The following is a 57,671-nucleotide window of genomic DNA, read 5'->3' on the forward strand; positions in this document are numbered from 1 at the left end:
ACTGGTGAAACATTAGACCGTGTAGCTGTTCAATACTCACCAGGACATGCGGCAGCGGCTGAAGGGGATACGGTATCTCCAGATGGTAAATATATTGTTTCACTGAACAAGCTTGCTAAGGATTCCTACTTATCTGTAGGGCCATCCCATCCAGAGTCTATGCAGCTTATTGACTTAACTGGAGATAAGATGGAAATTATCCAATCAGCACCAGTTGACCCTGAGCCACACTATGCTCAGATGATTAAGGCAGACAAAATTAAGACGATTCCTATCTACGATATTGATAAGAAAAATCCAGCTGCTGTTACAAAAGCAGAGGAAACTAGAATTGAACGAAAAGGCAATGAGGTTCATGTATACGGATTAGCAATGCGTTCAAAATTCATTTTTGATGCGAAAGCAAAGCGTCCAGATGTCATTGAAGTGAACGAAGGGGATAAGGTATTTATCCACTTGACGAACGTTGACTTAGACCAGGATATTACCCACGGATTTGGAATTAACAAATACGACCTAAATATGGAGGTTCAGCCTGGTCAAACGAATACACTTGAATTTACAGCGAATAAAGCTGGAACTTTCCCGCTCTACTGTACAAACTTCTGTTCAGCATTACATCAAGAAATGACTGGCTATCTATTAGTCAAACCTAAAAAATAATCACCAAAGGGAAAGGGTATCATAAATTCTATGATGCCCTTCCTGTATATTACAGAAAGAAGTGTTTACATTGAATGGAAAACGGCTTTCTATACGATCATCCATTATCATGGCTATTTCCGCTATTCTGATTGTCATTTCTTTATTTTTCCCATGGTGGAGAATGGAGTTCTTTGCCCCACAATATCCAGAGGGCTTAAATATCATTGTCTATCCGGATCATCTCGAGGGTGAGCTTGGTCAAATTAACGGACTCAACCACTATATTGGGATGGCACAATTTAGCGAAGAAAGCTTTCCTGAACTTAAGTACTTACCCTATTTAATCGGAGGTTTAGCTATCCTTGTTCTCATTGGAGCAATTATTCGAAAAAGGGCTTACCTCTATGGACTTATTGGCATATTTATCATCGGCGGAGCGGTTGGTGTATGGGATTTGTGGTCGGCCCTTAAAGAATATGGAACAAATTTAGACCCGATGGCTCCGATTGAAATGGAACCCTTTGTTCCCCCTATCATAGGAAAAAACGTAATTGCTAACTTTACTACCTACAGCCATCTAGGGATCGGAACCTATATCGTCATTGCTGCATTTATCTTATTATTAATTCCTTTATGGAAGGATCGAAAAAAATGAAAAAGTTTGCGTTCTTATTTTTCTTGACCATAGGTATTCTGATATCCTTACCGAATCAAAGCCTAGCAGCTGAGAATTTGCAGAAGAAGATTGACTCCCTAGAAGGAGGGGCAGTTCTCCGGCTAGAAAATAAGACGTATGAAGGAAATATAACGATTAATAAGCCTGTTGAAATCATTGGACAAAAAGGAACAGTCATTAAAGGGGACCGTACGGGAAATGTCATTTCCGTCCGCTCTCCAAATGTAAAAATCCGAAATTTGACCGTGATAAATAGCAGCTTGGATCGAAATAGTCCCGAGGAGTATGCTGCGATCAAGGTATATACCAATCATAATTTAATTGATGGTGTAACCATTAAACACTCTTTTCACGGTATTTATCTGAGTCAAGCCCATCATAATACCATCAAGAATTGTCATATTACAGGCCTTGGAAAAGGGCAGATTGCGAATCAGGGCAACGGTCTCCATATCTATTATGCCAATGACAATGTGTTAAAAAATAATGTTGTTCAAGCGACTAGAGACGGAATGTTTTTTGATTATGCGAACGGGAATTCCATTATCAATAACAAGATTAGTGATACCCGTTATGGTCTTCACTATATGTACTCAGACCGCAATTCCTTTGAAGATAATACATTTACCTTTAATACTGGTGGAGCGGCCATCATGAATTCAAATGATATTGACCTTAAGAACAATAAATTTATTTTTAACTATGGCTACAAATCCTTTGGCTTATTGCTCTTACAGGCTCAGAATACAGCTATTGAGGACAACATCTTTTTCCTTAATCAGAGAGGACTATACCTAGATCAAGCAACCAATAGCTCGATTAAAGGAAACAAAATCATGAAAAATCAAATAGGGATAGAACTGTGGGCAAGCTCCAATGAACAAGTATTTTCACTGAATGATATTGAGGAAAATATCATTCCTGTTGCAACCCTTGGTGGAGAGGGAAGAAATAGCTGGAGTGATAAGGGAAAAGGGAATTACTGGGGAAATTCTTTCCCTGTCCTCGATTTAAATCAGGATGGAATAGGAGACGAGCCTGTCGCCTATCAGTCCTCCCTATATGAATTAATTGAGGACCAAGAACTCACCTACCTATTTTTAAAAAGCCCTGCAACTCAGATTTATGAAAAGCTCAATCAGTTTTTCCATCAGGACAAAAGAATGTTCGAGGATCCCCACCCACTGGTGAAAAAGGAAGAAATAAATCTTGGCTGGTTTGGATGGCTGATCGCAGGAATGATCCTATTCGTTATTTTAATAAAAGGGAGACAATGGATATGCATTACGTTTGGAAGGAATGGAAGGAAAATTTAAAGGGAAAAGGGCTCTGGCTATCGTTTGCCATCATTGTTCTCGTTTCAATTAGCTTATTGGTTCGTTCCTCTTCTCTTTCCATTGATAAAGGATTCTATGTTCTTTTAATCAATTTATTTGATGCATTCGTATATTTCATCCCTATCCTTTGCTTGTTCTTGGGGGCCTTTGCACTTTTTCAGGAAAAGGAACAAAAAACATTGATTATGCTTTTAACAAGGAGAGATAGCTTTCGCAGCTTTCTTTTTAAGAAAAGTATAGCCGTTCAATCCGTCCTCCTTGGACCGATGATACTATGGTTTTTTCTATATGTAATCCCTTTGAAATTCTTCTATCAAATAGAGTGGTCGGCCTATGGTTTTTACTTACTATCGGTCATTTGTTTGGTGCTTGTATTTACGCAAATTGGGATTTTTGTTGGCAGTATAAGCCGCACGCGAATGCAAATTGTTGGTTTTACCATCGCCATTTGGTTTTACTTTTTCTTTTTGCATGACTTTATTCTATTGTCCTTCTTGCCTGATGTTAGCTATGAAAATGTGAAGTTATTCTCAAGTCTATATTTCCTAAATCCACTTCAGGCGGCGAGAATGTTTTTGGAATCATCCCTTGGTGTTTATTCCTTTGAACATATGTCCAAGCTTCTTCAATCCTTTATGTGGATGAAACCTGGTCTGTTCTTACTAGGGAATGTCATTCTGTTGGTTCTATTATCATTTGTTTGTGGTGCTGCCTTTCATCGGAAGGAGGGGTCTGAATGATTGAGGTTCAACATCTCTATCAGTCCTTTGGCAAAAAAACGGTCTTAGACGATGTTCATTTAACTATTGAGAAGAATGAAATCTGTGCTCTTGTTGGTAGAAATGGCGCCGGTAAATCAACCTTCATCAATAGCCTGCTTGGCATTCTTCCCGTTAAAAAGGGAAAGATTATCATTAATGGAGTAGAAGTCTTGCAGAAAAAAAGACGGTCAAGCAATGAAATTGCTTATCTTCCTGAAAAATTTATGCTTTATCCCTTATTAACAGGGATGGACAATATGGTTTTTTTCGCCAAAGCGGTTTCCAACAAGGTGGATGAAGGAAGAATTGAAGCATTATTAAAATCCGTCAATCTTTGGGATGATCGCCATCATGTGATACATGGGTATTCGAAGGGAATGCTACAAAGATTGGGATTAGCCGTGACTCTATACCAGGACTCCAATATTTTAGTGCTGGATGAGCCAACAAGTGGTCTTGACCCGATTGGAAGAAAGGAAGTGCTGGACGCACTCGGAGCACTGCACGGAAAAACGATTCTCTTGTCCTCACATCATATGGATGAAATCAAACAACTTTGTACCCATGTTGCATTTCTTGAGAATCATAAAATGACCAAATATACGGTCGACGATTTTTTACAAACTCAACGCTTAGGAGAGAATTAAGATGAAGAAATGGTGGATATTTGGGATTGGTAGTCTCCTTTTACTCCTTGTAGCTTGTGGATCAGATAATTTGACCTTAAAGGTCGATAAGGATCTTTATTTTAAACAAAACAAGCCCTCAACCTTTGCCATTAAGGTAACAGATGATGATGGCCCAGTTGAGGATTTGAAGATTGATGCGACCTTTTCGATGGTGGAAATGGACCATGGAAAAGAGAAAGTAACCTTTACCGAGGAGGGAAAGGGGATCTATTCGACAGAGGTTCAGCTTTCCATGGCTGGGAAATGGGAAATTGTCTTTAACATCAACCAGAATGGAAAAACGATCGAGAAGGTCATCAAATATGACGTAAAGGAAGCAGATGGGGTCGCCATGATAAACGGAGAGTGGATTACAAAGGAGGACATTGAATTCTACCGCTTTATCAATGGCCTCCATATTGCCATCAACCGTGAAAATGCGAAAAAGGAGTATAAGGGCAAGGAACTAGATGAAAAATTAGCTTATTGGGACAATCAAGAAAAGCTTGTGCAGGATCAAAACCAACTCCTAACTCAAATCATCCGGCTGCGGTCGATGGCTTTACTAGGTGAGGAAAAGGGTTATAAGGCGACGAGCGCAGAAGTGAAGTCAGAAATTGATAATGTCCGGAAACAGTATGAAGAACAAAAGGTTGCTAAGGATATGATTCAAGACTATGGCGAAAAGAAATTCTGGGATAAAGAGAAAAAACAATATAAACTGATTATTCTCTCCCAAAAGGTGCAAAATGATTTAATTAGCCAAGTGAAAAAGGAAAATCCTGATGTCAACCAACAGGAAATTCTTTATCTTGCGCAAAAAAAATACGAGGATCTCCTCGTGTCCCAAATCAATTCATTGGATATTGAGATCATGTAGCTCTCAACAGCTTGGGAGCTACTTTTTTCTTGGGCTGGGAATTAGGTATTTGTGAAACGCATTTGTGTCATCTTTACAAGCCCCCAAGCTCCACCCGATATAGCTTGTCATCGTTCTTATCCGGCGTTCCTCGCCCATCTGTGTTATTCGATACAAAATAAAGGATCCCGTCCTCAATCAGTACATCGCGAATCCGACCTAGCCCACTGATCACCTCTTTTGTTTTACCCGTTTCAAGATCAAATTCCCTCACCGCATTCCCTCTTAATGTGGCGACATATAGCTTCCCGTTATGGTATGCCATGCCTGACGGAGCCCATGTCATGTCCGCACCAGACTGGAAAAGGGGAGATTCAACTCCTGCTCGCTTTTCGTCACCAATGATTGTTGGCCAACCGTAGTTTCCACCCTTTTTGAGCAAATTAATTTCATCATGGGCAGACGGGCCATGCTCACTTTCATAGAGCAGACCTTCCTCCGTCCATGCAAGCCCTTGGGGATTGCGGTGCCCGAAGCTATAGACGTGGGAATTAGCAAACGGGTTATCAGCAGGAATCGACCCATCCAGCTCCATTCGCAAAATTTTCCCGCCTAATGATTTAACATCCTGTGCAATTACCGGGTCTGTCGCTGCATCTCCCGTGGTGGCATACAATTTCCCATCTGGACCGATCTTCAAGCGCCCGCCATGATGGTACTGGCCACTCGGAATTTTGTCTAGCAAAAGCTCCTCTTCCTCCCAGACATCATTCTCCAGCTTCAAAGTGACGATGCGGTTGTATTGTCCGAAATCATCCTGATACGTGTAATAGGCGAAGGCTTTTCCAGTGTTTGAAAAATCAGGGGCAAGCACAAATCCTAATAAGCCTGCCTCCGCCGCCGTAGCTAGTGGTTTTTTTAGCACCACCTTTTGCCTTGACTGTTCGTCCCCCACAACCTTCATAATATGACCAGTTCGTTCACTTATGTAAAAAGTATCTCCTCGTTTATTCATCGACCATGGAACTTGGAGATTCTCTGCCAAAACCTCTATGCTGTCTTTCGTCACAATCGTTTCCTGGCTTTCCACCTGCTGTATCTCTTCGTTTGAATTACCTGTTGTACAAGCCGTCAAAAGAAAAAGCAAAACAAGTAATCCTTTTTTCAGGGAAAACACCTCCTACTTTAGGGCATCCATAATCGCTTTTGCTACACCACTTTCTTCATTGGTAAGAGTGACAAAATGACATTGACCCTTTATCTCCTCATCTGCATTTCCCATCGCCACGGCTCTGCCAACCCGCTGAAACATGGACAAATCATTATAATTATCACCAATCGCCATCGTATCCATAAGCGAGATGCCTTTTTCCTTCGTAAACGCATCGAGTGCAATTCCCTTTTGGGCTTCAACCCCGTTTATTTCAAGGTTTTCAGGTCCAGAAGAGCTAAGCGCGATTCCATGAAGATCGCTTAAAGCATGCTCTGCCTTTGTAATAACATTCCGCTCAAAGGAGAAAGCAAGGAGCTTATAAATATAAAAGGATGGATCTTCAAAAATCATTTCAAAGCTGTCTACAGTATGAATAAAATCTACTCTCTCCTGCAGGATTGCCTCAATTCTTTCAACGTCTTCCTCTTTATGTGATTGGCTAATAAAGTTTTTAAAAATCTCCACCCCCTGCTCGATATCAACGGTAAATACACCTTTATTCGTAAAAACTTCAACATACATTCCGCTGTTTTCAAGCAATTCCAAAGCTTTTTTCCCAACCTGTTTATCAAGTGGCGTGAAGTCTGTAATCTCCCCATCAGGTGACCTCACCTCTGCCCCGTTGACACAAATTACAGAACAAGTAATCCCAGCCTCCTTTAAGATATAAATAGCCTCCGGATAGGAGCGTCCTGTCGCAATCACTACCTCAACCCCTTGGGCTTGAGCCTTTTTGATGGCATCAATATTTTCCTCTGTAATCTGATGCTCCGTATTAAGTAATGTTCCATCCATATCAATCGCGATGCATTTAATCATGGCTGACCTCACCTTTCACATTATATGTACTTGCTACCTTCCCGAATGCTTAAATTCGATAAGGCTTGAGTTTCAATAAATTGTTTCACAGAATGTGGATTTGTTTTAGAATACTCCCTTAAGGCCCATCCAATGGCCTTTTGAATAAAAAACTCCTTGTCATCCGCATTCATTTTAATATATCGATATAATAAATCTTCATTTGTCTTGTCTTTATATTTTAGTTGAAAAAGAATCGCCGATCTTCGGATCCAGATATTTTCCTCGACTGCCCATCGATCTATTCTTTCAGCAATCACCTCATGATGGTGAGCAGCAATGAATCCAACCGGCTTTGGGGCCAGGACGTCCACCGTATCCCACCATGATTTCGTTAATATGAGCTCCTCTAATAAAGGAAGATCTTCCTTATCTAGCTTCTTTATTATTTTTTCAATATATAATAATGCGGCATATTGATATTCTCTTTCATCCTTTTTCCAAAGTGCCTTGACGAAATCAGATTGAAAAGGTTGTTTCAAGATGTTACTTGTTTGAAAAAACTGCTTCATCAGTTCCTTTCTTTCTGTAGTTTTAATTCCAAGGAAAGGAAACTGATTTCTCATATAGTTTTGCATCGGAATGGCGTTCTCTTCATTTCGATTAGCTTCAAATAATTCCATTACAGCATCGACATTCTTCAAATTACTTCACCCCTTAGGGATTTTGAACATTTTCCCTTACCCCCATTTTAAGAGTTTCTGCTAAAAGAATCCAATTAATCCGTTTTCTAATATCTTTATGCTTGCATCTTACGTTACGTTAGGTTTTATGATAGAGGTAGATAATCTAGGGAGATGGTACAAATGTCCGTTAAATATTCCATTGGGGAATTTTCAAAAAAAACTGGGCTTACGATTAGAACGCTTCATTATTACGATGAAATTGGGGTCTTAAAGCCCTCATTCGTCACAGAAAAGGGCCGGCGCTTTTATTCCGAACAGGATTTAATCATTTTACAGAAAATTGTCACTTTAAAATTCCTTGGCTATTCGCTTGAACAAATCAAGGAATTTCTACGGGAGGACAAATGGGACATCAAAGAATCCCTGACGATCCAAAAGCAAATCATGCTTGAACAAAAAAGGCAAATTGAAGATGTTATTAAAGCATTAGACCATGCTTTAAATGTAGTTGAACACCATGGAAATGTGGATGCCTCCATCTTTATGACCCTTATTAACGGCATCCAAATGGAAAAGGAGCATAAACAATTTCTTAAAGGCATCCTGGATGAGCAAAAGGTGGAGCAAATATTCAGTGTATCGGATGAACGGCAGAGAGAAATTGAAAAGGAATCCGTTGGAATCATGACGGAACTCAATGAACTTTTTGGCTCCGAGCCTGACAGTCAAGAGGTACAATCATTAATTAATAAATTAGTAGACCTCATGACAGAGCTAGTAGGCGATTGGTCATTTTTAGAGGATTTGGCAGAAATCGATGTCGAAGGGGAAGAGTTCATTTTTCCATCCCCATTCACGAAAGAGGTAGAGGAATGGGTATTAAAAGGGATAGAAATCAACATGCAAAAGAGGGGGATAAAATACGATGGAAGCCCAAAAGGATAGTCTGAAGATGAATCATGTAAAAGAATTTTGGAGCCTAATGAAAGGGGCAAATCCACCTAAGCTGATCTTTTTTCTAGCGGTTTTTCTCGGAATCGTAGAAACAGGGGCTGGGTTGGTTGTCCCGCTTTTCACAAGGTCATTAGTGGACCAGCTTGCCCAATCAGCATTGGAGCTATCGGTTATTCTCTTGCTCGTTTTGGCATTTATTGCACAAACGATTTCCTCTGGGTTCTCCTATTATCTGATGACTTATATCGGTGAGTACATTGTCGCTTCCATTCGAAAAAGGGTTTGGAATCATATTATTCATTTGCCGATTCCTTATTTCGATGAGCATGAGTCCGGGGAAACGATGAGTCGTGTCTCACAAGATACGACGACGGTCAAAACGTTGATTACTCAGCATTTAATTACTTTTTTCACAGGAATCATTTCGATCATTGGAGCTGTGACCATTCTCTTAATCATTGACTGGAAAATGACGCTAATTATGATTACCTCTGTTCCGATTGCCATCTTGGTCATTATGCCTTTAGGACAAAAAATGTACAAAATTTCAAAAGCAACGCAGGATGAAATGGCCACATTTACAGCCAATTTAGGAAGGGTTCTCGCTGATATCCGCCTCGTAAAAGCGTATCATGCTGAGAATACAGAGACTGAAAAGGGGAATAAGGGAATCCAGCATTTATTTCAGTATGGATTGAAGGAAGCCAGAATCCTTGCTGTTATTTCTCCATTTATGACTTTTATTATGATGCTTGTGTTAGTTGTGCTCATTGGTTACGGAGGGGTCCGGGTCGCTTCTGGCGCTTTATCAGCGGGATCGCTTGTAGCAATCATCATCTACATGTTTCAAATTGTCGTTCCTTTTAGCCAAATGGCCACCTTTTTCACAGCCTTTCAAAAGGCAATGGGGGCAACAGAAAGAATCCAAGGGATTTTATCGACTGAGCAGGAACCTACATCTTTACCATCTGAGGTGGAGAATGCAGCAGAACCGATAATTTTTCAAGATTTATCCTTTGCTTATAAGGAAAATGAACCTGTTTTAAAGAATGTATCGTTTGTAGCTCCTCCGGGAAAGACAACCGCCTTTGTGGGGCCAAGTGGCAGTGGGAAAACAACCCTATTTGCATTACTGGAACGTTTTTATCAGGCCTCTGCTGGAGAAATCCTGCTAGGATACAAGAATATTCAGCAGTTCAACTTAACCTCATGGAGAAGCCAAATCGGTTATGTCTCACAGGAAAGTCCGATTATGTCTGGAACGATCCGCGACAATATCACGTACGGGGTGAATCGTGAGGTGACAGAGGATGAAGTGATAGAAGCTGCAAGGTTAGCGAATGCCTTGGAATTTATTGAGCGCTTGCCTCATGGCTTTGAGACAGAGGTAGGGGAGCGGGGAATTAAGCTTTCTGGAGGGCAAAGACAGCGAATTGCAATTGCGCGGGCCCTCATGAAGGACCCGAAAATTTTGCTCTTGGATGAGGCTACATCCAATCTTGATAGTGCTTCCGAGGAGCTCGTTCAAAAAGCGCTCCAGCATTTGATGAAGGGGCGGACCACCTTAGTCATCGCCCACAGACTTTCTACCGTCGTGGACGCAGATCAAATCATTGTTCTCGAACAAGGTGAAATCACAGGGGTTGGAACCCATCAGGAGCTATTGCAGAGTCATGAATTATATCAAAAGCTAGCAGCGCAGCAATTAAAGAATGAAAGATTCGTTGAACAAACGAATTAAAAGGAAGGGCAGTTGGAAGAGGATGAAAGATTATTCGATTGATTTAAAGGACGGACGAAAAATTGGGATAGCCGAATATGGAAAGCCTGACGGGATACCGGTTATGTTTTTCCACGGGACGCCGGGGTCTAGGCTTTTATATGAAGGGGATGATGAGGTTTCTATGAAACTAGGGGTTCGGCTCATCTCATTAGATCGACCTGGCTTTGGAGAGTCCACTCCGAAACCAAACCGAACGCTGTTAGACTGGCCGGATGATGTCGAAGAGGTGGCAGATTCCCTAGGATTGGGAAGGTTTTCGGTCATTGGTGTATCCGGCGGTGGAGCCTACGCAGCAGCATGCGCCTATAAAATACCGAATCGACTTTATTCCGTTGCGCTCGTTTCAAGCGCCACACCATTTGTCAATGGGAAGGCGCCCCAAACGATGATGCGCGCCAATAAAATTGCCTTTTTTCTTAGTCGCAAAGCGCCTTGGCTGGTAAAGATGAGCTACAAGGCTCAGAAAAAACTACTAGAGGAGCAACCCGTTAAATTTATGCAGCATACGAAAGAAGGAAATAAGCATCTACATGAATGGGATCGCCAATTCCTGCAAACCGATGAGCAAGTACGTTCGCTGATGATGCATTTCGGGGAGGCGTTTAAATACTCAGTCGATGAATGTGCAAATGAACCCGCACTGCTTTCAAAGCCTTGGGGATTTTCATTTGGCGATATTCTAGCACCCGTTGACATTTGGCATGGGGAAGAGGATCAAATGGCGCCAGTCGTAGAAATGAAAAAGCATGCACCGACAGTACCAAACGGTGAAGCCCACTATATCCCAAAGGCGGGTCATTTCCTAACCGATGACGAAAAAATCTGGGAAGCGATTCTTCAAACCATCAAGGAGAAATGCTCAGAGTAACATGGTACCAGGTACCTGTCCACCTGAGGCGGACAAATCAAACAAAAAGTCCACGAACGGTACCAGGTACCAGCGGGAATGCTGGTACCTGGTACCGTTCTTAAGTGCAATTTATACGAATTGCGGTTCAGTGAAGCCTTCCTGGTAGATACGGCTGATGATCGATTCAATGTCTGGCTCTTCGACGGTGAGGTCGGTGATATTATGAGTTTGTGAGATTTGGGTGATCAGCTCTGATGCTGAGATTTCATCACGGTTGAATTTGATCCAGTGGCGATTGCCTTCCTGCTTGCATAGCTCTCCACCACTGACATACAGCGGCTTCTGTGCTTCCTCTAAATCAACGACAAGCGTCCTCATCTTTCCAAACCTCTCCTTGACGGCTAGAATCTCTCCGTCATACACCTTCTGCCCATGGTCAATGAGCACCATCCGTTTACAAAGCTTCTCGATATCCTCCATGTCATGGGTTGTTAAAATCACCGTTACATTTCGTTCCCGATTGATTTCCTGAATAAAGGTTCTCATTTTCTCTTTGGCGACGACATCCAAGCCAATCGTTGGCTCATCCAAAAATAGAATTGGAGGATCATGCAGAAGCGATGCTCCAATATCCGCCCGCATCCGCTGACCAAGGGAAAGCTGCCGTACAGGCGTATTCAAAAACTCATTCAGCCCTAATATCTCTTTAAAAATGTCCATATTTTCTTTATAGCGCTGATCCGGAACACGATAAATCGCCTTCAGCAGCTCAAATGATTCAATCGTCGGCAAATCCCACCACAGCTGTGTCCGCTGTCCAAAAACGACGCCAATGTTCTTTGCATTCTCCTGCCGATTTTCATAAGGAACAATTCCGTTCACCAAGACATTCCCAGCTGATGGAACAAGAATGCCTGTCAGCATTTTAATCGTCGTCGATTTCCCCGCCCCATTCGGACCGATATAGCCCACCATTTCTCCTTTTTCAATCGTAAAGCTGATGTCCTTCACCGCTTCTTTTTTGATAAATTCCCTTTTTACTAGACTTCTCAAGGCCCCCATGAACCCTGTTTCCCTTTTGGCAATGAGAAATTCCTTTTGCAGCCCGTTCACTTCAATAATCGACATCTATCTCACATCCTTCTAGCTACTGTACTGCATCAAATTCGCGATAGTACTCCTTCTATGAGCCCGTACTTTTATATCTTCTTAAGCCTAGCATCCAAATTAAATAGGAAATGACAAAGAATATGACACCTACAACCGGTGAAAAATAACCAATATAGTCTGGGAAGAAGGGTGTTTCTTTTTCCAAAATGACTGTCGTTGGAAAATAGTTCACAAACCCAAACGGAATCACAAAGGCCGTGACCCATTGGATAAATTTTGGGTAAATCACCAGTGGATAATAGGTTAAATTTCGCGCTGGATACATGGCGACCCAGTAGAATTGTTCCGATTTCGTTGTCCAGAAGGCAAAGGCAGAAATAATAACGAGAAGCCCTCCTTGAATAAGGACGCCTCCTACAATCACTGCTAGTAAAAATAATATTTTCCCAATGCTCCAATCGATCTGCAGTTCAAGGCTAACCCAAACAAACGCAATGATACTAAAGAGAAACTGACCAAATGAGGCAACATCAAATTTCATTGCCATGAAATGGAAAAATAAAATTATGCAAAATCCCCACGAAAGAATGGATAGTGCAAAAAGAAAAAGCATTTCATAAAAGTTCCAATCCCCAAGCGTCTGAAATTGATAGAGCATGACCCACATCGTAACAGCGGTTCCTGTGTAGGCTGTCACCATGCCGACAATTCTCATAACAAAGGCGAATCGGTATTGGAGCTGAGCCCGTATTCCTGCCGATACAAGCTTAAAATATAATCCGATGTATTTAGCAACGGCCATGATTTATCCCCCCTGTACAACCACTTTGTGGGATGCTTTGTTCCAGACAAATCTCAACACGAGGAAGCAGACAACCAACCAAAAAATCTGAATGCCAAAGGAGGTTAGAATTTCGGCTCCCTTAATCTCTCCAATAAAAATGGAAAGTGGAAGAAAGAAAATACTTTGGAAGGGCAGGTATACCGCAATCGTCTCGAGCCACGCAGGGAAGAACCAGAGCGGAATGACAGACCCTGATAATAGCGACATCGCAAAATAAAAGATATCCTCAATTCCGCCTGTTTCCACAAGAAAAAAGGTTAATAAACCAAATGTCATTTCAATACAATAACGAATCAAAAAACCGAGAAAGGCCGCCAGAATAAAATAGACCCAGGTGATCCAATCCGTGGGCAGGGCCAAATTCAAAAAGAGAAAGATTAGTATATAGAGAGGCAGCAGCGCCGTGATCATATAAAAGGCGACACTGCCAAAATCGGCAAACAGATACCTGAGAGGAACATCAAAGGGTCTCATTAATTCAAGTGAAATATCACCCGTGCGCACCTTCTCCTGTATCTCCCATAACGGAGTACCAGCCTCATTAACTCCATCCAAGAATTGACTGGCAACAATATAGGTAAGCATGGCCGTAAAGGTCACGCCCCCAGCTTCTTCCCGTCCTGCGTAAAGGGCTGTCCAAATCGAACCCCACATTAATAAAAAAATCAGGTTTGAGCCCGTTCTTGACCATACTTCAAACCGATACACACTTGAACGTAGGAAAGCTTTTCTTGTGAATATCCAGTACATGCTGAGTTGTCCCATCTTACACCTCAATACATTTTAGATTTTTTTGACTATTTAATATATTAACATATGAATAGTAAAAATGGCTATCCTCTCGGGATAGCCACAAAATTATATGGAAAGTTCCTCTATTTCAGCCTCAATCTTTTCCTTATGGGCCGTCACAACGGAAAAGTCCATTGCCTCGATATAAATTGCTTCAAGCTGATCACGCAGGGACTTTGCGTGGGCTAAATAAGAAATAGCTTCCTTCATCCTTGCCTTATAGTTCTGAGAAAGATGGGCGATTTTATCTGCAAAGCGCTCATCGGTTCTCTCATCGATAATCGTCCCGTACATCTCAATGATTTCATCACCCTCACGGGAAGGAAAGTATTCATGGGGTGCCGTACTATCAAAGATTGCAATGCCAAGCTCTCGGAATATCACCATATCGATGCTGTGAGGATCGAACCCACAATGATAGATTTCTACATCAAATCCTCGTGACCGCCCTTCGGCAGCAAGCTTCTTCAGCATCGTTGATTTTCCCGAACCCGGTCTGCCTTTGATGAAATAACGCTTTTCCAGGTCCTCCGTTAGATTCGGAACAAAGTCAACAGCCCCTTTCGGTGTGGCCGCGCCCAAGAAGCGATGCTTCACCTTGGCAGACTTGTTGAAGCTTGTCGTTCCGAAAAAGGATTGAATTAGGTGTTTTGTCAGGTCATTGGCTTTTTCAAAATTCATATTTTGGATGTAAACCTTCTCCCACTCATCATGGACCTTGAGAGCTTTTGCAAAGGTTTGATAAGCTTTGTCAAAGGCTTCACTGATTTGTTCATTTAGCTCAATGATTCTTTGTTTCTGCGAAGCTAGCTTTTTTGAATCCCATGCCTCACCAAGATTGACATACTCCTCAACCGCACCGGGAATCTTAGGTTCAATCACATGGGGTGCCGTTCCGTCTACAATTCCAACCTTTAAATCTGAAATGATCACCCCATCAACCGAGTTGTTATCTGAGGAGCAATGCAAATATTCGATATCGAAGCCTTTTTCGACCCACTTTGAGCCAATCTCCTTCATTAAGGTTGATTTTCCTGTACCCGGACCACCTTTTAAAATAAAGATTCTATCCAGTTCCTTTAGACATTCATCGTACAAGCTGAAAAATCCTCTGGCCGTGTTTCCACCTGCATAGTAATTGATGATCTTCCCAGTCACATTCCCACTTCCTTTTTAAGTTCTCTTGGGATTTTTCTATCCTTTTATCTATATGCAGGAAATGTGAGTTAGGTGTATGCCTAGCCGGGGGTATCAATTCCCCTTCGTTAAGTCAGCAATCAGTGCAGATGTAGCCTCCTGTAAATCCTTCACCCTCAGCTCCATTTGGATGCCAATTTTTCCACCGCTTACCACAATCGCTTCAATGACCGCCGCATGTTCATCAATAAAGGTTGGATAGTTCTTTTTCATCCCGATCGGAGAACAACCTCCACGAATATAACCGGTCCATTTCTGAATATCCTTCACAGGGATCATCTCAATTTTTTTCTCACCTGCCGCCTTAGCAGCCTTTTTCAAATCCAGTTCTTCCTCCACTGGAACGATAAAAACATATAGGTTCTTGCTTGATCCTTGGGCAACAAGGGTTTTAAAAACCATCTTCGGATCCCGATTAATTTTTTCCGCAACAGAAACCCCGTCAATTTTTCCGTCCTTGCTTTCATAGGTGATCAGTTCATAAGGAATTTTCTTCAAATCGAGAATTCGCATGGCGTTCGTCTTACTAATCTTCATGTTCAGGACCTCTTTTTACCTTTTTAATAAATCTTATCAAAAATCCGCTCCATGTTAAAATCCGTTTGATATAGAATAATGCCTAATGAAACCTTATAATAGTACTATAATCATAGATTTGGAGGAATACTTATGAGCACTGGTTCGAAGAGTAGTAAAGAAGAAACAAGGCTTTTTACCTCTATCAAACAGACTATTTCATCCACTATTACCCTACTATTATTCCTATCTCTCGGAATGGGGGTTATTTTAGGATTGATTATTAAAGCAATGACTGGACATGGTAGTATGTTTAGTATCATACTCGTTTGTGTTGCTTTCAATATGGTCCTCGGAATTTTATTATTTATGCTGATCTCAAAATCTATTAAGAGGTCTGTCAAGGGCTTTACTGAAGTATTAGAAGCGGTCAGCACGGGAAAGCTCAATATTTCCTCAACGGCAACCGGAAATAACAAACTGCTAAATAAAATTCAGACTCATCTTCATGCAGTAGCAGAGGACATGCATTCTGTCATCTCTGGGACAACTAGTTTAACGAAATCGATTATTGAATCATCCATTGATATGACGGAAAAGGTCCAAATTGTTACCGAATCAATCAATGGTGTGTCGCAAACCATCGATGAAATTGCGACAGGTGCTTCAAAGCAAGCGACTGAAGCAGAAAATAGTGTCCAAATCATGGAGAATCTTTCTCAGCAAATTAGCATCGTTTCGAAAAATTATGACTCAATCATTCAAGAAACAGACCATGTGAATGATTTAAATAAATCAGGCCTGTATACCGTTCAAACATTAAGAGAGAAATCTGAAGTGCATAATGATGCCTTCGAAAAAATCTCCATGGCTGTCGGTAATTTAGCAAAAACGCTTGCTAATATTGAAACATTTGTTAGCTCCATTAAAGATATTGCCGATCAAACGAACCTGCTTGCACTCAATGCAGCCATCGAAGCTGCCCGTGCCGGCGAAGCAGGAAAGGGATTTGCAGTTGTAGCGGATGAAGTAAGAAAGCTTGCGGACGAAAGCAAAGGTTCAACTGAAGAAATTAGCAATTTGATGATGAGCATTGAAGAGGATTCGAGAGAAGCAATTGCAGCCATGAATTCAGCTAAAATTGTCTCACAGCAGCAGGCTGAAGCGGTCAATCAGACAGATTCCTCCTTTAAGGAAATCGCCAAGGCTATTGATGCCATTACCATGAAAATTAATGATATGAATGACGCGATCCGGCAAATGGAGTCTGGGAAGGATCAATCGATTTCCGCTATAAAAAATACTGCTGTCATTTCCGAACAAACAGCAGCTGCTAGCGAGGAGCTTGCAGCAACAGTAGAATCTCAATTAAACGTATTTGAGGAGATGAGAAGAACGGCTGAAAACTTAAGCGCCTTGTCCAACGATATGAATGAAAGACTAAAAAAATATAACTTGTAACAGCTATCAAAGACCAGATTGGTTGATTCAATCTGGTCTTTTTAAATGGATGTTTTTTTGAGATTGTGGTTCCGGAATGTCCAAAAAAAACTACACCGCCCCCTTCTGCCTTTGGGCATGAACGAGGTCCGCATAGAAGCCCTTCCTCTCAATCAATTCCTGATCCGTTCCTTTTTCAATCACTTCCCCATCCTTCAATACGATGATGAGGTCAGCGTTTTGAATGGTATTCAGCCGATGGGCAATGACAAAGGAGGTTCTTCCAGCCATTAACGTCTTTAAGGCTTCAGAAATTTTCAGTTCTGTAATGGTATCAATGCTACTCGTTGCCTCATCCAATATAAGAAGAGCAGGATCCGCCAGCATCGCCCTGGCAATGGAAAGCAGCTGCCTCTGGCCATGGCTTAAATCACTTCCCTCTGTGCTCAAAACGGTGTCGTACCCTTTTGGAAGCTTCATGATAAAATCGTGAGCATTAGCTCTTTTGGAAGCCTCCACTACTTCATCATCTGTTGCTTTCAGGTTTCCATAACGGATATTTTCTCTCACGGTTGTACGAAAAAGAACCGAATCCTGCAGGACAAAAGCCATCTGTTGACGTAGACTTTCTCTCTTGATTTTCTTTATATCAAGCCCGTCAACCAAAATCACACCATCATCCGCATCATAAAAGCGGGATAATAGGGAAATAATCGTTGTTTTGCCCGCTCCCGTTGGTCCAACTAGGGCAACCATTTCACCAGGAGAAGCATGGAAGGATACATCCCGTAACGTCGCCAGCTCTTGATCATAGGAAAAGGAAACATGCTCAAAGGCAATCTCTCCTTTTAAAGTAGCAATCTCTCTTGCCTCCGATTCATCCTTGGCTTCCATCTCTTCATCCATGATTTGAAATACCCGTTCCGCACCAGCAACAGCAGATAGAATCATATTAAACTGATTCGCTAAATCATTCAGGGGGCGGGTAAATTGACGTGCATAGGTCGTGAAGGTGACGATTACACCAATGGAGACAGCTCCTTTTAGAGCTAGTACTCCTCCCACCCCAACAATAATTGTAAAACTGATATTATTGAGCATGTTCATGAGCTTTGGTATGAGGCCCGAATAGCTTTGCGCCCAGTAGCTAGAGGTGCGGAGCGCTTCATTTTTTTCCTCAAACTCCTCGATGACACGCCTTTCCTGTGAGTACATCTTGATGATCTTTTGACCAGAGATGGCTTCCTCGATGTATCCGTTCATATCACCTAGTGTTTTTTGTTGCTCCTTAAAATACTTGCCTGTCCGATTGGTAATCCATTTCATCCCCGCAAACAATGCGGGAACAATTAATAGCGTCAGAACCGTTAATAAGGGACTGAGCCACAGCATGACAACGATTGTACCTATAATCGTTAAGGTGCTTGTAACGACCTGGATAACAGCTGAATTTAGCGTCCGACTGACATTTTCCATATCATTCGTCAGACGGCTCATTAATTCTCCATGCTGACGTTTTTGATAAAAGGAGATAGGAAGCTTTTGAAGATGGGAGAACAATTGATTTCTCATCACAAACACAACATTTTGGGCGATTCCAATCATCCAATAGTTCTGGAAAAAAATCGCTCCTGACTGCGCTAAATATATCAGGTTGAGCCATAGAAGCATAATAAATAGCTCCTTCCCACCCGAGCCAGCTATCACGTCATCCACTGCGACTCCCATCAAATACGGACCGATTAAGGAAAGGACCGAGCTCATGATCAGCATGGCCATCACAAGAATAAATAAAGCCTTTTCCTTCGCCATATAACCCCATATTCTTCTCAAGGTGGTACTCATATTTTGTGGTTTTTTCTGCTTAGCCAATTTTCCCCACCTCCGCCTGTTCTGCCTGCGATGTATAGATCCTTTGATAATAGCTGCTGTCCTTAAGAAGTGTGCTGTGATCCCCCGTTGCGATAAGCCTTCCCTCTTGGAGAAGAAGGATTTGATCCGCATCCTTCACTGAACTAATTTTTTGAGCGATGATGAATACGGTACAGCTTTGTTTTTTCAATGTTGCAAGAATGCTCGCTTCGGTTCGGGCATCCAAAGCACTTGTACTATCATCTAACAGCAGGATGCTCGGTTTTCTAACGAGAGCTCTTGCAATCGAAAGCCTCTGCTTCTGGCCGCCTGAGAAGTTCACCCCTCGTTGACCAATGAGCGTGTCATACCCTTCAGGCAAGGTCAGAATGAAGTCGTGAATTTCCGCCATTTTGGCCGCCTCCATGACGTCATCGATGCTCGCATCCTCCTTCCCCCAGCAAATATTCTCTCGTATGGTTCCTGAAAAAAGATAGGCCTCCTGCGGAACAAGGCCAATTTGGCTTCGAAGGTACTCCGTTGGAATCTGGTCAATCTCTTTCCCGTCTATGAAAATCTCACCCGATGTGACCTCATATAAACGTGGAATTAATTGAAATAGGGTGGATTTCCCTGAACCGGTTTCTCCAAGAACTCCTACCAATTCGCCCGCCTTCACGGATAGATTAATATCATTCAACACCCACTGATCTTGATAGCGAAATGATACATGATGAAAATCAACCGCACCTTCTACGCTTTCCTTAATAACAGACTTTGACTTGATTTCTTTCGTCTCCTCAGCGAGCACCTCTCCTATTCTTGTAGAAGAAGCCTTTGCCCTAGAGTAGTTCATCATTAAAAAAGAAAAGATTGTAAAGGAGAACATGATTCTTGTCGCATAGTTAATGACCGCTACAATCTCGCCTGCTTTCGCACCTCCAGTAGACAGTTCCAAATGACCGTACCAAAGAATGACCATCATGGCAGCATTCATCCCAAAAGTCAAAATTGGCATGGTCAGTTCCATGATTTGCAGCGCTTTCTTGTTGTCGTTCATTAACGAAGTGTTTACTTTTTTAAATCGCTCTTCCTCAAAGCCTTCTCGTGCATATACTTTCACAAGCCTAATCCCTAGTAGATTCTCACGAATGACCCGATTCACGGTATCTAGCTTTCTCTGAACCTGTTGAAAAAGGGTCACGCCTTTACGCAGGATCCATAAGGTAATCAACAATAGAAATGGAACGGAGAGCAATAATAGGTTTGCAAGCTTCACATTCACTGTATAAGCCATAATCATCGCTCCGATAATAAATAACGGCGCTCTTAATGCAATTCTCAGCCCCATATAAATGAAGTTTTGAATCTGCGTCACATCATTCGTTAACCTTGTAATCAAGGATGAGGTTGGGAATTTTTCAAACTGATGAATAGCAAACTCCTGGATTTTTTTGAATAATCCCTTCCTCATATCATAACCGGCACCCTGGCTAACCTTCGCAGCATAAAAGGAATTGATGACTCCTCCAGCAAAATTCAAGGCCGATAACCCCAGAAGGATACCGCCCCACCAATAAACAACAGAAAGTTCCCCTGCGACAATACCGTCATCAATAATGATCCCCATAATCACAGGCTGGAATAGCTCCACGACAAGCTCAAATATCGTAAAAAATAAGGCAATCCACATGGCCAACCGATATGGATGCATGAAGCGAAAAATAATTTTCATCTCAATTCCCCCGAATTCATTCCCATTTACCTCTGATAACTATCCAACATATAGAAAAATTCCTTCAAAAACTCATAGAAAAGCCTTTCGGTCGGCAGTAGCTGACGTTCTTTTGGAATAATGACCCCAACCGAGCGGGTCACCCTTGGCTCAACAATTGGAATCATCACCGTCGAACGAGGTAAGCAATCAACAACCGTAATTTCCGGAATTAAGGTAATGCCTAACCCAGCCGAAACCAACCCCTTAATGGAATCGATATCCTCACCCTCAAAGGAAACCTGGGGCTTGAAGCCGATTTGCTGACAAGCGTTCACAATCAAATCCCTTAATACATAACCATTCGGAAACAAGATAAAGGAGTCATTCTGCAATTGACTTAAGCTAAGCTCTCTTTTTCCAGCTAGGGGATGATTCATCGGTAGTAGCGCAACAATTTTTTCCGTAAAAAGAATCGTCCCCTTCACCTTGTCATGCTTTGGCAGAGGTCCAAGCAGGGCCATATCGATATCGCCTTTGACCACATTGTCAGTTAAATCACGATAGGAGCCTTGCTTGAGATGAAACTTCACCTCTGGATATTTCTCACGAAAGGCAGAAATGACAGTCGGCAAAGTGTAGTGGGCGAGACTGCTTGGAAAGCCAATCCGCACAACCCCTTTTTCCGGATCCCGATATTCTTCTACCTCTCTCTTCGCATTTTCAATTACTTTCATCGCTTGCTCCATATGATTCAAAAAAATCTTTCCGATCGGCGTCAACCTTACATTTCGGCCGTCACGAATGAATAAATCCACCCCTAATTCCGACTCAAGATTAAAGATTTGCCGACTCACCGCCGATTGAGCCACATGTAATGACAAGGCCGCTTCTGTCACATGCTCCCTCTTTGCCACTTCAATAAAATATTGAATTTGTCTTAACTCCATCCTCATCACACCCAATTCATATCAATTCAGCATTAATATCATCTATTATTCATATTGATTAGATTATTTATAAATTATAAAATACACCTAATAAAGAAACCATCTTAAAGTTCGAAAATTTAATCTCTTTAGCAATATACCTAAAATGATAGATATAGAGGGAGTTGAAAAACACATGCTATTGACAACAGAAAAATTGGATCCACAAATGCTTTCAGCAAAACAATATGTAGATGATGTTTACGAGAAGGTTGTAAAGAGGGATCCACATAAGAAGGAATTCCACCAAGCTGTTCGGGAAATTTTTAATTCCCTTATTCCCTTATTTGCAAAAGAGCCTTGCTATATGGAGCATAGCATCCTTGAACGGATTGTTGAGCCAGACCGAATCATTTCCTTTAGAGTCCCTTGGGTTGATGATAATGGAAGAACACAAGTAAATCGCGGCTATCGCGTACAATTCAACAATACGATTGGGCCATATAAAGGAGGGATCCGCTTCCATCCGACCGTTAACTCCAGCATCGTTAAATTCCTAGGCTTTGAGCAAATTTTCAAGAATGCGCTCACCGGACAGCCTATTGGAGGAGGAAAAGGCGGCTCTGATTTTGACCCAAAAGGAAAATCAAATGGGGAAATCATGCGCTTCACGCAAAGCTTTATGTCCGAGCTCGCTAGACATATTGGTCCAGACATCGACGTTCCTGCAGGTGATATTGGCGTAGGAGCAAGAGAAATCGGCTATATGTTTGGACAATATAAGAAATTAAAAGGATCCTACGAAGCGGGCGTCCTCACTGGAAAAGGCTTGGAATACGGTGGAAGCTTAGGACGAAAGGAAGCCACAGGATATGGCGTTGTTTACTTCGTCCAGGAAATGATAAAGGATCAAGGATTCGATTTCAGCGGTTCTACTGTCATCGTTTCGGGATCCGGAAATGTGTCCATCTATGCGATTGAAAAAGCCCAGCAATTAGGGGCAAATGTGGTAGCTTGTAGTGATTCCAACGGCTACATTTACGATAAGAATGGCATTAAATTTGAAACCGTTAAGCGTTTGAAAGAGGTGGAAGGCAAGCGCATTAAGGAATATGTCCTTGAGCATCCTGAGGCCGAGTATGTGGAGGGCTCATCTGGAATCTGGTCCATCCCTTGTGATATCGCATTACCTTGTGCAACACAAAACGAAATTGATGAGACTTCTGCCAAGATTCTAGTAGCCAATGGAGTCAAAGCCATTGGTGAGGGAGCCAATATGCCTTCAACTTTGGAAGCAATCGATGTTTTCTTGGAGGGAAATGTTCTATTTGCACCTGGGAAGGCAGCGAACGCAGGCGGGGTAGCCGTATCGGCACTAGAAATGGCACAAAATAGCATGAGACTTTCATGGACCTTTGAAGAGGTCGATAAAAAGCTCCACGAAATCATGCATAATATTTATATGCGCAGCATGAATGCGGCTGAAGATTATGGCTATCCAGGCAATCTTGTAATTGGCTCTAACATTGCAGGCTTCAAAAAAGTGGCAGATGCAATGATTGCCCAAGGGGTTATCTAAATCCAATATGAAATTAAGACGCTTCCCTAGGGAAGCGTCTTTTGTATGAGTAATCATTTGATGAGAATCCTACGCAAATGGGATTTCTATTTCAAGCTTGGTTAGGTTATAATCTCTTTATTGATGGAAAAATCATCCGACTATTTTTGCAATCTTACTCGAAGCTTGGAGTGGACGTCTTTGGAATCAAAGAAATCTTTGCCTATTTTATTTGCTGTTATGTTTTTCGTCATGGTTGGGTTTGGAATTATTATCCCAGTGCTTCCCTTTTATGCGGAGAATATTGGTGCCTCCCCAACTGAACTAGGATTATTAATGTCGATATATTCACTCATGCAATTGATTTTTGCCCCAATGTGGGGTCGCATTTCCGATCGCATTGGCCGAAAGCCTGTCATCATGATTGGGATTTTAGGACTCTCGATTTCCTTTTTCCTAATGGCCGTTTCAACACAGTTATGGATGCTTTTCTTAGCTCGGGTAATTGGGGGGATTTTATCCTCTGCAAATATGCCAACTGTCATGGCCTATGTAGCAGACATTACATCTGAGGAGGATCGCGGGAAAGGAATGGGTATTATCGGTGCGGCCACAGGTCTTGGCTTTATCTTCGGACCTGCCATCGGGGGCGTCTTTTCGCAATCCAACTTGCATCTTCCGTTTTTCATAGCAGGTGCCTCATCCTTATTGACGTTCTTGGCTGTCATGGTGATTTTAAAGGAATCCTTAACACCAGAAAAACGGCACCAGGCGTCAAAAGAGAATCGTTCCTTGAAGCAAGCACTTAGCAGTCCCGTTTCGATGCTATTCATTCTTCAGCTTTTCGTCTCTATCTCGTTAGCGGGACTTGAAGCAACCTTTGCTTATTTTGCCGCGCAAAAAGCTGACCTAAATTCCGCTAAACTGGGATATATCTTTATGATCATGGGATTTGGACAGGCCTTTATTCAAGGGGGATTAATGGGAAAGCTGACGAAGCGATTTGGAGAAGGCATTGTGATCCAAGCAGGGATTCTTATCTCCGCAATCGGCTTTGGCTTAATATTATTGACCAATAATTTTGTAACAGCTGCTATTTACTTAACGATTTTTGGAATTGGCAATGGACTTATTCGACCGGCGGTATCCTCCTTACTAACAAAAAAGGCAAATGCCGGACATGGAAGCACGACTGGGCTCCTATCCTCCTTTGACTCTCTAGGTAGAATTATTGGTCCTACATTTGGTGGATGGCTCTTTTCTGTATCCGTTGGACTCCCATATATATCAGGAATTGTCCTTTCAATTATCGCACTCCTGTTATTCCAGCTATACGTAGGAAATGCCAGAAAACAAAATATAAATATTCACAAAACGAGCTCGTGATTTCCACCAGCTCGTTTTGCGATCCCCTTTTTACTAGTCCTCAAAAAATATTCCGTACTTTCTTAATTTCTTATATAGTGTTGCCCGTGACATGCCAAGCTTCTTCGCTGCTATACTCTTATTCCCGTAGGTACTGTAAAGCACTTCCCTAATTCGTTCCTTTTCCAGCCTTTCTTTCTCCTCTATTAGGGTGGGAACTGGTAAATCAGGAGATTGCAAGGGTTCCAGATGATCATCTAAGATTTGCAACACATCAGACTCTGTAATCTCCCCATGATCGTTCAGCACGACGAGCCTTTCCATCATATTTCGGAGCTCGCGAATATTCCCTGGCCACTGATATCGACTTAAAATCGATAAGGCTCCTTCGGTAATCCTGTAATCCTTTTTATCATACTTGTGGGCATATTCCTCAAGAAAGTCATAGACAAGATGAGGGATATCATCCTTTCTCTCCCGAAGAGGAGGAATCTTAATTGAAAAAACATTCAGCCTGTAATACAGATCGGAACGAAATTTCCCTTCTGCCACCATTTTTTCTAATACCCGATTGGTCGCAGCAATAATTCTCACATCCAGCCTTTTGGGTGTTACCCCTCCAATTCGATATACCTCTTTATCCTGCAAGGCCCTTAATAGCTTTACCTGCATATCCAAAGGAAGCTCCCCAACCTCGTCCAAAAACAAGGTTCCACCGTCCGCAAGCTCCAGCTTCCCTGGTTTTCCTCCCTTTGCAGCGCCGGTATAGGCCCCTGCTTCATAACCAAATAATTCACTTTCGAACAAAGCACTTGGGATTGCCCCACAATTTACAGGAATGAAGGACTTCTCATTGCGCAAGCTCTTCTCGTGAATGGCATGGGCAAATAACTCTTTACCAACACCACTTTCCCCACTAATTAGAATCGTCGCATCTGTAGTCGCAATTTTTTTTGCATGATGAATGGTCTGTTGTAGGACAGTATTGATTCCCTTGATTTTTGAAAAAGGATCATCATGCTGCTGGTTCATGTGGTGCCTAAGCTGTTGCAGCTCCTTCGATGCGGAGGAAAGCTGCTCATTCAACTGGATCGTTGATGTAATATCCTTCTCTATCGATAGGCTCCCAATCACTTCATTTTCCTCATTAAAAATTAAGCTTGTGCTAATAAGAACATGCTTATCTGGCCTCGGAATATGGTAGACATCTCGAACTGGCTGTCTTGTTTCCAAAACCTTGAGATGCATGATATCCTCCTTCTGAAAAAATTGCCGGATATCCTTGCCTAGTACTTCTTCCTTTTTAATTTGATACGTACTTTCCGCTGCTTCGTTCCAATAAACAATCTCTCCTTTCACATTCACAACTGAGATTGCCTCCTCTAAAGAAGACAGGATTGCATCTAATGTGGAAAAAGCAAAATCTTGCATGCACATCACTCCACCGAAATTTTAAGAGGAAATATTGATATCAACATATAACCTCGGACTAGACAAGAAAAAAATAACTAGCTTTTGTTCTGCTTATATCTAATCTTAAATATTACTACGAATATTCGCAATCATGTATAATTAATAATAGAAACTGTCCTATAACACCTATAGGAAGGAGTTCTCTCCATGTTTATCTTGTTAATTACGATGATCGAACGCCTTGGGATCCTTGTGATGATTGCGTTTATCCTCACTCGGTTCCGTTTTTTTCGAGATATGTTCTATCACGATGATCTTAATCGAAAACAGCAATATACCGCCATCCTATTCTTTGGAACCTTTGGAATTATCGGTACCTATTCTGGCTTAACGCTAAGTACAGAGAGCTTGCAATTCCATCCTTGGACCTCCGATCTGAACTCGGATGAAGCTATTGCCAACTCCCGTGTCATCGGGGTTGTGTTAGCAGGGCTTCTTGGTGGATACAAAGTGGGGATCGGTGCTGGTTTAATCGCAGGAATCCATCGTTTCACACTTGGCGGTTTTACAGGCATTGCCTGTGGGCTTGCGGCCATTGTCTCTGGAGTGATCTCTGGATTTTTCCATAAGAAAAAGAAGCATGTGAAACCTGGAACTGCTTTTTTGATTGGCGCTATTTCTGAAGCCATTCAAATGATCATTATCCTTCTCATTTCCCGGCCCTTTGAAAAAGCACTTGCATTGGTTGAAATTATTGGCATTCCTATGATTTTGGCCAATGGACTCGGATGTACTCTGTTTCTATTAATTATTCGAAATGTCCTAAATGAAGAGGAAAAAGCAGGTGCCCATCTCGCTCAAAAAACATTGCGAATTGCGGAAAAGACGCTGACCCATTTAAGAAATGGACTGACCTATGATACAGCCAAAGAAGTCTGTCATATTCTGAATGAGGAAATCAATACAAGCGCCGTTTCCATTACCAATCTTAACGATATTCTAGCTCATATAGGGCAAGGAGAGGATCACCACAGAGCGGGGATCCCTATCCAAACGCAGATTACACTAGATGCGATTAAAGAGGGGGAAATCGTTGTTGCAAACAGGCAGCATATCCATTGTCGCATGGATGGGTGCCCATTAGATACCGTTGTGATTGCTCCCCTTAAACAACGTGGGATGACGATTGGTACATTAAAGCTTTATTTCCGCTCGGAAAAAGAGGTCAATCCTGTCGTGATGGAGCTAACTGCAGGCATAAGCTCACTGCTTAGTAATCAACTTGAAATTGCCGATGTAGAGAAGGCCTACCAGCTAGCGAGAGAGGCTGAAATCAAGGTGTTGCAGGCACAAATTAGCCCTCACTTTCTATTTAATACGTTAAACACGATCCTATCGCTTGTACGGATTGAACCAGCAAAGGCTCGGAAATTGCTTATCTATCTTTCTAGATTTTTGCGGCAAAATCTAGAAATTACAACCGAGCATACAACCACACTCGAGCAGGAATTAAAGCATGTAAAGGCCTATTTAGCAATTGAAGAAGCGAGATTCGTCAATAAACTGAGAATCGCCTATGAAATTGATGAAGATGCGCTTGTTCAACAAATTCCACCTTTAACCTTGCAGCCCATTGTCGAAAATGCGATAAAGCATGGGATGAAAAACAAAGAAAGCAATTTTGTTCTAAAAATTAAGATTCAAAAACTAGATGGACATATCTCTGTCAGAGTAATAGACAATGGCAATGGAATGAGCACTAAACGAGCCGAACAGCTAAGTAAGGCCCCTATTCATTCTGATGTTGGGACTGGATTAGCTCTATATAATGTCAACCGAAGATTAACGATGAAGTTTGGTGAGCAAGCCGCCCTCCTTATAAAAAGCGAATTAAATATGGGAACAGACATCAGCTTTTCTGTCCCATGTAGCGAGGTGAATATACATGACAGGATCTATCAAAGTGCTCATAGTGGATGATGAACCATATAGCCGAGATGAGTTAAAACATTTATTAAGCTCCTTTCATTCCATACAAATTGTGGGGGAAGCTGAAACGGGAGAATCCGCCATTCTAAAAACAATTGAACTACAGCCCGACGTGGTCTTTTTGGATGTAGAGATGCCGAAGCTATCTGGAATGGGTGCGGCAAAAGCTCTGATGGAATTAAGAAAGATTCCTCTTATTGTTTTTACTACCGCTTATCCTCAATTTGCAGCAGAAGCCTTTCGCTTGAATGCAATTGATTATTTGCTTAAGCCCTATGATGAGGAACAGCTTCAGGATACCATTGCCCGAATTGATAAGTTCTTCAATTTGGATATGGAGCTTGATTCAGAGAAATTTTCTGGAAAACTAGCTGTAGAGGCAGATGGGGAAATTATTTATCTAGAACCAAAGGATATTCTCTATATTATTAAAGAAGAAAAAATGACCAAGCTCATTACGAATAATGGAGAGTTCGAAACCAAATCATCACTTAAGGATTTAGAAAATAAGCTTTTGGCCTTTGGTTTTTTCCGAATTCATAAAAGCTTCCTTGTTAATCTTGAATATGTCGTACGACTAACACCTTGGTTCAACGGTGCCTACCAGCTCCAAATTGCTGGAAGAAAGGAACAATTGTCGGTAAGCAGAAACTACGTAAAAGCCTTAAGAGCAAAATTAGAAATTAAATAAATACTATATTCATAGTACATACAAGTAATAATCGAATTTTTTACATGTAAACCCTTACATTTGACATAATAACCTGAATTTTCTACCTGTTGTCTCAAATCCTCCTTAGATTTGCCCATTCTTTTTATAATGAATAGTAATTTCAAATTTTTATAGAAGGAGTGAGGAGATGTACACATTTTTAGGTGGAATTGCACTTTTAATTATTGGTTATTTTACGTATGGAAAATTTATCGAAAAAATGTTTGGTGTAAGGGAAGAACGTCCAACGCCTGCCTATGTGAATGCAGATGGTGTTGACTACATGCCAATGAGTACACCAAAGAACTCCCTGATTCAGCTTCTCAATATTGCTGGAACAGGACCTGTATTTGGACCTATTATGGGAGCGCTTTATGGACCAGTTGCTTTCATCTGGATCGTGGTCGGCTGTATCTTTGCCGGGGCTGTTCATGACTATTTAACGGGAATGATTTCAATCCGTAATAAGGGTGCACATCTTCCAGAGCTAGCAACCAAATTCTTGGGAAAAGCAATGAAGCATGTTGTTAATGCCTTTGCACTCCTACTGCTCATATTAGTTGGAACGGTGTTCGTTTCCACACCAGCAAGCCTTCTTCATGTATTAACGGAAGGGAAGATTGCAATAGGGATTATCATTGCAGCGATTTTTATCTATTACATTTTAGCCACTTTACTACCATTTGATAAAATCATTGGACGCTTATACCCGTACTTTGGTGCAGTGCTATTAATTAGTGCTGTTGGTGTAGGCGGTGGGCTAATTATCACAGGGGCTCCAATTCCTGAGCTTTCACTAACTAATTTCCACCCTGCTAACGCACCAATTTTCCCATTGATATTCTTTACCATTACTTGTGGTGCTCTATCAGGCTTCCATGCTACTCAAACACCGATGATTTCACGTACCACTCAAAAGGAAGGGCAAGGAAGAAAAATTTTCTACGGTATGATGATTGCAGAGGGTATTATTGCGATGATTTGGGCTGCTGCCGCTATGAGTATGTTTGATGGCTATGGTGGTTTACAGGAATTACTTGCAGCTGGTGGTCCAGGGGCGATTGTAAGTGAAGTTTCAACTACTTTACTTGGTGCTATCGGTGGAACACTTGCGGTACTTGGAGTTGTCGTACTTCCAATAACTTCTGGAGACACCGCCTTCCGTAGTGCACGTATGATTATTGCTGATTATTTGAATATTGCTCAAAAGAAATTTAGCAGCCGTCTTTGGATTGCATTACCAATGTTTGCAATTTCTGTTGCACTTACGCAAATTGATTTTAATATCCTTTGGAGATATTTCAGCTGGGCGAACCAGTCAACCGCTGTTATTGCCTTATTCGTAGGGGCGATGTATCTCTATATTGCGAAAAAGAACTACTTTGTCGCTTTGATTCCAGGTTCTTTCATGCTCGTCATGGTCATCACTTATATTCTAAATGCACAAATTGGTTTTAGAATGTCGATGACAGCATCATGGATTGGCGGTTTCATAGGATCTGCCATCCTATTGGTTCTCTTCTTCATTGCGGCGAATAAAGCTCGTGCAAATAATCTTCCGCTTGAAGAAGATGTATCTGGCTGGAATAAGGTGGCCTAATTGAGCTGCTGCAAGCCTGGGTATCGGGAAATTGTCAATGAAAAGGAGAAAGAGATTAATGAAAAAGGAAGCAACCATCTCTCTCCTTTTGTTAAAGTAATCGCTGTGATTATTACGATTGGAGCCATTACGACAGCCGTTTTTCTCATATGAATACTCATTAACCGCCTGTGATATGAAAAATCACAGGCGGTTTTTTCGCTCTGATAAGGTGCTTACTCATCTTGAAGCTGAAAACGCTCAGTTATTTTCGTGAGAGATTGTGATAGTTGGTTCAATTTAGTCCCGATGCCATTTGTATTTTCCATTAATTCAATCTGTTGTTCACTAATGGTGAGCATTTCCTCTGAACTAGCCACCGTCTCCTGAGAAATGGAGGTAAAATGAATAGTTGCTTGCTCTAGTTTTGGTAGAATTTCTACTAATCCCTTAAGCTCCCCCTGAATCCCTTGGAGACTTCTGCTCTCTTCTACAATATTCTCCATTAAGTCATCAAAGGAATTTTTCACCTCACTGGCCATAGACAAATTGGACTTAACTTTCGAGTGCATCCGTTCAAATGCATGAGTGGCACCTAATGTTATATTTTCCATATTGCCGATGGCCGATGTAATATCCTCCGTTACTTTAGTGGATTGTTCCGCCAGCTTTCTCACTTCCTGTGCCACTACAGAAAATCCTTTCCCTGACTCTCCTGCTCGTACAGCCTCAATCGAAGCATTCAAAGCTAGGAGCTTCGTTTGCTCTGATATTCCGCTAACAAGTCCAACCAGCTTCGTAATAATACTAGAAAAATGCTTCACTTCATTTATCGTGTTCGTTAGATGTTCAAAATCTTTTTCAAACTGATAAAATGTCGAAATCAATTGACTGATATTGGCCTCTCCATACTTAGCTGTTTTGTTCATTTGCATAGAGCCCTCAAAGACTGATCCCATGCTTTCGATCATGGTTTCAATGAAGTGTTTCATTTCCCTAAAACGATTTGCGCTATCCTCGGAGCTGCTTGCTGTTTGTTCTGCACCCGTCTTAACGACCATGATGGCTGTTACTAGATCATGGCCAGAATCAAGAGCATGGTTGGAGGATTTCATTAAATCCCCGCCGGTTTGCTCAAGCTCTTTTATCGTGGTTTTCAGTTTAGATAATAATTCCTCCATATGAGCAATCATAGAGTTATAACTTTTATGTAAGGAAGTAATTTCTGGGACTGTTGTTCGAATAGGATTGGCTGCCTCTATTTTTCCATCGCGAACCTTCCTCATGGTATTTCGTAACATATTCAGAGGATTCGTCACCGTTCTCATTAACAACAAAATAATAGCAGTGGCGACTGATATGCTAATGATTATTCCTGTAATCGTAAAATAAACCATTTGGTTAATAGGCTCCATATAGGAATGAGTGCGTACAAGCATGACATAAATGCCGTTCAATTCCTTCAATTCCCGGTAGGTAATCGTGTATTCCTCATTTCCAATCTTTTCATGGAACAGGCCTTTCTTTGAAGCGATAATCTTCGCACTTGTTTTCTCAGAAAGGGTTGGAAGGGACTTTGCACTCACCTTGAAAGGATGGGTTTCTCCGTCCTTTATGTACAGGATTTCCGCAGATATTCCATCATTCTTGAGAATTTCATATTGGGAGCGGACATTTGCTTCAAGCTGCTGCATAAAATATTTCTCATCGCTTATGTATACAAACTTTAGATTCTCAGCCACATAGCTCATCATTTCCGTTTCACGCATTAATCTTGTTTCAATTGCATTCATCGTTGTCTCCTTTGATTTAAGGTAGGAGCTCGCTCCTACTCCAACAACTGCGAGAATAAGTAGAGACACAAATAAAATAAAAAGTCTGGTACTTAAGCTTAACTTTTGAAGTGCTAGCAAATATTTTTCCCTGAATGTCCTTGATGAGCTCAAACTGCGAATTTTCAAATGAATGCCCTCCAATAATCATAATCGTATCTCAAATTATACAGAGGGAATGTAAAGTGAATGTAAATATTCTGGAAGTTTGGTTAACTCAGTGTTAAGTTTTCATGAAGGGTTCAGTTTGCATTTGTGAGAAAAAGGGTTCTGTTGCTTAGAAGCTGTCGGTATGAAGACAGCTTCTGTTTTGTTTTCTAAATATTCAATAAATATAAATCTTTTTTTCTCTTCAAACATATACTAATCTAAATTACTTAACTTTTCATATATTCTCATTCTATAAAAAACAATAAATTAAAGGAGCGATGTAGATGGTAGAAACCATTAATTTTCGGGAATTTTATCAAAAGAAGCCTATTCCCATTCACCCAAACGACCGATTGGCGATACAGAATGAGTCCAATTGTGTAGATATCTTTCAGCATTTTACCCATTGGTTAATTGCATTAGAAGGAAATGAGTTCACTAGAGGGCAGTGCCAATGGCGCGTCTTGATTTATCCTTCCGATGAGGGAGGGGGATTCAATTATTGGCTTCCATTCTTTCGAACCTCATATCTTGCATCCTTTCATGAAGCTTTAGAGATCTTAAAGGAATTCGAGTCAAAAGCCAATCAGGATCAACTGATGACCATTCAAAGATAAATAAGACATAAAAGGATATTTTTATTTCCTTTTTACCAAGAATTGTGAAAAAAGTACATATCCCCCCCAACAAAAAAGGACTTCACAACGTGAGCCCTCATCTCCTTCAATTATCCTAAACGGAAGACAATTCCATGACCACCCTTTGGATATTCCCACCTAATATTCTGATGCGGACAGCCAATTCGGCAGCTTCCACATTCATGACAGCCCTCATAGCCAACATGCATGCGAATATCCTCCCATTTATAGATTTCAGCTGGGCAAAAGATGGTGCAAATTTTATCTGGACATTTCGTTAAGCAAATGTCTTCGTCCTTCACATGAAGATGTGATTTTGTATCGGCATTAAAGCGAACAAGATACTGCTTTTCCTCGATAGACTGATAGTTTTTCTGTCCACTCATTATTTAATCACCTTCCACGCTCGGTACACATCGCGAGCTAACTTCATTTTTTCCTTTGTGGTGCCTAGATCACTCCAAATCTTCTTTTGCTTTTCCCATTTCGATGAGCCATCGACGGTGAACATTTGACTTGCTGCCTTATTCACCATCGGAATATAGTCTGTAAAATATTGCGGGAACTTATCAAAATGATGGGTCGAATCCTTATATTTTTTCATATCCTGACCAACAAAACTGGATAAGAGCTTCGTACGATATTGATCGAGTATTCTTTCAGAGAAATCCCCTACCTCTTTCGCTGAAAGGATTGTTTCTGCAGCTAGACGGCCTGAGGTCATAGCGAGGTTGGAGCCCTCCCGGTGAATCGCATTCACTAGCTGTGAAGCATCCCCAATCACGATCACGCCATCCCCTACAATCTTCCCCATGGAGTTATAGCCGCCCTCTGGAATCAAGTGGGCTAAATATTCCTGAGGCTCACTCCCTTGAATATAAGGGCGGATCATCGGGTGACTCTTGACGTATTCAAGCAGCTCATAAGGCTTGATCTTGTGCTTAATCAGCCCGGATAACAGCGTTCCGACCCCAAGGCTTAACGTATCCTTGTTCGTATACAAAAACCCCGTCCCAAGAATGCCTTTCGTTGCGTCACCGAATAGTTCAATCGTACAACCCTGGTTATCCTCCAGATTAAAGCGGTCCTCGATAATTTTTTTGTCTAGCTTCAAAATTTCCATCGTAGCCAAAGCGACCTCATCTGGTCGATATTCTTTATGGAAACCGAGGGATTGTGCCAGTAAGGAATTGACTCCATCAGCAAGAACGACTACATCCGCATACACTTCTCCATTCGGACGATCCGTCCTTACTCCAATCACCTTCCCATTCTCCACAATGCATTCGAGTACGACCGTCTCATTAATGAGAATCGCTCCCTGCTCAACGGCTTTATCAGCAAACCATTGGTCAAACTTTGCGCGCAGGACTGTGAAATTATTATAGGGCTCCTTTGCCCATTCCATTCCTTTATAGCTAAAGGTAACAGCTGACTCCTTATCCATCATCATGAATCTTTGCTCCGTGATGGGACGCTCAAGCGGAGCCTCCTTATAAAACCCCGGGATCAAGTCCTCCATCATCTTTCGGTAAAGAACACCGCCCATGACATTTTTGGAGCCTGGGTATTCTCCTCGTTCCAAAAGGAGAACACTAGCCCCACCCTTTGCTAAATCGTAAGCACACGAAATTCCAGCTGGGCCTGCACCGACAACAATGGCATCAAACTTCTCCGACATGACTAACCTCCTCCCTTGTCATGGCCTGTTGAAACTGTTCAATTAGAATCGGAACAATTTCGAAGGCATCTCCGACAATTCCATAATGACAAGCCTCAAATATCGGTGCTTCCGGGTCCTTATTAATGGCGATGATAAGCCCTGAGTTCTTCATCCCCACAATATGCTGAATGGCCCCGGATATCCCAATGGCAAAGTATATTTTGGGCGTAACCGTTACACCTGTCTGTCCAACCTGATGGGCATGCTCAATCCAGCCTGCTTCCACGACATCACGACTGGCTCCGACCGCACCTCCCAAGCTTTCAGCAAGCTTGTGAATCAGCTGGAAGCCCTCTGCGCTTCCCAAACCTTTTCCCCCAGCGACAATAATATCCGCCTCATCAATGCGTACCTTCTTTGTCGTTTCTTTCACAATTTCCAGCACCTTTGTGCGGATGTCCTCTTCTTTTAATGAGATGCTTTCTTCTATTATTTTGCCCTTTCTCCCAGGCTGTGGTGTGAGCGCCTTCATCACTTTGGCCCGAACGGTGGCCATTTGCGGCCGGTACTTTTTACATAAGATCGTTGCCATAATATTTCCGCCAAAGGCTGGCCGGCTCGCAAGCAGGAGCCCTGTCTCCTCCTCAACATCCAGCTCCGTCGTATCTGCGGTCAGCCCTGTTGGTAAATCAGTAGCAACCGCACTCGCTAAATCCTTTCCTGTTGAGGTAGCACCATAGAGGATGATCTCAGGCTTGTATTTGTTTGAACAATGAAGAAGGGCCTGCATAAAGGATTCTGTTCGGTAGTTTTTAAAAATCGGCTGGTCATAGATATAGGCAATATCTGCACCATACTCAAACATTGTATCGGCTAAGTGGGAGATATTTTCCCCAATTAGTATGCCAGCAAGATTGCATCCCCGCTTATCCGCAAGCCCCCTTCCCGCTCCCAAGAGTTCTAGAGAAACAGGAGCAATCGCCCCATCCTTCTCTTCAATGAATACCCATACATCTTGGTAATCGTGGAAATCCATTATGCCTCCCCCTTCACTGTAAACAGCTCTTTCTTTTCAAGAATAATAGAAAGCAATTGTTCCACCTGCTCCTTTGGATTTCCCTCCAAAAGAGTGCCTCCTTCTGGCTTCGGTGGAGACCAGACCTTCGAGACGATGGTTGGCGAGCCCTTCAAACCCAGCTGTTTAATATCAACATCCTCTAAATCATCGACAGACCAGATATGGGGCTGATATCTTGCTGCTTTTAACATATTGGGGAATGGAGAATAGGGTACCTCATTAATCGTTTTTTCAACTGAAAGAAGGCATGGCAAGGTCGATTGAACGACTTCATAGCCATCCTCCAGCTTGCGGTGAACTTTCATATACCCTTCATCCTTGTTTATCTCAACAACCTTATTAACCGAGGTAAGCGGAGGGATATCAAGTCGCCTTGCGATTCCAGGACCAACTTGTCCCGTGTCACCATCTATCGACATTTTTCCACAGATGATCAAATCAACAGGGCTTTCCTTTGAGATTTTGTCTAGCGCTTTTGTTAAGGCATAGCTGGTTGCAAGCGTATCTGCTCCAGCAAACCGCCGATCCGTAATTAAATAGCCTTCATCCGCTCCAATTTCGATGCACTTCTTAATCGCTTTCACCGCAGGAGGTGGACCCATCGTGAGAACGGAGACTTTGCCCCCATATCTTTCTTTTAATCGAACGGCCTCCTCCACTGCATGGGCATCATAAGGATTCAGGATCGCTGGTGCGGTCCGCCGATCCATCGTATTTGTCTTCGGATTCATTTTGATAATCTTCGTGTCGGGCACTTGCTTAATGCAAGCAACAATATGTAGCATCACATAACCCCCTTTTTCATAGACCTTCCTCCGTAAAAAATGTAGCCTGTTTACTTTTACTATATTAAGAGACGAGCATTTAAATGCGAATATTCTAATAATTATCGGAAAAATAACACTAAAAAAAGGACTAAAAGTTCCCGCAGTTAGCCCTCTTGATTCACACACATATTCATTACCTATTGTTATATACTATCCAAAGTGAAAAAGTTTCTGTAAATAATTTTTCCTTTTCTGTATTTATGACTATTTCTATCATAACCAATTATTGGCTAGGCGCGAATGAAATCAATAAGTTTTCATTTGACAAAAACTATTATTTCTATATAATTGTATTGTGTAAATAATAATAAATATAAATAGATAATAATTATAGGAAAGTTGGGCATACTAGTACTCAACAATCTATAATTTAATAAATTTTATAATGGAGGAATTTATCTATGTCACTTATTGGAAAAGAAGTACAACCATTTACAGCACAAGCTTACAAAAACGGTGAATTCATCGAGGTTACCGAACAAGATTTAAAAGGCCATTGGAGTGTCGTTTGCTTCTACCCTGCAGACTTTACATTCGTTTGTCCAACTGAGCTAGAAGATCTTCAAGATCAATATCCTGCTCTTCAAGAACTAGGAGTTGAAGTGTTCTCTGTTTCAAGAGATTCTCATTTTACACATAAAGCATGGCACGATACATCAGAGGCAATTGGAAAAATTACTTACACAATGATTGGTGACCCTGCACATGTACTTTCTCGCCAATTTGATGTATTTATTGAAGAATTAGGACAAGCTGACCGCGGTACTTTCATTATTGACCCTGATGGTATCATCCAAGCTATCGAAATTAATGCTGATGGCATTGGCCGTGATGCAAGTACACTTATTAACAAAATTAAAGCTGCACAATATGTTCGTAACAATCCTGGTGAAGTGTGCCCAGCAAAATGGAAAGAGGGTTCTGAAACACTTAAACCAAGTCTTGATCTTGTAGGGAAAATTTAAGGAGTCCTTGAAATGAGATTAGAAGCAGACATTAAAGCACAGCTTGATCAATATCTCCAATTGATGGAGAATGATATCCTGATTAAGGTCAGTGTAAGTACGGATGATTTATCAAATGACATGCTTGCTCTTGTTGATGAGCTAGCAAGCATGTCAGCTAAGATTAAAGTAGAAAGAACAACCTTGGAAAGAACACCAAGCTTTAGCATCAATCGTATCGGAGAGGATACAGGGATTGTATTTTCCGGTATACCACTTGGACACGAATTCACTTCCCTTGTATTAGCATTGCTACAAGTAAGCGGTCGTGCTCCAAAGGTTGACCAAAGTGTGATCGATCAAGTGAAAAGCCTAAAAGGTGAATATCACTTTGAAACTTACGTCAGCCTTAGCTGTCATAACTGTCCTGATGTTGTTCAGGCACTTAATATTATGAGTGTTCTCAACCCTGGAGTCACCCATACGATGATCGATGGTGCTGCCTTCAAAGAGGAAGTTGAAAGCAAGGGAATTATGGCAGTTCCAACTGTTTTCTTAAATGGGGAAACATTCGGCAGCGGTCGTATGACACTGGAAGAAATCCTTGCTAAGATGGGCAGTACTCAAGACGTTTCTAAGCTTTCTGAAAAAGAACCCTTTGATGTTCTCGTTGTTGGCGGCGGCCCTGCTGGCGCTAGTGCAGCGGTCTACGCAGCTCGTAAAGGCATTCGTACAGGTATTGTCGCTGAACGCTTTGGCGGCCAGATCATGGACACGCTCGGCATTGAGAACTTTATTAGTGTGAAGCATACTGAGGGCCCTAAGCTTGCAGCAAGTCTTGAAGAACATGTCAAAGATTATGATGTTGATATCATGAATCTACAGCGTGCTAAACATTTAGAAAAGAAAGAGTTCATTGAAATTGAGTTGGAAAGCGGTGCTGTACTAAAAAGCAAAACCGTTATCCTTTCAACAGGTGCTCGCTGGCGTAATATTGGCGTTCCAGGTGAAGTAGAGTTTAAGAATAAAGGTGTTGCCTACTGCCCTCATTGTGATGGTCCATTATTTGAAGGAAAACACGTTGCTGTCATTGGTGGCGGTAACTCTGGTATTGAAGCAGCAATTGATTTGGCTGGGATTGTGAAACATGTAACAGTGATCGAATTTGCTCCAGAGCTAAAGGCTGACTCGGTCCTCCAAGACCGTCTCAACAGTCTTCCTAATGTAACGGTCATCAAAAATGCTCAAACAAAGGAAATTACTGGTACAGATAAAGTTAACGGTCTTACCTATGTTGACCGCGCCACAGGTGAAGAGCATCATGTTGATTTACAAGGTGTGTTCGTTCAAATTGGTCTTGTTCCAAATACAGACTGGTTGGGGGACACGATTGAGCGCAATCGCATGGGTGAGATTGTTGTTGATAAGCATGGAGCAACAAGTATCCCTGGTGTATTTGCAGCCGGTGACTGTACAGACAGTGCATACAAGCAGATCATCATTTCTATGGGATCAGGTGCAACCGCAGCTTTAGGTGCATTTGATTATCTAATCCGAAATTAATAGAAGCTCTTGCAAACTTTTAGTTGTTACGATCAAAGGTCGCTTTACTTTTCTAGTAAGGCGGCCTTTTTTTTGCTTTCCAAGATCCTTTCACTAAGTTTTCACCAAACTCTACTAATCTATAGACATCAAGAGCGAAAGGAGGTAAGAAAAAATGAATTACAAGGTAAAGAAAGGGATCTTCTGGGGTGGAATGATTGCTTCCATGATTCTAGTTATTCATGTAATCCACTATCTATTCGGAGGTCTACATGCGCTTGCTTCTGGTCGTCATGGACATGGTGGAGCAGGAGGAATGGGAATGGGACCACTCGGTGGCTCTGGACCACTTGGTGGCTCTTCGCCACTTGGTGGTTTTGGACCACATCATATGATGGGCTACCAGCATCATGGATTTTCTTGGCTTTGGTTCCTACTTATCCTGATTCTCGGTATTGCTGTTATCGTTGTAGCGATGAAATGGCTAAGAAGAAAAGCAAAGGACACTGCAATGCAACAGTTTATTGATACATCTATCATGAATTCACATAGACCTATGTCGACCCAAAGTGCAAATGTGTTGGATCAATGGGAAAAAAGTTTAGTTTCAAAAAAGGAGAGGAATTAATATGGGGATATTTAAAAGAATGAAAAGGATCGCTAAGGCGGATATCAATGGATGGCTCGATAACCTTGAGGATCCAATTGCCATGCTGAACGAATACTCTAGGGAAATGGAGCAGGAAATCGTAAAGGCGCAAAGGGCTTTATCACGTCAGCTTTTTGCAGAAAATAAGCAAGCATCTCTTATTCTTGACACAAAAGCATTAGTAGAAAAAAGAACCCGTCAAGCGAAACTAGCTATTGATCAAGGGGAAGAAACGATTGCTAAATTAGCTGTCCAGGAAAAGCTTACCCACGAGAAACAGCTTGCCCTTTATGAGCAGCAATATGAAACGATCAAGAATCAAACTGAGACTTTAACAGAAAAATTAGATGAGCTTCAACAAACCTATCATGAATTACAGCATAAGAAAGTCCTCTTAGCATCACGTGCAAATGTCGCTCAGTCAATTAAGCAAATGCAGAAGGCCGCGGGCTCCTTTCAAACAGACAACATTTTAAGAGAGGTCGCCCGTGCTGAAGACCGTATTTTATTAATGGAGGCTGAGGTACAAGCTGGGAGTTGCTTTTCCAATCCGCTAGTGGATGATGAGTCTACCACTGTAAACGACGAAGAATTAACCAGAGAATTGGAAAAACTAAAAAATGAAAAAGAGCTACTAGTATAGTATCGTAACGTACTCCCCCTTTTCATCCTACCACCGTAACTACGTTTACGGTGGTATTGGTTTATCTCATCTTTCCTAAGGGTGTGTAAAGAAGTAATATTAAGATAAGAAATCATGTAAAAAGAGGTGCTTAGCATGAATATTCTACTAGCGGAAGATGACCTGCAGCTTGGTGAATTGATTGGTTTTATGCTGAAAAAGAAAGGTAGCTATAAGGTTGATTGGGTCATGGAGGGTGAGGATGCCTACGAGTATGCCAAAGCCTCCCATTATGATGTCTTAATATTAGATTGGATGATGCCAAATGGGGATGGAATCTCCGTTTGTAGAAAGCTTCGAAGTGAGAGCTATTCTGGAGCGATCTTAATGCTAACCGCCAAGGACGCTGTTGAGGATCGCATTAACGGATTAGATGCTGGAGCAGATGATTACCTCATTAAGCCCTTTGAAATCGAGGAACTTCTTGCCCGTCTCCGTGCTCTTACTCGCCGTAACTATGCCCCTATTTTAGAGGAACAGATTTCGATTCACGGTTTGGTCATTAATCGTACAAGCCAGGCGATTCTTCATGGAGAAATGGAAATTCAGCTAAGCCCTCGTGAATTTCAGTTGCTTGATTTATTAGTTCAAAATAAAGGACAGGTACTCCCTCGAGAGGTTATTTTGGACCGTATTTGGGGCTATGATGCAGACGTATCAACGAAAACGATTGATGCTACCATTAAATTACTTCGTAAAAAACTAGACCTATTTGGAAAACAGGATTTGCTCCAAAGTATCAGGGGAGTTGGGTATAAAGTTGGGAACTAAAAAGTCATCCTTTAACTATCTTTTTCGAAAAAGAGGACTATTTGAAAATACACAATTTCGTTTAACGTTATTATACAGTGGCATGCTTATGCTTTTCCTGCTATTATTTATTGCTATTGTCTATATCATATTGTATGCAACCATCTTTAAGGATCAAGAACGCGAACTAGAAGTCAGTGTCAAACAGGAGGCTAAAAACATTGAGCAGTACTTAGGATATCAGAATCATAAAGGTCGTTTAAGATTTCGTAATCAAGAATCCATTGTCAAGGATGTCGATCAATTTTTCTATTATGTGGTGGACCAATCAGGAGAATTGGTACTGGGAGATGAACTCATTCCGGATCTACGTACAGAATTATTAACTGCCATCTCTAACTGGAACCCTAGTAAAAATGAAATTCTTCAAAAAACCTTCCAGGTAGAATTTTCTGAAAGAGGATTAAACGGGAAAGGAAGAAATCATGAATTTCACCCAGTACAAAAGACAGAAACGATTCGCTTAATGATTGCTAGCCAACCCATTTCCTATCGTGGAGAAGCTATCGGCATGCTTTACATTGGGAAGGAAATCTCGTTCGCCTATCAGGTTTTTAAATGGCTACCCACCATCCTTTTAGGTATAGCTATTCTGTTTTCACTAGTAGCACTTGTCATTAGCTATTATATGTCTAAAAAGGCAATGGTCCCGATTACACGTGCCTTCACTAGACAGCGAGAATTTGTAGCTGATGCCTCCCACGAATTACGAACACCGTTGAGTGTCATGCTTTCATCCATCAATGCCATGGAAATGACATTGGATTTAGAGAAAGAGGACTACTCCCATAAACTCCTGTTTAATATGAAAAATGAAGTGAAGCGAATGACTGGATTAGTCGGGGATTTATTGACATTAGCTAGGTCTGACTCAGGAACCATTGAACTTGTGAATGAATGGTTTGATTTTCGCACGATTGCCGAGGAGGTCGTTGAATCTGTTCGAGCACTGGCTGAATTCAAACAAATCAAGCTTCACTTCGATGCCCCTGATGTGTTAATGGTTAATGGGGATTCCCAAAAGCTAACACAGCTGCTGTATATTTTATTGGACAATGCGATTAAATATACTCCGAATAGAGGCGAGGCACAGCTATCCCTTTCTGTAAAAGGAAAAGAGTTACTTATATTCATGAAGGATTCAGGAATTGGAATCAACCAAGATGATTATGGGCGAATATTTGAACGTTTCTATCGAGCAGATAAAGCAAGAACTCGGCAAGATGGAGGGCACGGACTTGGACTTGCGATTGCAAAATGGATTGTGGAGATCCACAAGGGAACTATTCAAGTTTTTAGTGAAGTAGGAAAGGGAAGTACTTTTATTATTAGCATTCCTATTATAGAAAATAGAAATTGAATCTTGTGTGAAAAACGCCCTCCCTAAAATAGAAATAAGCAATTTTCCACCCTTTCATAAGGATGGAAAATTGCTTTTTGAACTACTTATAAAACGATACTAACAATGACAGCTGATAATACACTCACTAAGGTCGCTCCATATAATAATTTTAAACCAAATTTAGCGACGATATTCCCTTTTTCTTCATTCAGGCTTTTTACAGCACCTGAGATGATCCCAATGGAGGAGAAGTTTGCAAAAGAGACAAGGAAAACAGAAATAATTCCTAATGTGCGTGGATCAAATGATTCTGCTATTTTTGCCAAGTCCATCATCGCAACAAACTCATTTGTAACAAGCTTCGTAGCCATAATTCCACCCGCATTGACGACCTCAGTAAAAGGAACACCCATAATAAAGGCAATAGGTGCAAAAATATAACCTAAAATCTCTTGAAAGGAAATTCCAAAAATCATATCAAAAATGCTATTAATTGCGCCCATTAAGGCAACAAAACCAATTAACATCGCACCAACAATCACGGCTACTTTAAACCCATCGAGGATGTATTCCCCTAACATTTCGAAAAAGCTCTGTTTTTCCTCATCCTGAATGTCCAACAGATCCTCTTCCGGTTTCACCGTATAAGGATTAATAATCGAAGCAATGATAAATCCGCCAAATAAGTTTAGGACAAGTGCTGTGACTACATATCTAGGTTCAACCATCGTCATGTACGCCCCAACGATCGACATCGAAACGGTTGACATGGCTGATGCACAAAGCGTATATAAGCGATTAGCAGACAAATGACCTAGCTGCTTCTTCACTGTAATAAATACTTCGGATTGACCAATCATCGCCGATGCCACTGCATTATATGATTCTAACTTCCCCATGCCGTTTATTTTACTTAGGAAGAGACCAATCGCCTTCATAATAAAAGGTAGAATCTTCAGGTATTGGAAGATCCCAATTAAGACAGAAATGAACACGATTGGCAATAAGACATTGAGAAAGAATGGGGATTGATCTTCATTGGCTATGCCTCCAAATACGAAGGAGATCCCCTCACCCGCATAGTCAAGCAGCTTCCCAAAAACATTAGCGAACACCTTAATTAATCCCAAGCCAAGTGTCGTATTTAAGAGTAAAGCAGATAATATCAATTGAATAATAACCATAAGAAGAATCGGTTTCATTTTGATGTGTTTTCTGTTATTACTTGCTGCATAGGCTAATCCAAAAACAACAAGTAAACCGATGAGTGAGATGATGTATTTCAACGGTAGTCCTCCAAGTTGTGTGAATTCTAAGTTGGTGTATGCGCTCTCGTTTATTTTAACCGATTAATGATTATTTATATGATTCCCTTTGAGAAAAAGTATAGTAAAAAAGAAGAAGAACTAATATGGGGATTTTTAAGAGGTGTTGTTCTTGCCTTCCTATGGTCGACCAATGGCGAGAGCAAAATAGCTCTCGTCCTCTCTTTCATGGTCTTAAATAATATCACCCAAAAATGCTTGAACCGAATGAGGTAACAATTGATAGAATAGCCCCTCATATTTAATATCAAGGAACCCAGCAATCAATAACACGAGGATAACGATTAATAAAACCGGTTTCCTGTTCTTCTTGGAAATCCACTTCACAAGATTTCCTCCTTCATCAATGTTGGGTTTCACCATTCCACAATCAATCTTTACAAGGATAAAGTCCGTTTCAAGAATTCCTTTGTTCTTTCTTGCTGTGGATGGTTAAAAATTTGCTCAGGGCTTCCTTCCTCAGCAATAACCCCCTTATCCATAAACACTACACGATCGGATACCTCTCTGGCAAATTCCATTTCATGCGTAACGATTAGCATCGTAAGCCCTATTTCAGCAAGCTCCCTCATGACCTTTAGAACTTCTCCAACCATTTCTGGATCAAGGGCAGATGTTGGCTCATCAAACAGCATCACATCAGGCTCCATAGAAAGTGCTCTCGCAATGGCCACACGTTGTTTTTGCCCACCTGATAATTGCTTTGGTTTGGCATAAATATATTTATCCATCCCCACCACTTTCAGATATTTCATCGCTACCTTTTCCGCTTCTTCCTTTGTACGCTTTAACACTTTGATTTGTCCCACAACACAGTTCTTAAGAACATTATGGTTCTCAAATAAGTTGAATTGCTGAAAGACCATGCCTAGCTTTTGACGATAAGCAAAAATATCATGGCGATCATCTAGGATATTTTCTCCATGAAACATAATTTGGCCACCACCAGGTTTCTCCAAAAGATTAATACAGCGAAGCAGAGTGGATTTGCCCGAACCGGAGGAACCAATAATACTGACTACTTCACCTTTATGGACGGAAAAATCAATATCCTTTAAAACCTCATGGGCCCCAAAGGATTTATTTAAATGCTGAACTTCAATTACCTTTTCCATACCCAGTCCTCCTCATATCTTCTTAGGCTCTAATTCCTCATTGAGCACTGTGTAATTATCTGGACCATCCAGCTTTCTCTCAAAATAGAGCAGGATTCTTGTCACTGCAAACGTCATGACAAAATAAATCATACAAGCCACAAAGAATGACTCAAAATATCTAAAATTATTTCCGGCTACGGATTTCGTTAAGAAATAGAGCTCGGAAACGGAAATGACATTTAATACAGAAGTATCCTTAATATTGATGACAAATTGATTCCCTGTTGCAGGCAAAATATTTCTGATTACTTGTGGCAATACCACATTTGTCATTGTTTGAAAATGATTCATTCCAATCGCTTGAGCTGCTTCATATTGTCCTTTGTCAATAGAAACGATCCCACCGCGAACAATTTCTGCCATATAGGCCCCCGTATTAATAGAAACGACAATAACAGCGGCTAGCATCACATTCATATCGATATTAAAGGCCAACGCTGAGCCGTAATAGATCACCATTGCTTGAACAATCATAGGTGTTCCACGGAAAAACTCGATATAAATAGATAGAATGATATTAATGATCTTCAATACTAGCTTTTTTGGGCCCCGTTCGGGCATAGGAATGGTACGAATGACCCCTGCCATCAAACCAATGACTGCCCCAATAACGGTTCCAATCAACGCAATAAAGAGCGTCATCCCTGCTCCGCGAAGGAACATTGGCCAATTTTCCGATACAATTCTTACGATCCATTCAAAGCTCATGCTCTTCCTCCTAATCAGAAAACCGACTGTACTCTGACATACAGCCGGCTTTATCCTTTAGTGCTGTTTGCTTATTTTGCAGCAGGTTGATTTTTAATCGCTGTATCCATAATTTCGGTACGTTCTTTCTCGGAAATTCCCTTCAGGATTTCATTGATTTTCTCTGTTAAGTCACTGCCTTTTTTAGTTCCCACAGCAATGGCCGTATCGTCAGGTGAAGTCTTAAATCCATCTTTAAATTCAACCATGGCAAATTTTCCATTCGCTGTAGAAGCACTAACTGCTTCAGGTCGTTCTGTAACATAGCCATCTATGATTCCCGATTCAAGTGCTACCCTCATGGCAGGGAAATTATCCATGGCGGTCTCTTTTGATACTCCTTTAATTTGATCAATGACGGAATAATGGAATGTATTTAATTGCGCCGTTACTTTTGCGCCTTTGAAATCCTGAATCGACGTGGCCCCTTCATATTTTCCACCTTTTTTCACAACCATGACTAGATTTGAATTATAGTAGTTATCTGAGAAATCGATGGTTTCCTTTCGTTCCGCAGTCGGAGACATTCCTGCAATAATGGCATCTATTTTTCCAGATGTTAAGGCTGGTACGAGCCCATCCCATTCTGTTTTCACAATCACAAGCTTCTTCCCTAAGCCCTCGGCAATTTTTTTGGCGATTTCGACATCATAGCCGCCTGCATATTCGGAAGTGCCATTAATTTTTACCCCACCATTTGCGTCATCATTTTGAGTCCAGTTAAATGGGGCATATCCAGCCTCAAGTCCAACCTTAAATGTATCCTCGCTTGCGGAACCAGACGTATTTCCATCTTCACTTGTCCCACAAGCAGAAAGTAAAATAATACTTGAGAATAATAATCCTATTAATAATAAAACTTGTTTTCGCATGGCATTTTCCCCCTGTTTTTCTTGATTCTTTTTTTAGACAACAAAAAAACGACCTGAGATCAAACTCAGGTCGCATGTATAATTGCCCTAAAGTCCCTCTCTTTTCCCTTAATGAGATAGCACAACTCAGCAAACCTGGGAAGTTCACTGAGACAGTCCTGCAGCTCTTAACTGCAGGCCCAGCATGCAATATTGAGAATATTACACACTTCGGCGACATTTCCTTCTCTCTAGAATCATAGCGTTCTCGGGGCTCCGCTAGAGACTGTTAAATACCGCGCCTCTACCTCACTAAATAAAGTGAGGTTAACATATTCAATTCATAAATTATATTATTTAGGTTACCTCCCTCTACACAATCTGTCAACCATGGAATAGAAAAATACTATTCTTATATTATTTCCTTTTTAATGCATTTTCAAAATTCGCTGAGTTTATTGACTTATATTAAATAAGAAACTGCGGACTGAAAAGGGAAAGAATCCAGTCTCAAAGTGTGACCACTCTAGACCGTTTCTTTCCCCGATTTTTTTCTATATTATTCTTTCGTTACGAGAAAAGCCTTGTATTCCGTAACACCCAACCTTTCCACATATACAGCCAGTACCCAGTCTCCGTTAGGTAGAGGGATACCATTTTGTACGGTACCATCCCACTCGAATTCATGGATTGGGGATGGAATATTTGTAAATGAACCTAATGTATCTACATATCCACCTATTGTATTTCCTGGTGCAAGAGCATAGAGATCATACTCTAACACCTCCGCTCCACCCGGTAAATAGGAGCCTATATAGTAGCCATTAGGGGCCTTATCCATAAATGCACCGGATACGCGAGGATAATCTGGTTCTCCGACAAATAGGATAGTCGGAACGGAAATTTCTTGTTTCCCGTCATTTACAAGGATCATCCCCTCATAATAACCAGGGTTTAATTTTGAGGAGTCTACCTGAACATTAAAGTTCACCATCTGGGATTTCCCTGCATTTACCTTTAAGTTGTTACTTAGCATCACCTTAATTCCATCTGGATTTCCTTCAAACTCCACATCGAAGCTATAGGTCTTTCTTTCTTTTGACAGGTTCTTAATTTCAAAGCCTTGCTTTTCAACCTGCTTCCCGTTAGCCTTCACAAACTTTCCAAAAGAATGACTTCCAGGGGTAACAAGTGTATCTGTAGCCAATGCTTCTACAACACGAATGCTGCCTGCACCTTGCGTATTATGTGGATATACGTTCCCTGTTTCCGGATCTATGACATCAACTGCCGTGTTCATGAGTGCAGCCTTTATATCCTGGGTCCCCCAATTAGGGTTCTTTTGTAATAATAGAGCCGCTGCTCCTGCCACATGTGGGGAAGCCATGCTTGTTCCTTGGAATGCTGCATAACCATGCGGATTTGATGGATCATGTGTTGGAATCGTGCTCACGATGTTGACACCAGGAGCAGAGACATCTGGCTTAATCATCCAAGTTAAGGCAACCGGGCCTCTTGAAGAGAAATCAGCCATTGTTTCTTCCACAGATTTATCAAATTTAATATCAAAGGAAACCTTGTTATTTCCTTTTTCTAGCTCTGCTAGAAGCTTCTGTCCATCAGAAAGGGTGGTTTTAATCGTTGGGACAGCCATTCCTGGAACATCTGGCTGTTCTCCTGACACATTATTAAAAATAATCGCACCAATCGCACCAGCTGCCTTCGCATTTTCAGCCTTATCAACAAAGGCTAATTCTCCACGGCTCATTAAGGCAATTTTCCCTTTAAAATCCTTCCCCTCAAAATCACTTGGTTTTCCTAGTCCTGCATAGACAAACTCATATTCTCCTTTATTCAAAACTAATAATTCTTCATCCGTAGGGAAGCCCATGACCTTTGCACTTGGATAAACTACACCATTAGAGGTAGAAAGGATGGAAGTATAGACATTGTATGGTAGACGTGTAGCACCTACAGAAATGGCCTCACGGGAGGTACCTGGCGATCCAACAGTCCAGTTATTTGGTCCAGAATTACCGTTGGAAGTTACCGCCACGACCCCTTCAGCCATTGCCCAATCCATAGCGATTGAGGTTGCCCAATCAGGGTTGTTCAATGTATTACCCAATGATAGATTCATAATGTCCGCACCGTCTTGAACCGCTCGTTCAATCCCAGCAACAACATTTTCCGTCGAACCCCTACCATCAGGTCCAAGTACACGATAGGCTAAAAGAGTGGCCTCTGGTGCGATCCCTTTAATTTGCCCATTCGCTGCAATGGTACCAGAAACATGGGTACCATGATCGGTTTCCTCCCCGCGAGGATCCCCTTTTGGCGTTTCCTGTGGGTCTGCATCATTATCTACAAAATCCCAGCCCTTGTAACTTCCAAATGCATGGGCTAAATCCGGGTGGGTATAATCCGCTCCTGTATCAATAACGGCTACCGTTACTCCCTTTCCTGTATAACCTGTTTCCCATGCTTTGTTTGCACCAATAAATGGAGCACTATTCATCATATTCGGACTAAATTCCTCTGTAGAAATTTCCTTCTTCGTTACAACATCCGCTTGATATTCTATATTCGGATAAACAGCTTTTACTCCGGAGACGGCTAATAACTTCATGATTTCATTAGCCGGGAGATCTACCGAGAAGCCGGAGAATACATAGTCATACTCCCTATTCACATCAGCAGCCTTCACTGCCTTTTTTAATGATTGAATCACTTTATCTCTTTCGGTTTTCAGTTTTGCCTTTGTTTGCTTTTTCCCCTTATGTTTCGCCTCTATGATAGACTCTTCTTTGAGCTCTACAATGACCGTCGTTGGCCTGCTTGATGAGAGTTCAATATCACCATGTAACTCAGCTATCGGAATTTCGGTAAGCTTCGTTTGGGTTTTTCCTCCCTTTGCTGATGCATTAAGACCAAATGTAGAAAAAATCAGTGCAAAAGCGACTAGAATAAGAAACACTCTAGAAAAATATCTCCTCATTCCTCGATTCTCCCTCTCTGTTCGGTTTTATAAGAATCCGCTACCCTTCTCTCAAACCCGCGCACCTCCTATGGCTTGAAGGGATCCATTTTCTGAAAATTCTTATACCCAAACATATTAGAGAAATCTAGCAAAACTCCTTTAGGTGAATTACCTCATTTTTAAGAGTGTTTTTTAATAAAATATTTAGGAAGAAACTACCAATCATTTATAGATAAATAGATATCTAGAATGAAAAAAGCAGACAAAAGGACAACTTTCCCTTTCATCTGCCTTTTTTCGAATTTTCTAGTAGAAAAACTTGCCATTAGCTTCTAGTCAATAAGTCTCTTTGTAATCTAGCTCCCCAATACCCTTTAATTGATAGTCAAAGAATTTAAGAATTAACTCATTCTCCGTTTCTATACAATAATTTGGGTCAATGTCTGCTTTTCCTCCCTGCAAAGTATTGGCAAGGATCGGTGAGACTAGCGGTAAGTCGGTCAGACTTAGATGCTTTGCTCCTTGGAAATGAACCGTATAGGCTTCCTTGAAATGGTTATTATCTAGTTTGTTCGCTACATAAGTAGAGTTGCTCCCAAGCTGTCTCCACACATCGTCAGAATAAATATTAAGAAGGGGAATCGTGAAGTCTTCATCCTTCGGTACAAAATCATCTATGTCTTTCTGATAAACAAGCTCACTGAAGAACGGAGCATCTATATTGACAACAGCATCTATATCATCACGCTCTCTACCTAACCAAACACTTGCAGCGCCACCCATTGAATGACCAAATACACCAATTTTGTCCGGATCGATAAGTTGATAGATAGGGTTATTATCACTACTTGCCTTTGTTAGGATTGTATCAATGACAAAGTTCATATCATCCGTTCGCAGTTTCATCCATTTTTGAATTAGACCATAGAATTCTTCCTTCGTGTAGTTCCCATCCTTATTGGCATTGTTGACTTCTCGGTTGTAATCCATATTAATCAAAGCGACCGTTCCATCCTCTGAACGAGTATAGAAGGAATGATAGGGGTGATCGATAGAGCAAACAACATAACCTTCGCTTGCAAGCTTTTCATAGGTAGAGGTATTGCTTGCCTTAATACCGAATGCACCATGAGAGAACACCAATAAAGGATAATTTCCATCGGTGTTTTTGGGATACCAAAATTCCACATTGACCACTCGATTTTGTTCCTTGTCACCAAATTCCTCTATACGGCTTTTGTCTGTATATGTAGAACTGGCGGTTGCCACTTCATATTTCCCTGTTGCTTTCGGTGATTCATACTGTGGAAAAACAATGGCTGGTGCCAGTGCAAATACGAACACCAAACTCAGCAACATCGTTTTCCACACAACGGTAAAAGTGCTAAATGGTTTAGTTTTATTTTTGTTACGGATAAGAGAAATGGTTCCCTTTAATGCGAGTATGAAGAGCAGTATGGCCAGTAGAAACCAGCGGAAGCTCCACTCAATCACCGATGTAACGGTAAGTGTGACAAATGCTATAAATATAGCAATCCTAAACCAGTTCTTGAGTTTTTTGTGATGTTGTTTTGTACCCATACAGTATATAGAGAAAGTTATTTCAAAAATGATCATGATCAATAAAATTAAAGTTCCCAAGGAGATACGCCTTCTTTCTTAAATATTTTCTATGAATACATCATAATAAATAACTAAAAGGAAGGATATAGAAAAACGGTAAGTTGTAACTACAGGATGGTAAGATGCAAAAAAAAAGCAGTAAGCACGATCGCTTACCGCCTTCTAAACAATTGCTACCTTCATAAGATCAATCATCACTCTTTAATGCCTTTAGCTTTTCATTGATTTTTTGGGCATCCTTTTTATCCTTTTGCCATGACAGCACACGAACGAGAATATAGATGATCGCAATTTGCACAGCAAGAATGATCACTCCCTGTACACTGTTTACAATGCCTAAGATACTGCTAAGGCTAATCAATAGAATCTCCAAAGTAAGAAAGTGAATGAACAATTTCATTCGCATTTTCTTCTCACTTATCTCTTTAGGAGCGTACAAAATCAATTCGGTTAATCCACTTAAAAATGCAAAAGCCAGAAATATATAAATCGTCTTTAAATCAAAAGCCAGATCGGGATAATATATTTGTCGTAATATCGTAATCATGATAACAATTAATGCGAAGATAATTAAGATATCCTTCACTATCTCTTGTACATATTCAGAAAGCTTCATCAATGATCCCTCCTCTTACAATCCCAGCATTTTTTTCAGGACAGGGACGTACTGCCTTGAAATCACAGCACGTTCCCCATTATCTAGCACTGCTTCGAATCGGCCACTTAAGGAGGGATAGATAGATGAAATTTTGGTGATGTTTATGATTGTTGATTTAGATGCCCGAAAACAGTTCTTCCCCTCACACAGTCCCTCTAGCTCATATAGCTTTTGTTTTACCTCAAAAACGCTGTCTTTGCAGTAGCTAAAAACCTTCCCGTCCACCGCCTCGAAATAGTAGATATCACTAAGCTTCATTCGATAGACCTGCTCTTTTTGATATCCCAGTATAACCAAGTCTTCAGTTTTTAGCTTGTCCACAATATCATATACTTCGTCATCTATCTCATGACATCGAATGAGAATTTCTTCTTCTTGTTCTTTGCTTATTTCCTCGATCGAAATTTTCATATTTTCACCTACGAAAATTTAGTATAATCCCTAATTCTTGGAACAAAGTTTGGAAAAAAGTCTTAATATAGGATTTTCATATTTTTCATTGGCTGTGCATGGACGGTCTCATGGTTTATGAAATAATCTGCTATTAATTCCGTCATGTCCGTTTGAATATCTTTCACAACGCGGCAATCCTTAAAGTAATCAAAATTGCCCGCGCCTGTTGCTCGGTAATTATTCATAACCACCTCATATGATTCATCTAGCTGTAAAGGTTCCCCGTTATAGCGAACATCTATGACACGTTCTCCTTCAGGGTTACGTAAATCAATGGTGTAATCAATGCCACTCCAAAGATCATGATTATAGGGCTGCTCTTTCGGTGTTTGAAATGCTTCCGAAATCACTGGTTTCCCATCTTCCAATTTAAAATATGTAGCAGATTGCTCAAGTGCTTCCACAATATATCGACCCTTTACCTCTAATACCTTCAATGTATTGGGATAAATGTAATTTGTTACGATGTCACGCATGGTTACAATCGGATTAAATCCTCTACAAATATCATTAAAAATCGCCATACATGATATGGAGGTACCTGCACACTTTTTTTGAACATGGTTGATGAATTCAACATAGGGATGCCCTTTTAACCTTGCATCAAATGTACTGTCAATGAGCATATCACCTTCAATCCTGCCAATGCTTTGATCAAGCCAATTCTCTGTTTCATCATGAATCGGAGCAATTAAGTTTTTAACCGTTTCATTTAAGGCAACATTATCCATGTAGATTAGGGAAGGCTCACAATGTTCAAGTTTCCCACTATCATTGATCGTCAGTTCAATTTTGCCTAGGCAAACCCCTTTCGTACCAGGCTGCACAATGGCCTTTCCAAATAAATGCTGGGCCAGCTCACGATGTTGATGGCCCGTAATGACCACATCGACGCCTTCAATCTCCTTACATATTTGATAACCGACATTTTCCCTAGAATTCTCAAGCAATTCTCCTGTTGTTAAATCTACCTCAAAGCCACCATGATAGGCGATCATCATGACATCTATTTGATGATTAGCATGTAACCATTCAACTTCCCTTTTAGCCGCTTCAAAGGCATCCTCGAAAATAAGACCTTGAATCCTTTCTGACTCTTCCCATACAGGAACAAACTGTGTTGTCACTCCTACAACAGCAATGGTAATACCATCTATTTCTTTTATAACATAGGGTTGAGTGAAATATGTCCCGTCCTCCCGTTTTATATTGGCGGCAAGCCATGGGTAATTAGACTCCTCAATCACTTTATTTAATACGGGTAATCCGAAATTAAATTCGTGATTGCCAAATACTGCCATATCGTATTTCATGGCATTGGCCAAACCTATCACGGTATTATGTGTTCCCTTTTTAAAAGTCTGTTCATAGTAAGTTAAGGGACTTCCTTGAATAAAATCCCCATTTTCTATTAACAGAACACTCCCGCGTTTTCTCTCTTCATCAATTGCCGTTGCAAGCTTCCCTAATCCTAATGGCAGGTCAACATCACCTGAAAAGTCAGTTGGCATTATATATCCATGAACATCACTAGTAACTAAAACAGAGATTTTTTTCATCGTACACCTCAGTAGGTAATGGTTTCAAAACTATTTTAAAAAGTTTTTACAATAAAATAACATATATTTATTTACGATTTTAACAAAATTAAATTATACTAGTCTAGTATTGCAAACTATAGGAGGTCAGTCATGAAAAAATTATTTTCTTTAATGCTTATTTTATTATTGAGCATTTCCCTTGCTGCATGTGGTTCAAATGATAGCAAATCTGATGACAAAGGCAGTGATAATGCTGCTGGAAAGAAATTAGAAAAACTTTCAATCGCTTTCGTCCCTTCTCGTGATCCAGACGAAATCATTACTGCAACTGAGCCACTTAAAGGCTTATTAAAAAAGGAATTAAAAGGTTTAGGATATGATGTGGGTAAGGTTGAAATCACAGTCGGAACAAACTTTGAAGCTGTTGGTGAAGCTCTATCTGCTGGTACAACAGATATCGGCTTAATTCCTGGTGGTACATATGTGCTATATGATGATGGTGCAGAGGCTATTTTAACAGCTACTCGTGCTGGATTAAACAATGATTCTGACAATCCAGCAGATTGGAATAAGAACAAGCCTACAGCGAAATCTGATAAACAAGCAGTCTCTTATCGTGCGCTATTAATCGCCGGTCCATCAGAAAAGGGAAGAGAGCTTGCTGCAAAAGTAAATAAGGGAGAAAAACTTACGTTTAAAGACTTAGACAGTGCAAATTGGAATGTTATGTCTACTTCTTCTCCAGCTGGTTACATTTATCCAGCATTATGGTTGAATGAGAACTTTGGAAAAACGATTACAGATCTATCTAAAGTGGTTCAAGCAGATTCCTATCCAAGTGCATTTGCACGCCTAGCTTCAGGTCAAGCAGACGTACTTGTTACTTATGCGGATGCCCGTACTGACTTTGCGGATCTATGGACTTCTGAATTTAAACGTTCTGCTTCCATTTGGGATGAGACAGATGTCATTGGTGTAATGCCAGCCATTTACAATGATACCATTAGTGTGAGCAAAAACTCAGACATTATGGATGATGATTTGAAGGCTGCCCTACAAAAAGCATTCATCAATATCGGTCAATCTGAAGAAGGTAAAAAAGTAATCGCTATTTATAGTCACGATGGCTATGAAATCGCAAAAGATTCTAATTATGATAATGAGCGTAAAGCCCAAGAGTTAGTTCAAGAACTGAGCTCTAACTAAATACAATGAAATAGGAGGGAACATGCTATGTGTTCCCTTTTTTTAAGTAAAGGTAGGTTTATGCATGATTAAATTCCAAGGTGTACACAAAGAATATGACAATGGCTTTGTTGCGTTAAAGGATATTGATTTGACAATTGAACAGGGCGAATTTGTTGCGGTTATCGGATTATCGGGTGCAGGTAAGTCTACGCTTATCCGTTGTATCAATCGGATGCACGATATTTCGTCTGGTTCTCTAATGGTGGATGATGTTGATGTCTCAAAATTAAGAGGGAAAGAAATTCGGAACCTACGTCGGAGGATCGGAATGATTTTCCAATCGTTTAACCTTGTTTCGCGTATTTCTTCATTAAAAAATGTTCTTGTTTCATTTGTACCTGAAATGCCATTTTGGCGGAAAATTTTTGGATTATATACAAAAGAGCAGAAAATAAAAGCTTTAGAGGCTCTTGATCGCATGAATATTTTAGATAAAGCTTTTATCCGTGTCGATCAGCTTTCAGGCGGTCAGCAGCAACGGGTTGCATTAGCTCGTACCCTTGCGCAAAAGCCAAGCATTATTCTAGCCGATGAACCAGTTGCATCCCTTGATCCAGTCACTGCGACCCAAGTAATGAAAGACTTTCAAAAAATAAATGAAGAATTGAATATGACGATTATTATCAATATTCACCACGTAGATTTGGCGTTAGAATACGCAACTCGTGTGGTCGGAATTCGAAGTGGTGAAATTGTCTATGACGGCCCTTCCAGTGAAGTAACCAAAGAGATTCTTGAGCACATATATAACGGCAAGCTTGAAGAGGAGCTGAGCGCGAATTGAACATTTTAAAAGCAAAGTCCGTCATGTTGAAAAACGGGAAAACCGTTACTTTTAAACGTTCAAAGGCTCCTTGGATTATTATTGGCTTACTCATCTGCCTCTATTATTCGGTTCACATAACCGGTTTTGATTTGCAGGTTTTGTTCAAGAGAATCGAACAGTTTTGGGTCATTATTGGCGATATGATTCCACCTAATTGGAAATATCTTAATAAGCTTTGGCAACCTCTCTTTGACACGATTAAAATGTCCTTATTAGGTTCCATTTTAGGAGCTATATTTGCGTTACCACTTGCATACTTAGCCTCTTCCAATATGATAAAGAACCAGCTTGTTGTAGCTGTAAGTAAATTTATTTTAAGCTTATTAAGGACATTGCCTACCCTCGTTGCTGCCTTAATCGCAACCTTTATCTTTGGTATTGGCACGATGGCAGGTACAGTGGCCATTTTCATTTTTACAGTTGCCTATGTTGGGAAACTTCTATATGAGCAAATCGAAAATGCCGATCTAAAGGCTTTTGAAGCCATGCAATCGATGGGACATACCTCCATTTCAGCATTTCGTTATGCTATTTTCCCGCAAATTTTGCCAAACTATCTGTCTAATTCTATTTTTTGCTTTGAAGGAAATGTCCGATATGCCGCTATTTTAGGTTATGTCGGTGCGGGCGGTATTGGTCTATTGCTTAATGAAAGCCTTGGTTGGCGTAATTATGCTAATGTTGGGATGATTTTGCTTCTGCTCGTCATCACGGTATTTATTATTGAATCGATTAGCGAATATTTCAGAAAGAAATTAATGTAGGAGGTGATCACAGTGAATACAATTGAAAAACAACTATTAAAAGAACCGAAGCGTACCGTCCAAAATGTGATCACCGCTTTAATTTTAATCATCTTTATCATGTGGTCTTTAACCGCCGTCGATTTATCCAATTTCACGACTAAGGGCGTAGACATTGCCAAAAATATTATCGTTGGAATTGTAACACCGAGTACGGAATTGCTATTCACATTTAGTAAAAATGGCGTTCCTTATTTGTTGGTTGAGACAATGGCTATTGCTTTCTTAGGAACTATTGTAGGTGCCATCTTAGCCATCCCTCTTGCTTTCTTATCCGCGTCTAACATTGTTCCAAAGCCCATTGCTTTTCTCGTTCGATTATTATTAATTTTTATTCGAACCATTCCAGCAATCGTATATGGTTTAATGTTTATTCGTGTCACTGGTCCAGGTCCATTTGCTGGTGTTTTAACGATGGCATTAACTTCGATTGGAATGCTTTCTAAGCTTTTTGTAGATGTGATTGAAGATTTAGAGGTTAATATATTGGAGTCACTCGAGTCAATTGGGTGTACAACCTTTGAGAAAATTCGATATGGCATTATCCCGCAATTATCAGCTATGTTCATGTCTATCGCCATTTATCGTTATGACATGAATTTGCGCGATGCGGCAATCCTTGGATTAGTTGGTGCAGGCGGTATTGGTGCTCCACTTATTTTCGCCATGAACGGCTATAAATGGTCTGAGGTTGGTTCTATCCTCATCGGATTGATGGTATTAATCTTAATCGTCGAATTTTTATCAAATAAGATTCGCAATAAACTTGTTAGAGGTTATTAGACTTTCATTTTATATGAACAGAACCTCGAAATAGAGGTTTTTTTCAAATCGTTCATTTGAATTTTTATCGAACCATGGATCCGTTATTAAGCTTAGACAGGACCTTTTAGCAAAATAACGGATTCTATGGTCGTATATCCATCATGGCCGCTCGTATACATAACTCTTCTTAGTTTTTAGCAAATTCCCCATCTACTTCAATTGTCTCAAATATATTAATAAAGGCATTTTCATCATGGCTACGGACAATTTTTCTGATTTGCATGGTTTCATAACGTGT

The 57,671-nt window shown here is 40.9% G+C and carries 55 protein-coding genes and 1 riboswitch (2 of these 56 cut by a window edge); of the genes, 27 read left to right on the plus strand and 28 right to left on the minus strand.

Annotated elements, in window-relative coordinates:
• The 6 genes from nosZ to J2S07_RS03395 all read left to right on the plus strand — a co-directional run.
• A protein-coding gene (gene nosZ, locus J2S07_RS03370) for a Sec-dependent nitrous-oxide reductase (RefSeq protein ID WP_307148987.1) crosses the window boundary here: on the plus strand, window positions 1-663 show its 3' portion. The gene continues 1,218 nt to the left of window position 1, outside the view; the window shows 663 of its 1,881 coding nt (coding positions 1,219-1,881); the start codon falls outside the window, past its left edge; its stop codon occupies window positions 661-663.
• Window positions 664-724: 61 nt separating this feature from the next.
• A complete protein-coding gene (locus J2S07_RS03375; protein ID WP_307148988.1) occupies window positions 725-1,300 on the plus strand; it encodes a hypothetical protein in 576 nt (191 codons plus the stop codon).
• Window positions 1,297-2,637, plus strand: a complete 1,341-nt coding sequence (gene nosD, locus J2S07_RS03380) for a nitrous oxide reductase family maturation protein NosD (RefSeq protein ID WP_307148989.1) — start codon at window positions 1,297-1,299, stop codon at window positions 2,635-2,637. Before J2S07_RS03375 ends, nosD begins: the two co-directional genes overlap by 4 nt.
• Complete coding sequence (locus J2S07_RS03385) at window positions 2,601-3,398, plus strand: ABC transporter permease (protein ID WP_307148990.1); 798 nt, start codon at window positions 2,601-2,603, stop codon at window positions 3,396-3,398. Before nosD ends, J2S07_RS03385 begins: the two co-directional genes overlap by 37 nt.
• Entirely contained in the window at window positions 3,395-4,066 is a 672-nt protein-coding gene (locus J2S07_RS03390) for an ABC transporter ATP-binding protein (RefSeq protein ID WP_307148991.1), read from the plus strand. The genes J2S07_RS03385 and J2S07_RS03390 overlap by 4 nt, the downstream gene beginning before the upstream one ends.
• A gap of 1 nt (window position 4,067) precedes the next feature.
• On the plus strand, window positions 4,068-4,967 hold the full coding sequence (locus J2S07_RS03395) for a FixH family protein (protein WP_307148992.1): 900 nt from the start codon (window positions 4,068-4,070) through the stop codon (window positions 4,965-4,967).
• Window positions 4,968-5,040: 73 nt separating this feature from the next.
• On the opposite strand, the gene J2S07_RS03400 is transcribed toward J2S07_RS03395, so the two are convergent.
• Genes J2S07_RS03400 through J2S07_RS03410 form a run of 3 tightly spaced genes read right to left on the minus strand, consistent with a single transcriptional unit; the run spans window position 5,041 to window position 7,640 of the window.
• A complete protein-coding gene (locus J2S07_RS03400; RefSeq protein ID WP_307149047.1) occupies window positions 5,041-6,114 on the minus strand; it encodes a PQQ-dependent sugar dehydrogenase in 1,074 nt (357 codons plus the stop codon).
• Between the two features lie 12 nt (window positions 6,115-6,126).
• The gene (locus tag J2S07_RS03405; RefSeq protein ID WP_307148993.1) at window positions 6,127-6,978 is read right to left on the minus strand and encodes a Cof-type HAD-IIB family hydrolase; all 852 of its coding nucleotides are present in this window, start codon (window positions 6,976-6,978) and stop codon (window positions 6,127-6,129) included.
• 20 nt (window positions 6,979-6,998) lie between these two features.
• Complete coding sequence (locus J2S07_RS03410; RefSeq protein ID WP_307149048.1) at window positions 6,999-7,640, minus strand: DNA alkylation repair protein; 642 nt, start codon at window positions 7,638-7,640, stop codon at window positions 6,999-7,001.
• A 183-nt stretch (window positions 7,641-7,823) separates the two neighbouring features.
• Between J2S07_RS03410 and J2S07_RS03415 the strand changes: the two genes are divergently transcribed.
• From J2S07_RS03415 to J2S07_RS03425, 3 genes are read left to right on the plus strand one after another with little or no spacing between them, the layout of a single operon-like run.
• The gene (locus J2S07_RS03415; RefSeq protein ID WP_307148994.1) at window positions 7,824-8,588 is read left to right on the plus strand and encodes a MerR family transcriptional regulator; all 765 of its coding nucleotides are present in this window, start codon (window positions 7,824-7,826) and stop codon (window positions 8,586-8,588) included.
• Window positions 8,569-10,338 (plus strand): ABC transporter ATP-binding protein, encoded by a 1,770-nt coding sequence (locus tag J2S07_RS03420; protein WP_307148995.1) that lies wholly within the window; start codon window positions 8,569-8,571, stop codon window positions 10,336-10,338. The genes J2S07_RS03415 and J2S07_RS03420 overlap by 20 nt, the downstream gene beginning before the upstream one ends.
• 22 nt (window positions 10,339-10,360) lie before the next feature.
• Complete coding sequence (locus J2S07_RS03425) at window positions 10,361-11,248, plus strand: alpha/beta fold hydrolase (protein WP_307148996.1); 888 nt, start codon at window positions 10,361-10,363, stop codon at window positions 11,246-11,248.
• A gap of 111 nt (window positions 11,249-11,359) precedes the next feature.
• On the opposite strand, the gene J2S07_RS03430 is transcribed toward J2S07_RS03425, so the two are convergent.
• The 5 genes from J2S07_RS03430 to ybaK form a co-directional block, all read right to left on the minus strand.
• The gene (locus tag J2S07_RS03430; protein ID WP_307148997.1) at window positions 11,360-12,358 is read right to left on the minus strand and encodes an ABC transporter ATP-binding protein; all 999 of its coding nucleotides are present in this window, start codon (window positions 12,356-12,358) and stop codon (window positions 11,360-11,362) included.
• Between the two features lie 55 nt (window positions 12,359-12,413).
• Window positions 12,414-13,142 (minus strand): ABC transporter permease, encoded by a 729-nt coding sequence (locus J2S07_RS03435; RefSeq protein ID WP_307148998.1) that lies wholly within the window; start codon window positions 13,140-13,142, stop codon window positions 12,414-12,416.
• A gap of 3 nt (window positions 13,143-13,145) precedes the next feature.
• Window positions 13,146-13,934, minus strand: coding sequence for an ABC transporter permease (locus J2S07_RS03440; RefSeq protein ID WP_307148999.1), 789 nt, complete (start codon window positions 13,932-13,934; stop codon window positions 13,146-13,148).
• 108 nt (window positions 13,935-14,042) lie between these two features.
• Window positions 14,043-15,134: a PRK06851 family protein gene (locus J2S07_RS03445; RefSeq protein WP_307149000.1), complete on the minus strand. Its 1,092-nt coding sequence runs from the start codon at window positions 15,132-15,134 to the stop codon at window positions 14,043-14,045.
• Between the two features lie 93 nt (window positions 15,135-15,227).
• Window positions 15,228-15,710, minus strand: coding sequence for a Cys-tRNA(Pro) deacylase (ybaK, locus tag J2S07_RS03450; protein ID WP_307149001.1), 483 nt, complete (start codon window positions 15,708-15,710; stop codon window positions 15,228-15,230).
• 132 nt (window positions 15,711-15,842) lie between these two features.
• Here ybaK and J2S07_RS03455 point away from each other — a divergent pair, with 132 nt between their 5' ends.
• Complete coding sequence (locus J2S07_RS03455) at window positions 15,843-17,150, plus strand: methyl-accepting chemotaxis protein (protein WP_307149002.1); 1,308 nt, start codon at window positions 15,843-15,845, stop codon at window positions 17,148-17,150.
• A 90-nt stretch (window positions 17,151-17,240) separates the two neighbouring features.
• Here J2S07_RS03455 and J2S07_RS03460 read toward each other — a convergent pair whose 3' ends face one another.
• From J2S07_RS03460 to gltC, 3 genes are read right to left on the minus strand one after another with little or no spacing between them, the layout of a single operon-like run.
• Window positions 17,241-18,974, minus strand: coding sequence for an ABC transporter ATP-binding protein (locus tag J2S07_RS03460; RefSeq protein ID WP_307149049.1), 1,734 nt, complete (start codon window positions 18,972-18,974; stop codon window positions 17,241-17,243).
• 19 nt (window positions 18,975-18,993) lie between these two features.
• Window positions 18,994-20,715, minus strand: coding sequence for an ABC transporter ATP-binding protein (locus tag J2S07_RS03465; protein ID WP_307149003.1), 1,722 nt, complete (start codon window positions 20,713-20,715; stop codon window positions 18,994-18,996).
• Window positions 20,716-20,741: 26 nt separating this feature from the next.
• Window positions 20,742-21,644 carry a glutamate biosynthesis transcriptional regulator GltC gene (gene gltC / locus J2S07_RS03470; RefSeq protein WP_307149004.1) on the minus strand — a complete coding sequence of 301 codons (903 nt, stop codon included), beginning with the start codon at window positions 21,642-21,644 and terminating at the stop codon, window positions 20,742-20,744.
• Window positions 21,645-21,819: 175 nt separating this feature from the next.
• On the opposite strand from gltC, the gene gdhA reads away from it, so the two are divergent.
• Complete coding sequence (gene gdhA, locus J2S07_RS03475) at window positions 21,820-23,202, plus strand: NADP-specific glutamate dehydrogenase (RefSeq protein WP_370872777.1); 1,383 nt, start codon at window positions 21,820-21,822, stop codon at window positions 23,200-23,202.
• 180 nt (window positions 23,203-23,382) lie between these two features.
• Window positions 23,383-24,567 carry an MFS transporter gene (locus J2S07_RS03480; protein ID WP_370872778.1) on the plus strand — a complete coding sequence of 395 codons (1,185 nt, stop codon included), beginning with the start codon at window positions 23,383-23,385 and terminating at the stop codon, window positions 24,565-24,567.
• Window positions 24,568-24,600: 33 nt separating this feature from the next.
• Here the strand turns inward: J2S07_RS03480 and J2S07_RS03485 are convergent, their stop codons facing one another.
• The gene (locus J2S07_RS03485; protein WP_370872779.1) at window positions 24,601-25,977 is read right to left on the minus strand and encodes a sigma-54 interaction domain-containing protein; all 1,377 of its coding nucleotides are present in this window, start codon (window positions 25,975-25,977) and stop codon (window positions 24,601-24,603) included.
• A gap of 189 nt (window positions 25,978-26,166) precedes the next feature.
• On the opposite strand from J2S07_RS03485, the gene J2S07_RS03490 reads away from it, so the two are divergent.
• The 4 genes from J2S07_RS03490 (at window position 26,167) to J2S07_RS03505 (ending at window position 30,413) form a co-directional block, all read left to right on the plus strand.
• Window positions 26,167-27,939, plus strand: coding sequence for a sensor histidine kinase (locus J2S07_RS03490; protein ID WP_307149006.1), 1,773 nt, complete (start codon window positions 26,167-26,169; stop codon window positions 27,937-27,939).
• Window positions 27,905-28,639: a LytR/AlgR family response regulator transcription factor gene (locus tag J2S07_RS03495; RefSeq protein WP_307149007.1), complete on the plus strand. Its 735-nt coding sequence runs from the start codon at window positions 27,905-27,907 to the stop codon at window positions 28,637-28,639. Before J2S07_RS03490 ends, J2S07_RS03495 begins: the two co-directional genes overlap by 35 nt.
• 169 nt (window positions 28,640-28,808) lie before the next feature.
• Window positions 28,809-30,260 (plus strand): carbon starvation CstA family protein, encoded by a 1,452-nt coding sequence (locus J2S07_RS03500; protein WP_307149008.1) that lies wholly within the window; start codon window positions 28,809-28,811, stop codon window positions 30,258-30,260.
• A complete protein-coding gene (locus tag J2S07_RS03505) occupies window positions 30,261-30,413 on the plus strand; it encodes a hypothetical protein (protein WP_307149009.1) in 153 nt (50 codons plus the stop codon).
• 62 nt (window positions 30,414-30,475) lie between these two features.
• Here the strand turns inward: J2S07_RS03505 and J2S07_RS03510 are convergent, their stop codons facing one another.
• Complete coding sequence (locus J2S07_RS03510; protein WP_307149010.1) at window positions 30,476-32,200, minus strand: methyl-accepting chemotaxis protein; 1,725 nt, start codon at window positions 32,198-32,200, stop codon at window positions 30,476-30,478.
• Window positions 32,201-32,505: 305 nt separating this feature from the next.
• On the opposite strand from J2S07_RS03510, the gene J2S07_RS03515 reads away from it, so the two are divergent.
• Window positions 32,506-32,838, plus strand: a complete 333-nt coding sequence (locus tag J2S07_RS03515) for a hypothetical protein (protein ID WP_307149011.1) — start codon at window positions 32,506-32,508, stop codon at window positions 32,836-32,838.
• Window positions 32,839-32,948: 110 nt separating this feature from the next.
• Here the strand turns inward: J2S07_RS03515 and J2S07_RS03520 are convergent, their stop codons facing one another.
• From J2S07_RS03520 to J2S07_RS03535, 4 genes are read right to left on the minus strand one after another with little or no spacing between them, the layout of a single operon-like run.
• Entirely contained in the window at window positions 32,949-33,245 is a 297-nt protein-coding gene (locus J2S07_RS03520; RefSeq protein WP_307149012.1) for a ferredoxin family protein, read from the minus strand.
• Window positions 33,245-34,540 (minus strand): FAD-dependent oxidoreductase, encoded by a 1,296-nt coding sequence (locus tag J2S07_RS03525; protein WP_307149013.1) that lies wholly within the window; start codon window positions 34,538-34,540, stop codon window positions 33,245-33,247. Before J2S07_RS03525 ends, J2S07_RS03520 begins: the two co-directional genes overlap by 1 nt.
• Complete coding sequence (locus J2S07_RS03530) at window positions 34,524-35,558, minus strand: electron transfer flavoprotein subunit alpha/FixB family protein (RefSeq protein ID WP_307149014.1); 1,035 nt, start codon at window positions 35,556-35,558, stop codon at window positions 34,524-34,526. Before J2S07_RS03530 ends, J2S07_RS03525 begins: the two co-directional genes overlap by 17 nt.
• The gene (locus J2S07_RS03535) at window positions 35,558-36,385 is read right to left on the minus strand and encodes an electron transfer flavoprotein subunit beta/FixA family protein (RefSeq protein ID WP_307149015.1); all 828 of its coding nucleotides are present in this window, start codon (window positions 36,383-36,385) and stop codon (window positions 35,558-35,560) included. Before J2S07_RS03535 ends, J2S07_RS03530 begins: the two co-directional genes overlap by 1 nt.
• 443 nt (window positions 36,386-36,828) lie before the next feature.
• Here J2S07_RS03535 and ahpC point away from each other — a divergent pair, with 443 nt between their 5' ends.
• From ahpC to J2S07_RS03565, 6 genes are all read left to right on the plus strand, one after another.
• Entirely contained in the window at window positions 36,829-37,392 is a 564-nt protein-coding gene (gene ahpC, locus J2S07_RS03540) for an alkyl hydroperoxide reductase subunit C (RefSeq protein WP_307149017.1), read from the plus strand.
• 12 nt (window positions 37,393-37,404) lie between these two features.
• Window positions 37,405-38,934, plus strand: coding sequence for an alkyl hydroperoxide reductase subunit F (gene ahpF, locus J2S07_RS03545; RefSeq protein WP_307149018.1), 1,530 nt, complete (start codon window positions 37,405-37,407; stop codon window positions 38,932-38,934).
• A gap of 154 nt (window positions 38,935-39,088) precedes the next feature.
• Complete coding sequence (locus J2S07_RS03550) at window positions 39,089-39,541, plus strand: hypothetical protein (RefSeq protein WP_307149019.1); 453 nt, start codon at window positions 39,089-39,091, stop codon at window positions 39,539-39,541.
• Between the two features lies 1 nt (window position 39,542).
• Window positions 39,543-40,205, plus strand: a complete 663-nt coding sequence (locus J2S07_RS03555) for a PspA/IM30 family protein (RefSeq protein WP_307149020.1) — start codon at window positions 39,543-39,545, stop codon at window positions 40,203-40,205.
• A 135-nt stretch (window positions 40,206-40,340) separates the two neighbouring features.
• The gene (locus tag J2S07_RS03560) at window positions 40,341-41,015 is read left to right on the plus strand and encodes a response regulator transcription factor (protein ID WP_307149021.1); all 675 of its coding nucleotides are present in this window, start codon (window positions 40,341-40,343) and stop codon (window positions 41,013-41,015) included.
• A complete protein-coding gene (locus J2S07_RS03565) occupies window positions 41,005-42,414 on the plus strand; it encodes a sensor histidine kinase (protein ID WP_307149022.1) in 1,410 nt (469 codons plus the stop codon). The genes J2S07_RS03560 and J2S07_RS03565 overlap by 11 nt, the downstream gene beginning before the upstream one ends.
• 86 nt (window positions 42,415-42,500) lie before the next feature.
• Here J2S07_RS03565 and J2S07_RS03570 read toward each other — a convergent pair whose 3' ends face one another.
• From J2S07_RS03570 to J2S07_RS03615, 10 genes are all read right to left on the minus strand, one after another.
• A complete protein-coding gene (locus J2S07_RS03570) occupies window positions 42,501-43,682 on the minus strand; it encodes a NupC/NupG family nucleoside CNT transporter (RefSeq protein ID WP_307149023.1) in 1,182 nt (393 codons plus the stop codon).
• 213 nt (window positions 43,683-43,895) lie between these two features.
• A complete protein-coding gene (locus tag J2S07_RS03575; RefSeq protein ID WP_307149024.1) occupies window positions 43,896-44,048 on the minus strand; it encodes a hypothetical protein in 153 nt (50 codons plus the stop codon).
• A 50-nt stretch (window positions 44,049-44,098) separates the two neighbouring features.
• Window positions 44,099-44,836, minus strand: a complete 738-nt coding sequence (locus J2S07_RS03580; protein ID WP_307149025.1) for an amino acid ABC transporter ATP-binding protein — start codon at window positions 44,834-44,836, stop codon at window positions 44,099-44,101.
• A gap of 12 nt (window positions 44,837-44,848) precedes the next feature.
• Window positions 44,849-45,586: an amino acid ABC transporter permease gene (locus J2S07_RS03585; RefSeq protein ID WP_307149026.1), complete on the minus strand. Its 738-nt coding sequence runs from the start codon at window positions 45,584-45,586 to the stop codon at window positions 44,849-44,851.
• 71 nt (window positions 45,587-45,657) lie between these two features.
• Window positions 45,658-46,497, minus strand: coding sequence for a transporter substrate-binding domain-containing protein (locus tag J2S07_RS03590; protein WP_307149027.1), 840 nt, complete (start codon window positions 46,495-46,497; stop codon window positions 45,658-45,660).
• Between the two features lie 109 nt (window positions 46,498-46,606).
• A riboswitch (Lysine riboswitch) is annotated at window positions 46,607-46,791 on the minus strand.
• A gap of 244 nt (window positions 46,792-47,035) precedes the next feature.
• Window positions 47,036-49,474: a S8 family serine peptidase gene (locus J2S07_RS03595; RefSeq protein WP_307149028.1), complete on the minus strand. Its 2,439-nt coding sequence runs from the start codon at window positions 49,472-49,474 to the stop codon at window positions 47,036-47,038.
• A 318-nt stretch (window positions 49,475-49,792) separates the two neighbouring features.
• On the minus strand, window positions 49,793-51,097 hold the full coding sequence (locus J2S07_RS03600) for an alpha/beta hydrolase family protein (RefSeq protein WP_307149029.1): 1,305 nt from the start codon (window positions 51,095-51,097) through the stop codon (window positions 49,793-49,795).
• A gap of 169 nt (window positions 51,098-51,266) precedes the next feature.
• On the minus strand, window positions 51,267-51,695 hold the full coding sequence (locus J2S07_RS03605; RefSeq protein ID WP_307149030.1) for a DUF3021 family protein: 429 nt from the start codon (window positions 51,693-51,695) through the stop codon (window positions 51,267-51,269).
• 15 nt (window positions 51,696-51,710) lie between these two features.
• Window positions 51,711-52,148: a LytTR family DNA-binding domain-containing protein gene (locus tag J2S07_RS03610; protein WP_307149031.1), complete on the minus strand. Its 438-nt coding sequence runs from the start codon at window positions 52,146-52,148 to the stop codon at window positions 51,711-51,713.
• A gap of 62 nt (window positions 52,149-52,210) precedes the next feature.
• Complete coding sequence (locus J2S07_RS03615; protein WP_307149032.1) at window positions 52,211-53,749, minus strand: bifunctional metallophosphatase/5'-nucleotidase; 1,539 nt, start codon at window positions 53,747-53,749, stop codon at window positions 52,211-52,213.
• Window positions 53,750-53,881: 132 nt separating this feature from the next.
• Between J2S07_RS03615 and J2S07_RS03620 the strand changes: the two genes are divergently transcribed.
• From J2S07_RS03620 to phnE (J2S07_RS03635), 4 genes are all read left to right on the plus strand, one after another.
• Window positions 53,882-54,937: a phosphate/phosphite/phosphonate ABC transporter substrate-binding protein gene (locus J2S07_RS03620; protein WP_307149033.1), complete on the plus strand. Its 1,056-nt coding sequence runs from the start codon at window positions 53,882-53,884 to the stop codon at window positions 54,935-54,937.
• Between the two features lie 64 nt (window positions 54,938-55,001).
• Window positions 55,002-55,763, plus strand: a complete 762-nt coding sequence (gene phnC, locus J2S07_RS03625) for a phosphonate ABC transporter ATP-binding protein (protein WP_307149034.1) — start codon at window positions 55,002-55,004, stop codon at window positions 55,761-55,763.
• Window positions 55,764-55,786: 23 nt separating this feature from the next.
• Entirely contained in the window at window positions 55,787-56,569 is a 783-nt protein-coding gene (gene phnE / locus J2S07_RS03630; protein ID WP_307149052.1) for a phosphonate ABC transporter, permease protein PhnE, read from the plus strand.
• 12 nt (window positions 56,570-56,581) lie between these two features.
• Window positions 56,582-57,391: a phosphonate ABC transporter, permease protein PhnE gene (gene phnE / locus J2S07_RS03635; protein WP_307149035.1), complete on the plus strand. Its 810-nt coding sequence runs from the start codon at window positions 56,582-56,584 to the stop codon at window positions 57,389-57,391.
• 169 nt (window positions 57,392-57,560) lie between these two features.
• Here the strand turns inward: phnE (J2S07_RS03635) and J2S07_RS03640 are convergent, their stop codons facing one another.
• On the minus strand, window positions 57,561-57,671 hold the final stretch of the coding sequence (locus tag J2S07_RS03640; protein WP_307149036.1) for a YitT family protein. It continues 696 nt past the right edge of the window; only the last 111 of its 807 coding nucleotides appear in the window; its start codon lies off the right edge, out of view; the stop codon is at window positions 57,561-57,563.

The sequence above is a fragment of the Anoxybacillus andreesenii genome, assembly GCF_030813005.1.
GTDB lineage: Bacteria > Bacillota > Bacilli > Bacillales > Cytobacillaceae > Robertmurraya > Robertmurraya andreesenii.

Excerpts from the sequence above, each read along its gene's own strand:
- nosD (WP_307148989.1), top strand. The coding sequence starts at position 1,297 with ATGAAAAAGTTTGCGTTCTTATTTTTCTTGACCATAGGTATTCTGATA.
- J2S07_RS03385 (WP_307148990.1), top strand. The coding sequence starts at position 2,601 with ATGCATTACGTTTGGAAGGAATGGAAGGAAAATTTAAAGGGAAAAGGG.
- J2S07_RS03390 (WP_307148991.1), top strand. The coding sequence starts at position 3,395 with ATGATTGAGGTTCAACATCTCTATCAGTCCTTTGGCAAAAAAACGGTC.
- J2S07_RS03395 (WP_307148992.1), top strand. The coding sequence starts at position 4,068 with ATGAAGAAATGGTGGATATTTGGGATTGGTAGTCTCCTTTTACTCCTT.
- J2S07_RS03405 (WP_307148993.1), bottom strand. The coding sequence starts at position 6,978 with ATGATTAAATGCATCGCGATTGATATGGATGGAACATTACTTAATACG.
- J2S07_RS03410 (WP_307149048.1), bottom strand. The coding sequence starts at position 7,640 with ATGGAATTATTTGAAGCTAATCGAAATGAAGAGAACGCCATTCCGATG.
- J2S07_RS03415 (WP_307148994.1), top strand. The coding sequence starts at position 7,824 with ATGTCCGTTAAATATTCCATTGGGGAATTTTCAAAAAAAACTGGGCTT.
- J2S07_RS03420 (WP_307148995.1), top strand. The coding sequence starts at position 8,569 with ATGGAAGCCCAAAAGGATAGTCTGAAGATGAATCATGTAAAAGAATTT.
- J2S07_RS03425 (WP_307148996.1), top strand. The coding sequence starts at position 10,361 with ATGAAAGATTATTCGATTGATTTAAAGGACGGACGAAAAATTGGGATA.
- J2S07_RS03430 (WP_307148997.1), bottom strand. The coding sequence starts at position 12,358 with ATGTCGATTATTGAAGTGAACGGGCTGCAAAAGGAATTTCTCATTGCC.
- J2S07_RS03435 (WP_307148998.1), bottom strand. The coding sequence starts at position 13,142 with ATGGCCGTTGCTAAATACATCGGATTATATTTTAAGCTTGTATCGGCA.
- J2S07_RS03440 (WP_307148999.1), bottom strand. The coding sequence starts at position 13,934 with ATGTACTGGATATTCACAAGAAAAGCTTTCCTACGTTCAAGTGTGTAT.
- ybaK (WP_307149001.1), bottom strand. The coding sequence starts at position 15,710 with ATGAAGATTAGTAAGACGAACGCCATGCGAATTCTCGATTTGAAGAAA.
- J2S07_RS03455 (WP_307149002.1), top strand. The coding sequence starts at position 15,843 with ATGAGCACTGGTTCGAAGAGTAGTAAAGAAGAAACAAGGCTTTTTACC.
- J2S07_RS03460 (WP_307149049.1), bottom strand. The coding sequence starts at position 18,974 with ATGAGTACCACCTTGAGAAGAATATGGGGTTATATGGCGAAGGAAAAG.
- J2S07_RS03465 (WP_307149003.1), bottom strand. The coding sequence starts at position 20,715 with ATGAAAATTATTTTTCGCTTCATGCATCCATATCGGTTGGCCATGTGG.
- gltC (WP_307149004.1), bottom strand. The coding sequence starts at position 21,644 with ATGGAGTTAAGACAAATTCAATATTTTATTGAAGTGGCAAAGAGGGAG.
- gdhA (WP_370872777.1), top strand. The coding sequence starts at position 21,820 with ATGCTATTGACAACAGAAAAATTGGATCCACAAATGCTTTCAGCAAAA.
- J2S07_RS03485 (WP_370872779.1), bottom strand. The coding sequence starts at position 25,977 with ATGCAAGATTTTGCTTTTTCCACATTAGATGCAATCCTGTCTTCTTTA.
- J2S07_RS03490 (WP_307149006.1), top strand. The coding sequence starts at position 26,167 with ATGTTTATCTTGTTAATTACGATGATCGAACGCCTTGGGATCCTTGTG.
- J2S07_RS03495 (WP_307149007.1), top strand. The coding sequence starts at position 27,905 with ATGACAGGATCTATCAAAGTGCTCATAGTGGATGATGAACCATATAGC.
- J2S07_RS03500 (WP_307149008.1), top strand. The coding sequence starts at position 28,809 with ATGTACACATTTTTAGGTGGAATTGCACTTTTAATTATTGGTTATTTT.
- J2S07_RS03515 (WP_307149011.1), top strand. The coding sequence starts at position 32,506 with ATGGTAGAAACCATTAATTTTCGGGAATTTTATCAAAAGAAGCCTATT.
- J2S07_RS03520 (WP_307149012.1), bottom strand. The coding sequence starts at position 33,245 with ATGAGTGGACAGAAAAACTATCAGTCTATCGAGGAAAAGCAGTATCTT.
- J2S07_RS03525 (WP_307149013.1), bottom strand. The coding sequence starts at position 34,540 with ATGTCGGAGAAGTTTGATGCCATTGTTGTCGGTGCAGGCCCAGCTGGA.
- J2S07_RS03530 (WP_307149014.1), bottom strand. The coding sequence starts at position 35,558 with ATGGATTTCCACGATTACCAAGATGTATGGGTATTCATTGAAGAGAAG.
- J2S07_RS03535 (WP_307149015.1), bottom strand. The coding sequence starts at position 36,385 with ATGCTACATATTGTTGCTTGCATTAAGCAAGTGCCCGACACGAAGATT.
- ahpC (WP_307149017.1), top strand. The coding sequence starts at position 36,829 with ATGTCACTTATTGGAAAAGAAGTACAACCATTTACAGCACAAGCTTAC.
- ahpF (WP_307149018.1), top strand. The coding sequence starts at position 37,405 with ATGAGATTAGAAGCAGACATTAAAGCACAGCTTGATCAATATCTCCAA.
- J2S07_RS03550 (WP_307149019.1), top strand. The coding sequence starts at position 39,089 with ATGAATTACAAGGTAAAGAAAGGGATCTTCTGGGGTGGAATGATTGCT.
- J2S07_RS03555 (WP_307149020.1), top strand. The coding sequence starts at position 39,543 with ATGGGGATATTTAAAAGAATGAAAAGGATCGCTAAGGCGGATATCAAT.
- J2S07_RS03560 (WP_307149021.1), top strand. The coding sequence starts at position 40,341 with ATGAATATTCTACTAGCGGAAGATGACCTGCAGCTTGGTGAATTGATT.
- J2S07_RS03580 (WP_307149025.1), bottom strand. The coding sequence starts at position 44,836 with ATGGAAAAGGTAATTGAAGTTCAGCATTTAAATAAATCCTTTGGGGCC.
- J2S07_RS03585 (WP_307149026.1), bottom strand. The coding sequence starts at position 45,586 with ATGAGCTTTGAATGGATCGTAAGAATTGTATCGGAAAATTGGCCAATG.
- J2S07_RS03590 (WP_307149027.1), bottom strand. The coding sequence starts at position 46,497 with ATGCGAAAACAAGTTTTATTATTAATAGGATTATTATTCTCAAGTATT.
- J2S07_RS03595 (WP_307149028.1), bottom strand. The coding sequence starts at position 49,474 with ATGAGGAGATATTTTTCTAGAGTGTTTCTTATTCTAGTCGCTTTTGCA.
- J2S07_RS03605 (WP_307149030.1), bottom strand. The coding sequence starts at position 51,695 with ATGAAGCTTTCTGAATATGTACAAGAGATAGTGAAGGATATCTTAATT.
- J2S07_RS03610 (WP_307149031.1), bottom strand. The coding sequence starts at position 52,148 with ATGAAAATTTCGATCGAGGAAATAAGCAAAGAACAAGAAGAAGAAATT.
- J2S07_RS03615 (WP_307149032.1), bottom strand. The coding sequence starts at position 53,749 with ATGAAAAAAATCTCTGTTTTAGTTACTAGTGATGTTCATGGATATATA.
- J2S07_RS03620 (WP_307149033.1), top strand. The coding sequence starts at position 53,882 with ATGAAAAAATTATTTTCTTTAATGCTTATTTTATTATTGAGCATTTCC.
- phnC (WP_307149034.1), top strand. The coding sequence starts at position 55,002 with ATGATTAAATTCCAAGGTGTACACAAAGAATATGACAATGGCTTTGTT.
- phnE (WP_307149052.1), top strand. The coding sequence starts at position 55,787 with ATGTTGAAAAACGGGAAAACCGTTACTTTTAAACGTTCAAAGGCTCCT.